Origin of the sequence: Microbacterium testaceum StLB037 (assembly GCF_008763945.1) — a bacterium.
In the GTDB taxonomy this organism is placed as follows: Bacteria; Actinomycetota; Actinomycetes; order Actinomycetales; family Microbacteriaceae; genus Microbacterium; species Microbacterium testaceum_G.
In genome coordinates this window covers 477301-532309 of the sequence record NZ_VTQH01000002.1, presented here as the reverse complement: position 1 = coordinate 532309, position 55009 = coordinate 477301, and the positions used below count along the sequence as shown (strand labels likewise).

Genomic DNA, 55009 nt, shown 5'->3' with positions numbered 1-55009 from the left:
AAACTCAGCTCGCGCACCGACTACGAGGGCGAACTCGCCGTCGTCATCGGTCGCATCGCCAAAAACGTCCCCGCCGAGCGCGCGGGCGAGTACATCTTCGGCTACACCGTGGCCAACGACGTCACGGCGCGCGACCTGCAGGCCGCCGACGGCCAGTGGTCGCGCGCGAAGGGGTTCGACACGTTCTGCCCGGTGGGCCCGGTCATCGAGACCGACCTCGACCTCGGAGCCGCATCCATCACGACGCGGGTGAACGGCGAGGTGCGTCAGCAGGGCCCGGTGTCCGACATGATTCACGACGTCCCGGCCCTTATCGCGTACGCCAGCGCCGTCTTCACGCTGCTTCCGGGCGACCTGATCCTGACCGGAACGCCGGCGGGCATCGGGTCGTTCGACGCCGGTGACGTCGTCGAGGTCGAGATCGACGGCATCGGAGTGCTGCGCAACACGGCGCGCGATGCCTGAGACCCGGGCGGCGGCGGGGGTCGCACTCACGGAGCGCGACCTCGTCTCGACGCAGCGCCGCACGGTCCGGGTGCTCGCCGCGGGCCAGGTCCTCACCGGGGTCGCGTTCGGCGCGACCCTCTCGCTCGGAGCCCTTCTCGCGGCCGACCTGTCGGGGCAGGAGGCCCTGTCGGGCTTCGCCACGGCGTCGGTCACGCTCGGGGCGGCCCTCACGGCGATTCCGCTCGCCCGCCTGGCCGGTCGCCGCGGCCGCCGTGTGGCCCTCACCACCGGAAACGTCGCGGCCCTCATCGGCATCACGGTCGTGATCGCCGCCGCCGCACTCCGCCTCTTCCCCCTGCTGCTCGTCGGAATCGCCCTGATCGGGGCGGGCAACGCCGCGACCCTGCAATCCCGCTTCGCCGCCACCGACCTCTCGAGCACCGCCCGCCGCGGACGCGACCTGGCCACGGTGGTCTGGGCGACGACCGTCGGCGGGGTCGTCGGTCCGCTCCTGCTCGCGCCCGGCGAACTCATCGGGGCGAGCATCGGGATGCCACGCCTCACCGGCGCCTACCTCTTCTCGTTCGCGGCCCAGGTCTGCGCGTTCGCGCTCTACGTGCTGGTTCTCCGACCTGACCCGCTGCTGCTCGCCCAACGCCTCGAGCGCGAGAAGTCGGCATCCGTCACCGCTCCCGCCCCTCAGGCCGACAGGCCGGGGCTCGCCCGCTTCGCGATGCTGGCCGTCGCCGCCTCGCACGTGACGATGGCTTCGGTCATGGCGATGACGCCGGTGCACCTCTCGCACATCGTCGCCCCCGATGCCGTGACTCTCGCGGTGGGCGTCACGATCGCCGCGCACGTGTTCGGGATGTACGGGCTCTCGCCGGTCTTCGGCGTCCTCGCCGACCGCTTCGGGCGCGTCGGGGTCATCGTCCTCGGGCAGGTCCTGCTCGCCGCTTCGCTCGCCGTGGCGGCGACCCTGCCCGACTCGCAGGCCGGTGTGCTCGTCGCCCTCGTGCTGCTGGGTCTGGGCTGGAGCGCGGCGACCGTCTCGGGCTCGGCGCTGCTGACCGAGGCGACGCCGCTGGCCCTGCGCCCCCGGCGCCAGGGCCGCAGCGACACGCTCATGACGGCGTGCGCCGCAGTGGGATCCGTGCTGGCCGGTCTCGTGCTCGGTGCCGTGGGCTACGACGGACTCGCGCTCTGGGCGCTCGTCCCCGTGGCCGTCGTGTGCGCGGGCGCGGTCATCGTGCGCGTGCGTCGGGCCGACACCCCGGCGTGAGTCGCCACGAAATGTCGCTTCCGCGCCGGTGGAGGCGACAAAAACTGGCGACTCGCGCGGGGGGAGCGGCGACGCGCGCGGGGGAGGGCAGCACCGCGACCCCTCAGATCGCGTACACCAGCCCGTCGAACGCCGAGAGGTCTTCGCCCCCGCGCACACCGAGAGCGTGCAGGGCGCGGTCGACGTCGAGCTCGTCGTTGAAGACGTGGAACGCCACCCGGGCGCGCCCCGCGCGTCCCGACGCCGTGATGCCGTGGGCCGTCAGCTGGGCGAGCGCCTCGCCCGTGGCATCCGGCCAGGTGACGATCGCCGAGGGCCGTTCGGGGTGCTCGAGACCGAGTCCCTCGCGGAAGCGCGCCGCCAGGGCCGTCACGTGGGCGTAGGTCGCGGTGATGTCGGCGTCGGCGAAGAGCGCGAGCGCCGGAGCCGCCCCCACGAACGCCTGCCACGCGGGGGAGACGTCGAAGCGGCGGGCGTCCGGCGCCAAGGTCCCGCCCGTGCCGTAGCAGGACGACCAGGGGTCGTCGCCCGAGTACCAGCCGGCCTGCACGGGGCGGATCTCGCTCTGGAACGCGGGCGTGAGCGTGAGGAACGACACCCCGCGCGGGCAGCAGAGCCACTTGTACGCGTGGCAGACGGTCGCATCGAACATCGTCGCGTCGACCGGGAGCCATCCGGCGGCCTGGGTGAGGTCGCAGAGCGTCCGGGCCCCGGCGCGAGCCGCCGCGGCGGCGATACCGGCGGCATCCGCCACCTCTCCGGTGGCCGACTGCACGAACGAGAAGGCCACGAGCCAGGTGTCGGGGGAGATCGCGTCGGCGAGCTCCGTCAGGGCAGCGGTGCGCACGCGCACGCCCCGACCGGTGTGGACGAACGGAGCCACCAGCGACGAGAAGTCGCCCTCCGCGCACAGCACCTCGGCGCCGTCGGGCACGGAGGCCGCGAGCAGCGACACCTGCACCGACGTCTGCGACCCGATCGCGACATCGCTCACCGGCGAGCTCACCAGGTGCGCGAACGAGACGCGGGCCGCCTCGACCGCCTGCGACGCGGCGACGACGTCGGGACGACCGGATGCCGCGGACTCGAGGTCGGCGCGGACCGCGGCCACCGTGGCGCGCGAGGGCAGGCCGAGGGTGCAGGCCGCGAGGTAGTCGCGGCCGCCGGCGAAGTGCGTGGCGAGGCTGCTCATGAACCCAGGATCGCCCGCCGCGTGCCATTGCACTAGAGCAGGTGTTGCATGAGAACCATCACCTCTGCTTATGTTTCAGCATGGCCGAGATCGACGACTCCCTCGACGCGAACGCCCTGCGTGTGGTCAAGGCGATCGCCGACACCGGCTCGATCACAGCCGCCGCCCGCAACCTCGGTTACAGCCAGCCGGCGGTGAGCCAGCAGCTGCGGCGCCTGGAGAAGCGGGCCGGGATGCCGATCGTCGAGCGCGTCGGACGCGGCGTGCGTCTCACCGAGGCGGGGTCGATCCTCGCCCGGCACGCGGCCGCCGTGACCACGGCCCTGGACGCTGCGGCCGGAGACCTCGCCGAGCTCCGGGGGCTCCGCGCCGGTCGCGTGCGGATCGCCGCCTTCCCCTCGGCCTCGTCGACGGTCGTCCCACGCGTGATCGCCGCCGTCACCGCGCGCCGCCCGGGCGTCTCGATCAGCTTCGTCGAGGCCGAGCCACCCGAAGCCATCGCCGCCGTGCGCGAGAACCGCGCCGACATCGCCCTGACCTACAGCTACCCCGGTGATCGGCGCGAGCACCTGGAGTCCGCGGCATCCGGACTCTCCGCTCGACTCATCGGAGACGACGACACCGTGGTGGTCGTGCCCACAGATCACCCGGCGGCCGCTCACGATCCCATCGACCTCTCGCAGCTCGCGGGGGAGCGGTGGATCGCCGGGTGCCCGCAGTGCCGCGGTCACCTGCTCGAGGCGTGCGGACGGGCGGGCTTCACCCCTGACATCGCCTTCGAGACCGACAACTTCATCGCCGTCGAGAACCTCGTCGCCCAAGGGGTCGGCATGGCGATCCTGCCGCGCATGGCCGTGGCATCCCTCCCCCTGCTCTCGGGGATCGCGGCACCTCGGCTGCCGTCCGCCGAGGCGCGGACCCTGCACGTGGTCACCGCCCGCGGGGCCGAGCACGTGCCCGCCGTCGGTGCCGCTCTCGAGGTCATGGGCGAGGTGCTCGCCGACCACCTGCGGCCCTCCGGGAGTCGGGGCGCCCGCCGGTAGGATCGGGGGGATGTCTGCCACGCCCGATCCCCGCACCACGACCGCCACCGGCGCCGACGTTCGCGTCCGCTTCTGCCCCTCACCCACGGGGTTGCCGCACGTCGGTCTCATCCGCACCGTCCTGTTCAACTGGGCCTACGCCCGGCACAACGGCGGCAAGCTCGTCTTCCGTATCGAAGACACCGACGCCGCGCGCGACAGCGAGGAGAGCTACCAGCAGCTCCTCGAGGCGTTGCGGTGGATGAACATCGACTGGGACGAGGGCGTCGAGGTCGGCGGACCCCACGCTCCCTACCGCCAGTCGCAGCGCCACGAGATCTACCGCGAGGTGCTCGACAAGCTCATCGCCGCGGGGGCGGTGTACGAGAGCTACTCCACCGCCGAGGAGATCGACGCGCGCAACGAGGCCAACGGCCGCGCCAAGCAGCTCGGTTACGACAACTACGACCGCGACCTCACCGACGAGCAGAAGGCCGCCTTCCGCGCCGAGGGACGCGAGCCCGCGTGGCGCGTGCGCGTGCCCGACGAGGACCTCACCTTCGTCGACCTCATCCGCGGCGAGGTCACCTTCCCGGCAGGATCCTTCCCCGACTTCGTGATCGTGCGCGCCGGCGGCATTCCGCTCTACACGTTCGTCAACCCCGTCGACGACGCGCTCATGGGCATCACCCACGTCATCCGCGGCGAAGACCTCATGCCCTCGACCGCCCGCCAGCTCGCGCTGTACCGCGCGCTGCTCGACGCCGGCGTCACCGACTTCGTGCCGCGCTTCGGTCACATGCCGCTCGTGCTGGGCGAGACCGGCAATAAGAAGCTCTCCAAGCGCGACCCGCAGGCCGACCTGTTCCTGCAGCGCGAGAAGGGCTTCATCCACGAGGGCCTGCTCAACTACCTGTCGCTGCTCGGCTGGTCGCTCGCGAGCGACCGCGACGTGTTCTCACTCGACGAGATGATCGCGGCGTTCGACATCGCCGACGTGAACCCCAACCCCGCGCGCTTCGATCAGAAGAAGGCCGAGGCGATCAACGGGGACCACATCCGCATGCTGGATGCCGAGGACTTCGCGACCCGGATCGTCCCCTACCTCGCGGGCGCGGGGTACATCGCCGAGCAGCCGAGCGAGCATCACCGCGCGATCATCGCGCAGGCGGCGCCTCTCGTGCAGGAGCGCGTGCAGCTGCTCGGCGAGGTGCCCGGCATGCTCGGGTTCCTCTTCGTCACCGACGTCGACTACGCCGACGACGCTCTTAAGGGTCTTCCCGCGAATGCGAGCGAGGTGCTGACGGCATCCGTCCGCGCTCTCGAGGGCGTGAACGACTTCACCGCCGCCGCCGTCCAGGAGGCCCTGTCGACGGCCCTCGTGGGGGAGCTCGGCCTCAAGCCCCGCGTCGCCTACGGCCCGCCGCGCGTCGCGCTGACCGGCCGGCGCATCTCGCCGCCGCTGTTCGAGTCGATGGAGCTGCTCGGCAAGGCCGAGTCGATCCGGCGCCTCGAGGCGCTGGTGGCGCACCTGGGCTGAGACGCCCTCCGACGATCCCCGCGACTCTCGGGTCGCGGGGATCGCGCGTTCGCGGGAGCGATGGCGCGGGAGCTCGCAGATCGCGATGAAGATCGCAGAATCCGCCGCGGGATCTGCGAGCTCCGTGCGATTCTTCGACATCGGCGCCACGGCGGCCAGCCGCGCAGGACGCGCCCGGGACACGCGGAGCACGGCCCCGGTTTGGTGCTCGGCTCCGCGTCACGTAAGCTTGATCCTCGGCACGAGCTACGGCTCGAAGCCATTGGGGTATGGTGTAATTGGCAACACGGCGGTTTCTGGTTCCGTTGTTCTTGGTTCGAGTCCAGGTACCCCAGCTTCACGAAAAGGCCCGGTGATCGAAAGATCCCGGGCCTTTCGTGTGCGCCTCGACACGTCGGGTGATCCCGGTGGTGAGGCGGCTGCGGGCCGAAGATACCCGAACCGTAGGATGACCGGATGCGCCTCCGCGTCCCTCTCCTCGTGGTCGTCTCGCTCGCGGCCGTGCTGCTGTCGGGCTGCAGCGCCTCGCCCGCGGCTCCGCAGGAGGCCACCCCCACGTCGACGTCGGCGTGCCCCGCGGCCCCGACCCTCCCCTCGGGGGAGACGACGCGGCTCTCGCTGACCGTCGCGGGCGACGACCGCCTCTTCGACGTCCACGTGCCGGCCGATCACGATGGCGCGACGCCGTCGCCCCTCATCCTGGCGTTCGCCGGGTACCGTGCCCCGGCCGGCGAGCTCGAGCGAGAGGTCGGGTTGAACGACAGCGGCGCGGTGGTCGTCTACCCCCAGCCCGCCAGCTCCGCCGCCGGCACGGGCTGGCAGGGGGCGCCGTACTCGTCGGGCGCCGATGACGTGGCCTTCACCTCGGCGCTGCTCGACGAGGTCGAGTCGCGGCTGTGCATCGACACCGCGCGCGTGTTCGCGGCGGGGATGTCGAACGGCGGAGGCTTCGTCTCGCTGCTCTCGTGCGCTCTGCCCGAGCGCATCGCGGCGTTCGCGGTGGTCTCGGGGGCCGTGTACCCCGCGACCAACCCACCGTGCCCGGACGCACCGCCGGTCCCCGTGATCGAGTTCCACGGCACCGCGGACGACGTCATCCCCTACGACGGCGGCACCCGTCACGACGCGAGGGTCCTGCCCGTACCCCAGTGGCTGTCGCAGCTCGCGACCCGCAACGGCTGCGCGCCCGACCCGCGGTCGGAGACGGTCGCCCCGGGGGTCGAGAAGCAGACCTGGACCGGATGCCGGGACCGCGGCGCCCTCGAGCACTACCGGATCGCCGGGGGAGGGCACGTCTGGCCCGGTGCCTCGGGATCGGGCGAGCAGTTGGGCGCGACGAGGCTGATCGAGACGTTTTTCACAGCCCACCCGCTGCGGTGAGGACCGGATCGGCGAGAGGATGGACCCATGGGACTCTTCGTACAGCGACCGGAAGAACCGAGCGAGTGGGCGGGACTGCCCGGCGAGCCCGCGCGACCGAAAACGCAGGCCGAACTCCTGCCCGACGACGAACAACCCGCCGCGGCTCCCGGGCTGATCGACCTCGGTGGCTCGTCGGTCACCTCGATCGAGATCCCCATCGGCGACTGAGCCGGGCGCGTTCGCCGCGAGGAGAGACCCGGCGGGTTAGCATCCGAGCGAGGGCTGCAGACGGCGCCCCTCCCCGCGGAAGAAGGTCCTCGTGAAGCGCTCCCTCGCTCTCCGGCTCGCCCTCGTCGTCGTGGCCGGCGCCCTGCTCGCGGGCTGCGCGCCCGCGGCATCCGACGCTCCGGCCGTCCCTGCCGCCGAGGCGCCGTCTCCGGCCGCGACCGTGGATGAGGCTTTCGCGCCGACGGTGGTGTCGCCGGACGATCTCGACGGCAAGAGCGCCTCCGTGAAGATCGGCACCTCGCTCGTGCTCGCGGTCCCCGACGGCACCGAGGCCGAGTGGACGGGAACCACGTCCGACGTCGACATCGCCGAGTTCTCGGCGGGAGGACCGTCGGAGGGCTCCATCTTCCGCCCCGGGTTCCTCCCGCGCGCCGTGGGCGAGACCGCCGCCACGCTCACGGGCCCCGACGGCAAGATCATCCGCTTCACCCTCTCCGTCCTCGCGCCCTGAGCGGTCTGCCGGACGGGAGGATTCAGGATGCCAACGGCCCGTCGAACAGGATCGTGGAGCGCCCCGTCTCGGCATCCGGGATCACCCGCGCCGCCACCTCGTAGACGTCGGCGATGAGCGTCGGCGTGAGCACCGCGGCGGGAGCTCCGGCGGCCACGACACGGCCCTCGCGCAGCACCAGCACGCTGTCGCAATAGGTCGCCGCGAGGTTCAGGTCGTGCAGGGCGATGATGCTGGTCACCGGCAGAGCGGCGACGAGCGCCAGCACATCGAGCTGATGGCGGATGTCGAGGTGGTTCGTCGGCTCGTCGAGGAGCAGCTCCCGCGGCTCCTGGGCGAGGGCGCGGGCGATCTGCGCGCGCTGCCTCTCTCCGCCGGACAGGGTGTGCCAGAGGCGATCGGCCTTGTCGGTGAGTCCCACGCGCTCGAGTGCCGCGTCGATCGCGTCCTCGTCGCCGGTGGACGAGCCACCCCACACCGGGCGGTGCGGCGTTCGGCCCAGGCGGACGACGTCGCGGACCACGATGTCGGCGTCGGTCTCGGCGTGCTGCGTCACCACGGCCACCGTGCGGGCCACCTCTCGCCGCCGCCATTCGCCCAGGGGCCGCTCGTCGAGCAGCACCTCTCCGGAGTCGGGGCGTGCGGCCCCCTGCAGCAGGCGCAGCAGCGACGACTTGCCCGAGCCGTTCGGCCCGAGAAGGCCCACGGTCGTTCCGGGTTCGGGGTGCAGCGAGACGCCGTCGACCACGAGGGTGCCCCCGCGGGTCCAGCGCGCGGCGCGGGTTTCGAGCGTCATGCGCGGCCCCTCCGTCGAACGAGGAGGGCCACGAAGACCGGAACTCCCACGAGCGCCGTTCCCACCCCGACCGGAAGGGGCGTGGGGGCGAAGAGGGTGCGGGTCGCGGCATCCACCCACACCATGAACACGGCGCCCACGACCGCCGCGAGCGGAACCACCCGCGCGTGACGCTGGCCGACCATCAGACGCACCGCGTGCGGCACGACGAGTCCCACGAAGCCGACGGCACCGACCGCGCTCACCAGCGCGGCCGTCATGAGAGCCGTGACGATGAGCAGGCCGATGCGCGTCCGGGCGACCGGGGTACCCAGGGAGGCGGCCACGTCGTCGCCGAAGGTGAAGGCGTCGAGAGCCCGCGCGGCGACCAGGCATACGGCACCGCCGACGACGACCACGACGGCGCAGAGGGCGACTTTGTCCCACCGCATGCCCTCGAGCGAGCCGAGGAGCCAGAACATGACGCCGCGCGTCTCGTCGCTGTCGGCGACCGCGAACACCACGAGCGAGGTGAGCGCCGAGAAGAACTGCGTGCTGGCGACACCGGCGAGGATCACGCCGGAGGTGCCGCCCGAGGTGAAGCGCGAGAGCACGAGCACGAGGCCGAAGGCCACGAGTGCGCCGACGAAGGCGCCGCCCGACAGGCCGAGCACGCCGCCGCCGATCCCGAGAACGCCGATCACGACGGCGCCGGTCGACGCCCCCGACGACACGCCCAGCACGAACGGTTCGGCGAGCGGGTTGCGCAGGAGGGACTGCATGACCACACCGCACAGGGCCAGGCCCGCCCCGGCGCACGCGGCGACGAGGGCGCGGGGCAGGCGCTCTTCCCAGACGATCGCGTTCTTCGCCGCCTTTACCGGGATGTCCGCGAGACCCAGATGGTTCAGCAGCACGTCGCGCACGTTGACCAACGACACATCGGCCGGCCCCAGGGTCACGGCCACGCCCACGGAGACCACCAGCACCACGAGCCCGACGAGGGCGAGCACCACCCCGAGTCCCGCGGAACCCCGACCGAGCCGGGCGCGCGAGACGAGGCTCGCGCTCAGAGCGCGCTCCCGTTCTCGTCCCACCAGGCGCGGATCTTGTCGAGCGCGTCCACGAAGCGGATCGAGGGGTTGAGCTCGGCGCCGTGCAGCGCGATGTAGTGCTTGTTCTTCACCGCCGTCATGGTGCTGGTGAGCGGATCGCTTTCGAGGAAGGCGATCTTGTCGGCGAGGCGGTCGCCGGGGAAGCGGTCCCGCTGCAGATCGCCCAGCACGAGCACGTCGGGATCGGCCGAGACCAGGCTCTCCCAGCCCACCGCGGGCCAGTCGTCCGTCTGCGTCGCGAAGACGTTGGTCATCTTGGTGGTGGATGCCAGCAGAGCGGCGTTCGAGAAGCCGCCGGCGACGTAGGGGGTCTTGGTGTCGGCGAACCAGAAGGCCACGGTGTGGCCCTCGAAGTCGATGCCCTCGGTCGCCGCCGCGGCGCGCTGCTGCAGCGATCGAACCAGGTCTTCGCCGCGGTCGGACACGTCGAAGATGCGCGCCAGGTCGCGGATCTCGCCGTAGAGCGTGTCGACCGTGAGCGGCGCGGTGCGCTTTCCGCCGGCGTTGAAGCTGACGTCGCCGTCGCAGTCGGTGGGGGAGAGGTACGAGGCGATGCCGGTCTCGGCGAACCGGTCGCGCGTGGCGACGCCGCCCTGGGCGTAGTGGCGGCCGAAGGACGCGGTGACGAAGTCGGGATCGGTGCCGAGCACGACCTCGTACGAGGGGGCGTTGTCGGACAGACGCGGGACCGCCGCGTTGGCGTCGGCGAGCGTGTCGAGCACCGGGTCGGTCCAGAATGCCGTGCCGACCATCCGGTCCTGAAGGCCCAGGGACAGCAGGATCTCGGTGGAGTCCTGGTCGAGCGAGACCACTCGGGAGGGCGCCCGGTCGACCGTGATCTCGCGGCCGCAGTTCTCCAGCGTCAGGGGGTAGACGGTGGCACCCTCTCCGGCCGTCGTGGCGGTGGCTTCGGGAACGACCTCCGACGCCCCGCAGCCGGTCAAGACGGCTGCGGCGGTCAGCAGAACGAGGGGGAAGGCGAGGGCGCGGGCGCGTGGCATCCGGGAACTCCGTAGGGATCGTGGAACGTACGGCCCGACGGTGGACCACGGGTAAGGATAGCCTCACTTGTTGCGCATGCGGGACCGGTTCTTCGTTCGTGTGGGAATCCACCCGTGGGCTGTCAGGGGCGGATCCCGCAGAAATCTGTTGCCCTGTGTGGTTTCGTGTTGTATCGTGTGGGAATCTTCGAAGGGGATCCCCGTGTACGCAATGGAGCGCCAGCAGCTCATCGAGCGCGAACTGCGCGAGATCGGACGCGTCAGCGTCGTCGACCTCGCCCGTCGCTTCGACGTGACCACGGAGACCGTTCGCCGCGACCTCGACCGCCTGGAAGGGCTCGGATCCCTGCGCCGTGTGCACGGCGGCGCCGTCGACATCGGTCGGGCCAGCACCGCGGAGTCGCCCCTCACCGAGCGTCGTGAGCGTCACCGCGACGCGAAGCGCGCTATCGCCGCCGAGGCCGTGGCCCTGCTCGGCTCCGACTTCCGCGGATCGATCTTCCTCGACGCGGGTACGACTCCCGCGGCCGTGGCCTCGCTCCTTCCGGCCGCTCTGGGCGCGGGGATCAGCGGGGTCGAGGTCGTGACGCACTCCCTCGAGGCCGCGCACCTGCTCGCCGGCGAGGAGCGCCTGTCGCTCACCACCATCGGGGGGCGCGTGCGCGGGGTCACCGCCGCCGCGGTCGGGGCGCACACCGTGCGCACCATCGGTCAGCTCCGCCCCGACATCGCCTTCGTCGGCACGAACGGACTGAGCGCCGACTTCGGCCTGAGTACCCCCGACCCCGACGAGGCCGCCGTCAAGGCCGCCATCATCCAGTCCGCCCGTCGCGTGGTGCTCCTCGCCGACGCGGCGAAGTTCGGTGAAGAACTGCTCGTGCGCTTCGCCCGACTCGACGAGCTCGACGTGCTCGTCACCGACGCCGCCCCTCCCGCGGCGCTCTCCGAGGCCCTCGAGGCCGCCGACATCGAGGTGCGCGTCGCATGATCGTCACTCTGACCGCCAATCCCTCCGCAGACCGCGCCGTCGTGCTCTCCGAGGCGCTGCAGCCCGGAGAGGTCCAGCGAGCCCTGTCGTCGCGCGAAGATGCCGGGGGCAAGGGCGTGAACGTCGCCCGTGTCGTCACGGCCGCCGGAGCCCCCGCCCGCGCTGTGGTGCCGGTCAACGCCCACGACCCGTACCGCCTGCTGCTCGAAGACACCGGCGTCGATCTCGACGTGATCGAGGTGGCCGGCCGTGCCCGGGCGAATCTCACCATCACCGATCCCAAGGGTGAGACCACCAAGCTGAACCTCCCCGGGGCCGAGCTGTCCGCGTCCGAGGCCGAGGCGCTCGTGGCGGGTGTCGTCGCCGCGTCCGAGGGGGCAACCTGGCTGGTGCTCGCGGGGTCGCTTCCTCCCGGAGTTCCGGTCACCTTCTACGCCGACCTCATCTCCGCCGTGCGCGAGCGGTGGGGGAGCGCGTCCCCGCTCATCGCGGTCGATGCGTCGGGCCCGGCCCTCGCCGCGGTGGTCGACACCGCCCGCCCCGACCTCATCAAACCCAACCACGAAGAACTCGCCGAACTGGTCGGAGAGGACCCGGCGTCCGACGACGACGTGCTCGCGTCCGCCTCACGCCGTGCTCAGTCTCTGGTGCCGGGCCGCGTGGCATCCGCCCTCGTGACCCTCGGCGCCGACGGAGCACTCCTCTTCACGGCCGAGGGCACGTGGCGCGGACGCGCCCCCCGGATCCAGGTCGCCAGCACCGTCGGCGCGGGAGACAGCTCCCTCGCCGGTTACCTGCTCGCCGATCTCGAGGGGGCCGCGGCCCCCGATCGCCTCGCGCGCAGCATCGCCTACGGAGCGGCCGCCGCCACTCTGCCCGGCACGCAGGCGCCGACTCCCGACGATCTGCCCCCGGGTGCGATCGCCGTCACCGAATTCCCCACCCCCATCGCAACATCCTGACCACGGAGGTCACTGACAATGTCCGACATCATCACTCCGGAGCTCGTCACTCTCGACGTGCCCCTGGGCACCGACAAGCAGTCGGTGATCCGTGCTCTCGCCGAGCGCGTCGTCGCGCAGGGCCGCGCACGCAGCGCTCAAGAGCTGTTCGACGACGCCTGGGCGCGCGAGCAGAAGGACGAGACCGGCCTGCCCGGCGGCATCGGCATCCCGCACGCGCGCAGCGCGTCGGTCACCGAGCCCACCCTCGCCTTCGCCCGCCTGACCCCCGGTGTCGACTTCGGCGCCCCCGACGGCCCCGCCGACATCGTGTTCCTCATCGCGGCCCCCGAGGGTGCCGACGAGGCCCACCTCTCGGTGCTGTCGCAGCTGGCCCGCAGCCTCATGAACAACGACTTCATGACCGGCCTGCGTTCGGCCCAGACCCCCGCCGAGGCCGTCCGGATCATCACGGATGCCATCGCCCCGGCCGAGACCCCGGTCGCCGCCGCGGCTCCCGCCGTAGCCGCAGCCGCACCCGCGGGCACCCGCGCCGAGGCTCGCACCGCGACGAAGACGAAGAAGATCGTCGCCGTCACCGCGTGTGCGACCGGTATCGCTCACACCTTCATGGCCGCCGACGCGCTCACCACCGCCGGGGCCGAGACCGACGGTGTCGAGCTCATCGTCGAGCCCCAGGGCTCCAGCGGCTACAAGGCGCTCCCGCAGAGCGTGATCGACGACGCCGACGCCGTGATCTTCGCGGTCGACGTGGACGTGCGCGACCCGCAGCGCTTCGCGGGCAAGCCCGTCGTCCGCGCGGGCGTCAAGCGCGGCATCGAGCAGCCCAAGCAGCTCATCGCCGAGGCCCTCGCCGCCAGCGAGAACCCGAACGCCGCACGCGTCCAGGGCGGTGCCGCCGCGGCATCCGCGTCCGACGCTCCGGCGGCTCAGCAGTCGGTGGGGCGCCGCATCCAGCGGTGGCTGTTGACGGGTGTCAGCTACATGATCCCGTTCGTCGCCGGTGGCGGTCTGCTCATCGCCCTGGGCTTCCTGCTCGGCGGCTACCAGGTGACCGCGAACGCGTCGAACGTCATCATTCAGAACTCGCTGTGGGACCTCCCGACCGAGGGCATCACCTCGCCGCTCGGCCCGATCGGGCAGTACCTCGGCTCGGTCGCGTTCATGATCGGTGCGACGTCGATGGGCTTCATCGTCGCCGTGCTCGCCGGCTTCATCGCCTACGCCATCGCCGACCGCCCCGGTATCGCTCCCGGTTTCGTCGCCGGTGCCGTGGCCGTGCTCATGAACGCCGGCTTCATCGGCGGCATCATCGGCGGTCTGCTCGCCGGTTTCATCGCCTGGTGGCTCGGCCGGTTCGACGCCCCGCGCTGGCTGCGCGGACTCATGCCCGTCGTGATCGTGCCGTTCCTCGGGTCGATCTTCGCCTCGGGCCTGATGATCCTGTTCCTCGGTCGCCCGATCGCCGCCCTCATGGCCGCCCTCACCGAGGGTCTGACCGGTCTCGCCTCCAGCGGTGCCGGAGCCGTCGTGCTCGGCGTCATCCTCGGCCTCATGATGTGCTTCGACCTCGGTGGTCCCGTCAACAAGGTCGCCTACGTCTTCGCCACGACCGGGCTCGCCGCCGCGACGCAGACCAACACCACGCCCTACCTGATCATGGCCGCGGTCATGGCCGCCGGTATGGTGCCCCCGCTCGCGATGGCCCTTGCCTCGACCGTGCTCTCCCGCAAGAAGTTCACCCCGGTCGAGCGCGAGAACGGCGCGGCGGCCTGGCTGCTGGGCGCCTCGTTCATCTCCGAGGGCGCGATCCCGTTCGCCGCGGCCGACCCGCTGCGCGTCATCCCCGCCTCGATGGTGGGCGGTGCGATCACGGGTGGTCTGAGCATGCTGCTCTCGGTGCAGTCGTTCGCCCCCCACGGCGGCATCTTCGTGTTCTTCGCGATCAACCCCTTCTGGGGTTTCGCCCTCGCGATCGCGGCGGGTACCGTCGTGACTGCGCTGATCGTCGTCGCCCTCAAGGGCATCGGCCGCAGCACGAAGGACGCCGCCGTCACCGAGGCTGCTCCCGCAGCCACGGTCGCCGCGTAACACCCCGTCGAATCGGAAGGATTCACCATGGCAGAACGTCAGGCCACCATCGCGAGCGCCTCGGGCCTCCACGCCCGCCCCGCGAAGCTCTTCGTGCAGGCCGTGCAGGAGAAGAAGATCCCCGTCACGATCGCCGCCGAGGGCGGTGCCGACCTCAACGCCGGCAGCATCCTCTCGCTCATGGGCCTCGGCGCCGGTCACGGCACCGTCGTGACGCTGAAGGCCGAGGGCGAGGGCGCCGAGCAGGCGCTCGACGAGCTCGTCGCCCTTCTCGAGACCGATCTCGACGCGCAGTAAGCGCTTCGGCATAAAACACCGGATGCCACGGGCCAGAGGGCTCGTGGCATCCGGTGTTTTCGTGCGTTTCGGTTGACCGGGACCGGCCGGGCTGCGGGGCGGTGTGCCGGGGGCGGCTGCGTCCCGCGCCGCGCGCACCGCGCGCCGGTGTGCCGGGCTCCGGAAGAATCCGCCCCGCAGCCTCGCGGGAAGCTGTAGCGGGCCGGCCGGCGCCGCACGTTCCGGAGCCCGGGACGCGATGGTCGTCAGACCTCGACCGAGTCGCCCGGCTCGAGGTCGACGAACGAACCGCCGTTCTGCTCGACGGCCCACGTGAGGCGCGCGTCGCCCATCTGCTTGCCGGCGACCGAGAGGGTCATGTCATGCGTGGCGAAGACCCGTTCGGGCTTCACGTCGAGGACGTAGTCGATCACCTCGCCGATCTTCAGCCAGGGGGCGCCGACCGGAGCTGCGAGCAGGGTGATCTTCTTGTGCTTGGGCACCGCGTAAGAGTCGCCGGGGTAGTACACCGCGTCGTTCACCAGGACGCCGACGTTGTCGACGACCGGGATCGAGGAGTGGATGACCGCGTGCTTCCCACCGAAGAACTCGAGGTGGAAGGGGCCGAGGTCGAGGGTGTCGCCCGGGTGGACCACGGTGACCTCGAAGCCCGCGGCAGCCTCTCGCACGCCCTCGGGGCCGTAGATCGGCACACCGGGGTGGGCCTTCTGCAGGCGCGTGAGGTGCTCGGGCGTCCAGTGGTCGGCGTGCTCGTGGGTGATGACGATGCCGCCGAGGTTCGTCAGGTCTTCGAGGGGAGAGGTGAAGCTGCCCGGATCGATCACGAGCGAGTGACCGGATTCGACGAGGACGAGGGCGGCGTGTTCGTGCTTCGTGAGTCGCATGCGACGAGTCAACTCCCGACCGCGGGAGCGAGGCAAGCGCTGGCGTGAAGGGTGAACAGCGTCTAACGGCTCTTCCGTGCGGGGCCATCTCGCGGTACCGTGGCCGGACACGCCCGAGAAGTCGAAGGCTCGGCCTCGATTTTGCGTGGGCGTCAACTGTCGTGCATACTTGAATGGTTGACGACGCGGCCCCATCGTATAGCGGCCTAGTACGCCGCCCTCTCACGGCGGTAACGCGGGTTCGAATCCCGCTGGGGTCACCAACACGAAAAGAGCTCCGACCGATCGGTCGGAGCTCTTTTCGTTGTAGCGGTGTGAAGGAGTTCGCAGGACCCCGCCCGCGGAGTTGCACGCCGGCCCCGGACACCTCGGGCCGACGCGGACACCGGGACGACCGGTATCCGTGTTCCTCGCTCTTGTCGTCGGCCCCCGGCTCCCCGAGCAGAGCGGATGCCAGGGCTCCCGGCATCCGCCTCCGCTGTCGCGACCCTCGCCGATCGCAGGCGACGGTTCCGCTCAGCCCTCGCGCGCCTCCCGCCGATGCCGCAGCACCCGGCGCACGCCCCACACCACCGCGAAGACCACGCCGGCCACCGCGAGCCACGGCAGCAGGAACCCGAGCCCGATCACGATCCCGTTGAGCGTGGCGACCAGGCCGTTCCAGCCGGCGCCGAGTCCGTCGCCGAAGCCGGCGGGGTCGGCGGCGACCGCGGGGGAGTGCTCGACGAGTTGGACGCTGAGCGACGACATCGCGACCTGCGACTCGACCGACTGCAGCACCTGCCGGTCGGAGTCGAGCTGCGCCTGCCGCTCGGCGAGGGCGGACTCGGCGGTGATGAGGTCGGAGACCGACCCGGCTTGCGCCAGCAGCTCGGTCAGGCGCGCGACGGAGGCCTCACCCGCGGCGACGCGTGCGCGCAGGTCGACGGTCTGCTCGGTGACGTCGGAACGGCTGACGGTCGTGGCGGTGACCTCGCCGACCTGGCGCAGCCCGTCCATCGAGCTCGTGAGGACGGCGGCCGGAACACGTACGGTGATCCAGCCCGAGGATGCCGCAGGTCCCGTGGCCGAGCCCTCATACGGCACCGCGCCGATCGCGCCGCCCAGCTGCGAGGACTCCACGTATCCGCCCGCCGCGGTCGCGGAGGCGCCGATCGCGTCGATCGCCGCGGCGATGTCGTCGACCTCGACGGTGCTGGAGCCGGTGGCGACGATGTCGCGCATCGCCGTGTCGCGCGCCGCCGCATCGCCCGCGGCGGCCTCGGACGACGAGGACGACGACCCCGCGGCATCCTGATCCGGGACGACGGGGACGATCGGCTCGCTCCCGGAACTCCCCGAGTACTGGTCGGTCAGCCCCTCGCCGCTGGCGCCCACGACCGTCGACCCGCCCGAGCCGGAGGTCGCCGTCAGTGACGCGCCCGCGAACGCGGCGACCACGACGACGGCTGCGGCCGCCCCGACGCCCGTCCATAGACCGCGCCGGCGCCGACGGCGGCGGTCGCGCTCATCGGCGATCCGTCCGAAGACGGCTGTCTCGATGGCATCCCTCCGCTCGTCCGGGAACGGGGGCAGCGTCGGCGTGGTCATGGGGTCTCCGTCTCCATCGCGGTGGCGCGCACCCGGGAACGGATGCGGGAGAGCCGATTGCGGACCGTGCCGTGCGAGACGCCCAGCGAGACGGCGGCGGCTTCGTAGCCGTAGCCCTCGGCGGCGCACAGGCGGAAGATCTCGCGATCGAGGTCGCTGAGACGGTCGACCGCGGCGAGGATCGCGGACACCGTCTGCGCCCGCACGACCTGGGCCTCGACGTCGACGAGCGAGGGGATCTCGTCGTCGAGTGCGGCGTGCGAGCCGTGCCGACGTCGGGCACGTAGACGGTTCTGCGCCTGCAGCCGACAGACGGTCGCGAGCCAGGGGAGTAGCGACTCGCCCTCCAGCCGCAGCGAGGGGATCTTCCGCCAGGCGACGACGAAGGTCTCCTGCACGACGTCCTCCGCGTCCGCCGCATCACCCACCAGGCCGATGGCGATCCAGTACACCGGCCGCGCATACGCCCGGTACAGCTCGCGATACGCGACCTCCGAGCCCCCGGCGGCGCGCGCCACGAGGACCCTGTCGTCGATGACGTCGTCGGTCATGGCATCCGCTCCGCTCTCCGGGTGAGCCCGGGAGCACTCTCTCACTCAGAGGTGTCCGGTCGCGTCGGATCGTCTCACGGATGTACGCGCGCAATGAGCACTACGTGCACAAGCCCGGTGACGGAGCGAGACCGGCGGATAAACTCGAGCGTTTCCCCCGATGAAAGGCCCCGCGATGGAGCTGCAGCTCGACCCGCTCTTCCAGACGATCACGCTCGTCGTGCTCGTGCTGATCCTGGTCGCCGACCTGCTGATCATCCTGAAGCGGCCCCACATCCCGGCGCCGAAGGAATCGACGCTGTGGGTCGTGTTCTACGTCACCCTCGCGCTGCTCTTCGCGGGCGTGCTGTGGATCGTGGGCGGGGGCGAGGTCGCGGGGCAGTTCGTCGCCGGCTGGCTGACCGAGTACAGCCTCTCGATCGACAACCTGTTCGTCTTCGTGCTGATCATGGGGCAGTTCTCGGTGCCGCGCCGGTACCAGCAGGAGGTGCTGATGGTGGGCATCATCATCGCGCTGATCCTGCGCGGCGCGTTCATCCTCGTGGGCGCCACGATCATCGAGAACTTCAGCCCGATCTTCTACCTGTTCGGGGCGTTCCTCATCTACACGGCGATCCGGCAGGCCTTCCCCGGCGACGACCACGACGACGACTCGCAGAAAGAGAACCTCATCGTGCGGACGCTTCGCCGCGTGCTGCCGATGAGCGACTCGTACGACGGCAAGAAGGTCATCACGCGGGTGAACGGCAAGAAGCTCTTCACGCCGATGATCATCGTGTTCGTGGCGATCGGCGTGACGGACCTGCTGTTCGCGATCGACTCGATCCCCGCGATCTTCGGCATCACGCAGAGCCCGTTCATCGTCTTCACGGCGAACCTCTTCGCGCTGATGGGCCTTCGTCAGCTCTACTTCCTTCTTGGCGATCTGCTCGATCGCCTGAAGTTCCTGCACTACGGCATCGCGTTCATCCTCGCCTTCATCGGCGTGAAACTGATCCTGCACGCCATGCACGTCAACGAGCTGTCGTTCGTCAACGGCGGCGAACCCATCGAGTGGGCACCCGAGATCTCGACGTGGGTCTCGCTGGCGGTGATCGTGCTGTCGATGGCCGTCGCGACGGTTGCGAGCCTGATCGCCGCGCGCCGCGAGCCGGCTCCCGCCGGAGAGGCTCAGGATGCCGCTGCCGACGTCGCCCACGAAAAGGGAACGCCCTCGACGGTGGAGCAGCCCGAGCGCGACTGACCGCGCACCGTGACGCGGGGGTCCCGGCATCCGGAACCTAGAACGCCCTCAGGTTGGCCTGCAGGCCGCCGTCGACGTACTCCTCGCGGAGGATGCCGCGTCGGCGCAGGATCGGGACGAGGTCGTCGAGCACGCGGTGCACGGTGACCGGGTGCAGATCGCCCCACAGCAGGACGCCGTCGTTGCCCCACTCGCCGAGCTCCTCGATGCGGTCGGCGAACTCGTCGGCGGTGCCCACGAAGCCGGATCCGTCGTTCAGACGCCCCAGGCGCGCGTGCGCGGCGAGGATCGTGCGCAGGGGAGCATCATCGTCGTGCTTTCCGACGAGTCGCGTGATGCTGCCCTCCGACACATGCTCGCCGAAGATCGACCGGTCGAGCGGCGCGTCGAGGTCGAGTCCCGTCAGGTCGGTTTCGAGGTCGCTCGACTGCTTGCGCGCGATCGCGATGAGCGCCTCTTCGGACGGGTCTGCGGATGCCGCGACCAGGCGATCGGCCTCCTCCGGCGACGACACGAGCACCGGCTGGATCGCGAAGAGGATCTTGATGTCGGAGGCGGATCGCCCCGCGGCTTCGGCTGCGGCGTGGATGCGTCCGCGATACGCCCGGATGCTCTGCTCGTCGAGGGGCGCGAGCGCGAGCTGCACGTCGGAGTTGTGCCCGGCGAACGACAGACCCCGCCCCGAGCCGCCGGGGGAGACGATGGCGGGCTCGCCGTCGGTGAACGGAACGGCGTTCAACGGCCCGTCGAAGCCGAAGTGCTCGCCGCGGTGGCGTGTGGCGTCGAGCCGCGTCCCGTCGGCGTAGACGCCCGACTCCTCGTCGACGACCAGGGCGCCCTCGCCCCAGCTGCGCCAGAGCTGACGGATGCCGTCGAGCCACTCCTCGGCCCGATCGTAGGCCGCGTCGTGCCCGAGCTGCGGCGCGGGCGAGAAGTGGCGCGCGCTGCCGGTGTCGGTCACGACGTTCAGTCCCAGACGATGGCCGCTCAGGTGCTGGAGCGTCGCGAACTGCCGCGCGGCGGTGTACGGCAGGTACGCCGCCGGGTTGACCGTCGGCACGACGCCCAGGTGCCGCGTCGCCGCGAACAGGTACGGCGCGAGCAGGAGCGGGTCGTGCTTGGGTCCGCCGAAGGCGTGGCGCACGCGCAGGTCGATCGTCTCGGCGCTGCCGAGCGAGGGAGCGTCCTCGATGATGAGCAGGTCGAAACCGGCCTGCTCGAGCGTGCGGGCGGAGTCCTGGTAGAGGCCGGGCTCGGTCCAGCGGTGGTTCCAGCGCAGGTACGGATGCCCCCACCCGTGCGGGCCGAAGCCGCGCGCGAGGAACCAGCCGAAGTGCTGCAGCCGGCTCACAGCACGACCGTCTCGCGCTCGATCACGGGAACGCCGACGAGCGCCTGCTCGAGGTCGGCCAGGATGTCGTCGATGTCCTCGATCCCGATCGACAGGCGGATGGTCCCCGGGAACACGCCGGCACGCTCGCGCTCCTCGACGGTCCGGGCCGCGTGCGAGGTGCTCTGCGGGTGCAGCACCAGGGAGCGCACATCGCCCAGGTGGGTCATGTGCGTGATGAGCTCGACCGACTGCACGACGTGGCGCGCCGCCTCGAGGCCGCCGCGCAGGGTCACCGTGAACACCGACCCGGTGCCGCGCGTGAGGTACTGCCGACCGAGGGTGAAGTCGGGGTGCGACTCGAGGCCCACGTGGTCGACGCGCTCGACCTCGGGCCGCTGCTCGAGCCAGCGGGCGACGGCGAGGGCGTTCTGCGACTGCCGCTCGACCCGCAGGCTCAGGGTCTCGATGCCCTGCCCGATGAGGAAGGCGTTCAGCGGCGACGGCGACGGGCCGAAGCGCGGGGCGGCGCTCTCGCGGATGTAGGCGCCGCGGGCGCGCGGCCCGTGCTTCTCGGCGAGGCTCGCCCCGCCGAGGCGATCGGTCTGCACGAGGTGCGGGAAGAGATGACCGGATGCCGCGGCGTCGAAGCGACCGTCGTCGACGATGACCCCGCCGAGCACCGCACCCTGCCCCGCGAGGAACTTGCTCGCCGAGTGCACGACGACGGCGGCACCGTGCTCGATGGGGCGCAGCAGATAGGGCGTCGTGAAGGTGCTGTCGACGACGAGAGGGATGCCGCGCTCTCGGCCGATCGCCGAGACGGCGGCGATGTCGAGCACGTCGTTGCGCGCGTTCGAGAGGGTCTCGGCGAAGAGGGCGCGGGTGCGCGGGGTGATGGCCCCCCGCCACGCGGCCAGATCGCCCGTGGGGACGAAGGTCGTCTCGATGCCCAGGCGCGCGAGGTTGTCGAGGAGCAGGCCGCGGGTCCCCTCGTAGATGTGCTCGGAGACGACGATGTGGTCGCCCGCGCCCGCCAGCGCGAGCAGCGCGACCGTGACCGCCGCCTGACCGCTCGAGACGAGGACGGCCTGGTCGCCGCCCTCGAGAGAGGCGAGGCGCTCCTCGACGGCCTGAATGGTGGGATTGCCGGTGCGGGTGTAGCCGAAGCCGGCACCGGTGCCGAAGTGCGCGGCGGAAGCGTCGAGGTCGTCGAAGGTGAAGCCCGCCGTGAGGTAGATCGGCGTGGCCCGCGGAGAGGCGTGCGCGGCGGTCGAGCCCGCGTGCACCTGGCGGGTCGAGAATCCGGTGTCGGCGTTCGCGGCCATGGGTCACGCTCCACTCTGCGAGATCGGTGCGGGCCCTCGGGTCGGGCCCGATCCCGACGGGGTTCGGGATCGGCCCAGGCTCGCACGCCCCGGCCCGAGAAGACGAAGTGTGCGGCGCTCTGTTACGCGCGGGCGGCCGTGCGGCGCGGCGGCCGGGGGAGTCGCCGCGCGGGCGAAGCGAGGGAGCCCGGTGGTATCGTGACCGGGTGCGGATCGCTCGCCTCCTCCTTAGCGGCCGCGACGAGACCTTGTTCTAGGCCTTTCTCGTCGCGGAGTTCGTCGCGGGCCTCACACCCCTTCCGAGGAGAAACGCAAACATGAGCACGATTCCCGAGAATCCCCGCACCCTGGCCGAGAAGGTCTGGGACGACCACCTCGTGGTCAAGGGCGAGAACGGTCAGCCCGACCTCATCTACATCGACCTGCACCTCGTGCACGAGGTCACCAGCCCCCAGGCCTTCGACGGCCTGCGCGCCGAGGGCCGCCCCGTGCGCCGGCTCGATCTGACGATCGCCACCGAAGACCACAACACCCCGACGCTCGACATCGACAAGCCGATCGCCGACCTCACCAGCCGCACGCAGATCGACACCCTGCGGCGCAACGCCGAGGAGTTCGGCGTGCGCATCCACTCGCTGGGCGACAAAGAGCAGGGCATCGTCCACGTGGTCGGCCCGCAGCTCGGGCTCACCATGCCGGGCATCACGGTCGTGTGTGGCGACTCGCACACCTCGACCCACGGCGCGTTCGGTGCGATGGCGTTCGGCATCGGCACCAGCGAGGTCGAGCACGTGCTCGCCACGCAGACGCTTCCGCTCAAGCCCTTCAAGACGATGGCGATCACGGTGGAGGGCGACCTCAAGCCCGGCGTGACCGCGAAGGACATCATCCTCGCGATCATCGCCAAGATCGGCGCGAACGGCGGACAGGGCTACGTGCTCGAGTTCCGCGGCAGCGCGATCCGCTCCCTCTCGATGGAGGGGCGCATGACGATGTGCAACATGTCGATCGAGGCCGGCGCCCGTGCGGGCATGATCGCTCCCGACGAGACGACCTTCGCGTACGTCAAGGACAAGCCGCACGCCCCGCAGGGTCAGGACTGGGACGACGCCGTTGCCTACTGGCGCACCCTGCCGAGCGACGAGGGCGCCGTCTACGACGCCGAGGTGTTCCTCGACGCGAACGAGCTCGAACCCTTCGTCACCTGGGGCACGAACCCCGGCCAGGGCGTCTCGCTCAGCGACGTCGTGCCCACCCCGGCCGACATCGCCGACCCCAACGAGCGCGCCGCCGCCGAGCGGGCCCTCGAATACATGGATCTCGAGGCCGGCACCCCGATGAAGGACATCCCCGTGGATGCCGTGTTCATGGGCTCGTGCACGAACAGCCGCATCGAAGACCTGCGGGCCTTCGCCTCCGTGATCCAGGGCCGCACCAAAGCCGAGAACGTCCGCGTCATGGTCGTGCCGGGATCGGCGCGCGTGCGCCTCGAAGCCGAGGCCGAAGGCCTCGACAAGGTCTTCACCGACTTCGGCGCCGAGTGGCGCTTCGCCGGGTGCTCGATGTGCCTGGGGATGAACCCCGACCAGCTGGCCCCCGGGGAGCGCTGCGCGTCGACCTCGAACCGCAACTTCGAGGGGCGCCAGGGCAAGGGCGGGCGCACGCACCTCGTGTCGCCGCTGGTCGCCGCGGCCACCGCCGTGCGCGGAACGCTGTCGAGCCCCGCCGACCTCGACCCCGTGCCCAGTGAGACCGTTTCGACCGGGGCGGAGGCCTGACATGGAGAAGTTCACCACGCACACCGGAATCGCAGCTCCGCTGAAGCGCTCGGCGGTCGACACCGACCAGATCATCCCCGCCGTCTACCTCAAGCGCGTCACCAAGACGGGCTTCGACGACGCGCTGTTCGCCAATTGGCGCCAGGACCCGGAGTTCATCCTCAACCAGGACGCCTACCGCTCGGCATCCGTCCTCGTCGCCGGTCCCGACTTCGGAACGGGATCCAGCCGCGAGCACGCCGTGTGGGCGCTGCGCGACTACGGCTTCCAGGTGGTGCTGAGCCCCAAGTTCGCCGACATCTTCCGCGGCAACTCAGGCAAGCAGGGCCTGGTCACGGGCGTGATCACCGAAGACGAGGTCGAGCAGATCTGGGCCGTCCTCGAGGCGAACCCGGGCATCGAGATGACCGTCGACCTTACCGCCAAGACCGCCACGGTCGGCGAGGTCCAGGTGTCGTTCGAGATCGACGATTACACTAGGTGGCGGCTTCTCGAAGGGCTCGACGACATCGGGCTCACGCTGCGTGACGAAGACAAGATCACGCAGTTCGAGGCGCGCCGCGAGGCATGGCGGCCGCAGACCCTTCCGGTCCGCTGAGCCCGATCGACCCGATCGGGTCGATCTGCCGCCCCTCGTCCACGAAGTGAGGTCCACCCCCCTATGAGCACACTCGTTTCCGACACCGGAGAACACCCCATCGGGCAGCCGGATTGGGAGGCCGCGGAGACCCTGTCCATCCGTGGCGGTCGACCTCTGCGGGGGACCGTCGAGGTCAAGGGCGCGAAGAACCTCGTGACCAAGGCCATGGTGGCGGCGCTGCTGGGTGAGACCACCAGCACGCTGCGGGACGTCCCGATGATCAGCGACGTGAAGGTCGTCCGCTCGCTCCTCGAGGTGCACGGCGTCACCGTGACCGAGGGCGACGAGGAGGGCACGCTCCACCTCGACCCCTCGGGCGCGGTCGCCGCGCACTTCGAGGAGATCGACGCGCACGCGGGGGCCTCGCGCATCCCGATCCTGTTCTGCGGCCCGCTGCTGCACCTCCTCGGCGAGGCGCTCATCCCCGACCTCGGCGGATGCCGCATCGGCGACCGGCCCATCAACTTCCACATGGACGCCCTGCGCGCGTTCGGTGCCGTCGTCGACAAGAGCTACGAGGGCATCCGCATCACGGCCCCCAACGGCCTGCACGGCGCGAACATCACGCTGCCCTACCCGAGCGTCGGCGCGACCGAGCAGGTGCTGCTCACCGCCGTCCGTGCGAAGGGCGTGACCGAGTTGCGCAACGCCGCGATCGAGCCCGAGATCATGGACCTCATCGCGGTGCTGCAGAAGATGGGCGCGATCATCTCGTACGAGCCCAACCGCGTCATATTCATCGAGGGCGTCGACAAGCTCGTCGGCTACGACCACCGCGCGATCTTCGACCGCAACGAGGCCGCGTCCTGGGCGTGCGCCGCCCTGGCCACCGACGGCGAGATCTTCGCCAAGGGTGCGCGCCAGCAGGACATGCTGACCTTCCTCAACGTCTTCCGCAAGGCCGGCGGCTGGTTCGACGTCCGCGAGGACGGCATCCTGTTCCGTCGCGGAGAGTCGCTGAAGCCCGTCATGGTCGAGACCGACGTGCACCCCGGCTTCATGACCGACTGGCAGCAGCCGCTCATCGTCGCCCTCACGCAGGCTCCGGGCACCTCGACCGTCCACGAAACCGTGTACGAGAACCGTCTGGGCTTCACCGAGGCGCTCAACAAGATGGGCGCCGACATCGTCGTGCACCCCAAGGGCATCGACAGCCCCGAGCGCCGGGTGCCCCGTCGCGACCTCGAGCAGGCCGCCGTCATCAACGGCCCGACGCCGCTGCACGGCGCCGACGTCGAGGTGCCCGACCTGCGCGGCGGCTACAGCTACGTGATCGCGGCCCTGGCGGCCGAGGGCGAGTCGACGGTGCGCAACATCGGCATCATCCGCCGCGGGTACGAGAAGTTCCTCGAGAAGCTCACCGCTCTCGACGCCGACTTCGACGTCGTGGGCTGACGCCGGTGGCCGCGACTCCCGAGAAGAGCCGGCCGAGCGCCTTCTGGCCGCTCGCAGCCATCGTCGTCCCCGTCACGGGGCTGTTCGCCCGGATCGAGATCCGCGGCGCCGAGAACCTTCCCCGCGAGGGGGCGTACGTGCTGGCTCCGAACCACAACTCGGAGTTCGACCCCGTGATCATCGCGGTCGCCGTGTGGCGGCTGGGGCGCGCGCCGCGCTTCATGGCGAAGGAGAGCCTGTTCAAGGTGCCCGTACTCGGAGCCGCCCTGCGCGCGACGGGCATGGTCCCGGTTCCGCGGGCCTCGACGAGCGCGAACCAGTCGATGAAGGCGGCCGAGCAGATCGCGCGCGACGGCCGCGGCGTCATCGTCTACGCCGAGGGCACCCTGACGCGAGACCCGGAGCTCTGGCCCATGCGCGGCAAGACCGGCGCGGTGCGCCTGGCCCTCGCCGGCGACCTGCCGCTCATCCCGATGGCGCAGTGGGGCGTGCAGGAGATCCTCCCGCGCTACGGGAAGCTGAAGTTCCCGCGCCGCTCGCGCGTGATCGTCGAGTTCGGTCCCGCGATGGACCTCAGCGCCTACGCCGCGACCCCCCTGCAGCCGTCCGCGCTGACGAAGGCGACCGACGCGATGATGAACGAGGTCACGGCCATGCTCTCCGGCATCCGGGGCATTCCCGCCCCCGCGGAGCGCTGGAACCCGTCGCAGCACGGCCAGAACGAAACGGGACGCCTTGACGCGTAAGAACGCCCTGCCCGTGGCCGGCCCGAAGGTCGCCGTCGTGGGTGCCGGGAGCTGGGGCACGACGTTCGGCAAGATCCTCGCCGACGGCGGCGCCTCGGTCGTCATGTGGGCGCGCCGGCCCGAGCTCGCGGCCGAGATCACCGAGTCCAAGCGCAACAGCCGCTACCTCTCGGGGATCAACCTGCCGCGCACGATGACCGCGACGACCGACCTGGCCGAGGCTCTGAACGGCGCCGAGCAGATCTACCTCTCGGTTCCGAGCCAGTCGCTGCGCGAGAACCTCGCCGCGATCCGGCCGCTCGTCGAGCGCACGGACGTCCCGCTCGTCTCGCTCATGAAGGGCGTCGAGAAGTCGACGGGCCTGCGCATGAGCCAGGTCATCGAGCAGGTGCTGGAGTGCGACCCGGCGCGCATCGCCGTGGCATCCGGCCCCAATCTCGCCCTCGAGATCGCGCGCGAGCAGCCCACCGCGGCCGTCATCAGCTCGCTGAGCCCCGAGACCGCCGAGGCCGTCGCCCGCCGGGCACGCAACAGGTACTTCCGCTCGTTCGTGAACACCGACGTGATCGGCACCGAGTTCGGCGGCGTGCTGAAGAACCTCATCGCCGTCGCGATCGGCATCGTCGACGGCGTCGGCTACGGCGAGAACACGAAGGCCTCGATCATCACGCGCGGGCTCGTAGAGATGACCGACTTCGCCGTGGCGCAGGGCGCTCAGCCCGAAACGCTGCAGGGGCTCGCGGGCCTCGGCGACCTCATCGCGACGTGCCAGTCGCCGCTGAGCCGCAACAACACCGCCGGACGACTGCTCGGCCAGGGGTACGGCTACAAAGAGGTCGTGACCCAGATGCAGCAGACCGCGGAGGGTCTGGCATCCGTGGCTCCCGTTCTTCAGCTCGCGAAGCAGGTCGGCGTCGACATGCCCATCGTGCAGCAGGTCAAGATGGTGCTCGACGGGACCATGGACCCGCGCGACATCGCGCCGCACCTGACGACAGACGACGACCAGCCGCAGGGCGAGAGGACGCAGAATGACCAAACCGGTGGTGGTGGTGCTCTTCGGCGGGCGCTCCAGCGAGCATTCGATCAGTTCCGCCACGGCGGGCGGGGTGCTGCGGGCGATCGACCGTGAGCGCTTCCGGGTCCTCCCGGTGGGCATCACCCGCGACGGCGCCTTCGTCCTCGAAGACGACGACCCCGACAAGTTCGCGCTGATCCCCGACGCGCTTCCCGAGGTGCGCGACAACGGCACGCGCGTGCGTCTGCCCGACTCGACGCTCTCGCGCGAGTGGACGGTGACGGATGCCGAGGGCACCCGCTCGCTCGGAGACGTCGACGTCGTGCTACCGATCCTGCACGGCCGCTTCGGTGAGGACGGCACCGTGCAGGGGCTGCTCGAGCTGCTCGGCATCCCGTACGCCGGCGGGGGAGTGCTCATGTCGGCGATCGGCATGAACAAGCACGTGACCAAGCAGGTGCTGCGCGCGGCGAACGTGCCCGTGGTGCCCTGGGTCGCGGTGACCCGCGCCGATCTCGCGCGCGACCGCACGCTGTGGGAGCGCCGCATCCGCGCGCTCGATCTGCCCGTGTTCGTCAAGCCGAACGAGGCCGGATCCAGCGTAGGCGTCACGAAGGTCTCGCGCTGGGAAGACCTGGATGCCGCGTTCGACACCGCCTTCGCCGAGGACGGCCTCGTGCTGGTCGAGAAGGCGGTCGTCGGGCGCGAGGTCGAGTGCGGCGTGCTGCCCGGGCGCGACGGGGGACCGGTGCGCGTGAGCGTCGCCGGCGAAATCGTCGTGACGGGGCGGGAGTTCTACGACTTCGAGGCGAAGTACCTCGACGCGCCGGGGGTCGACCTCGTCTGCCCCGCCGACCTCCGCGACGGCGAGCTCGCCGAGATGCAGCGCATCGCCGCCCGGGCGTTCGAGGCCATCGGTGGTCAGGGGCTGGCCCGCGTGGACTTCTTCTACACCGGCACCGAGTTCTATGTGAACGAGGTGAACACCATGCCCGGCTTCACGCCGATCTCGATGTTCCCCACGTGCTGGATCGCCTCGGGCCTGTCGTACCCCGACCTCATCAGCGACCTGTTGGACGCAGCGCTCGAGAAGGCGTGAGTCCCGCCCCGGCCCGCCGTGCACAACGGCGGGCCGGGTGGGCGACGCGCCGACGCGGGGGCCGGATTCGCCGGCGTGTCGCGAATGGCCCTGCGGTCGTGCACGCGGGCGCGGGGCCCGGGCTACGGCGTCGGGCTCGGGCTCGGGGACGCCGTGGCGTCGGAGAGCGACGTGCACACGGCGCCGGTCGCGGGCAGGTACGAGCGGATCAGGGGCCCGAGGGCCTGACCGACGTCGCCGCTGCTCGCCGCCTCGTAGTTCAGGTACACCTGAAGCGCCGGGCTGCGACCGAAGGTCGTGAGCGTGTACCGGTTATCGGCGGCCTGCGACTCGTCGACCAGCCAGTCCACGCCGTCGAACGAGCGGCACGGCAGGGTCGAGGGCCCGGGCGTCTCGAGCCCGCAGGTCACGAGGATGGCCGCGGGATCGCCCCACGCGCCGGTCGACTGCGCATCGGTCCAGCGGCGGTCCTGCCCCGAGATCGTCTTCGGTAGACGCGAGGTGATCTCGGCGCACGCGGGGTCGTTGGCCTCTTTCGCCGGCTGCATCGCGACGGTGGTGCTGCACGCCGCGAGCCCCGGGAGCAGGGTGGCGGCGGCGAGGATCGCGAGGAGGCGGGAGGAGCGGGACACCCCTCCAGGCTAATAGCGTGGGGGAGTGACCGACGCCGAGACCACCCGTGCAACCACTGTGGGCGAGCTGTCCGAGGGGCAGATCCTGCGCGGCATCCTGGATCGACTTCCGCCCTCGACCGCCCCGGTCGGTCCCGGCGACGACGCCGCGGTGCTCGCCGTCCCCGACGGGCGGGTGGTCGCCACGACCGACACGCTCGTGCACGGCCCCGATTTCCGGTTGGCGTGGTCGTCGCCGTTCGATCTCGGTTTCAAGGCGGCGGCGGTCAACCTCGCCGACGTCGCCGCGATGGGCGCGCGACCGATCGCCCTGCTCGTGGCCCTCGCGATGCCCGACGACACGCCCGTGGCATTCGTCCGCGGATTCGCGGACGGTCTCGCCGCCGCGTGCGCCGACCTCGCCCCCGACTGCGCGGTGGAGGGCGGCGACCTCACCGTCTCGGACACCCTCACGATCGCCGTCACGGCCCTCGGCAGCCTCGACGGCCGCGCCCCGGTCCGCCGTTCCGGTGCGCGCGAGGGCGACGGCGTGTATGTGATCGGCGAGCTGGGCGAGGCGGCGCGGGGTCTCGAGGTGCTCTTCGGACGGTTCACGGATGCCGAGGGCACCCCCGTCCCCGTCACGCCCGAGGCGCGCGAAGCCCTCGGTGCCGACGACGCGCGCGGGCTGGCGCGGCAATTGCAACCCCGCCCGCCGATCGCTGACGCCCTGCGCGCGGCGTACGCGGGGGCCACCGCGATGATGGACATCTCGGACGGTCTGGTGCTCGACGCGACGCGCATGGCGGACGCGTCGGTTGTGACGATCGCGCTGGATTCAGCGACGCTCGGCGAGGATCCCGAGCGCGCTCTCGGTGGGGGAGAGGACCACGGCTTCCTCGTGACCTTCCCGGCGGATGCCGACCCGCTCGGCCGTCGCGTGGGCACGGTCGTGGCGCGCGGAGCGGAATCGCTGACCGTGGACGGTCGGCCGTGGTCCGGGCGGTCGGGATGGGATCCCTATCGGGACTGGGACGCCGGTCGCGGCTGACGCTCACGCCTCGAGCGGTCGCCCCCACCACATGGTCGTGTCGCCGTAGGCGCGGTCGCGCTCGGCCTCCAGCCCCGCGGCGGCCCAGTCGGGGGCGGCCGAGCGCTTCGCCCGCTCCACGATCACCGTGGCGTCGGGGCTCAGGCGCGGAGCGAGCGCGACGAGGGCCTTCGTGAGCTCCGCGTCGGGCAGGTCGTAGGGAGGATCGAGGAACACGAGGTCCCATTCGAGGGCGGATGCCGCGAGGAACGTCGTGACGTTCGCGCGGTGCACGCGCGCGGGGGCGGCGACGCCCGCGGTCCGCACGCGTTCGGCGTTCTTGCGGATGAGGGAGGCGGCGGGGGCCGACAGCTCGACGAGGTCGGCCGAGGCGGCGCCGCGGCTGAGGCTTTCGAGCCCGAGGGCTCCGGAGCCGGCGAAGAGGTCGGCCACGCGGGCGTCGTCCAGGATGCCGGCGGACTCGAGGGCCCCGAACAGCGACTCCCGGACGCGATCGCTCGTGGGGCGGGTGCCGTGAGGTGGGACGTCGAGGACGGTGCCTCCGGCGCGGCCCGAGATGATGCGCGTCACCTCTCCAGCCTAGGGTCCCGGCTCGCTCCGTCGAGGTGCGCCCCGCACGGCGATGTCGGAGGGTCTGCCTAGACTTCAGGCATGCCCGGTTTTTCGCTCTCGTCGCGCCTGGACGGCGCCGTGGGCGGCAAGACGGCGACCGCGTTCGAGAAGGCGTTCGGGGTGAGAACGGTCGGTGAGTTGCTCGAGCACTACCCCCGCCGCTACGCGCGTCGCGGCGAGCTGACCCCCATCGACTCCCTCCCGCTCGGCGAGCCGGTCACGATCGTCGCCGAGGTGGTGAGCGCCAACGAGCGCCGCATGCAGAACCGCCGCGGCTCGCTCCTCGAGGTCGTCATCAGCGACGGTGACGGCCGCATGTCGCTGACGTTCTTCAATCAGCCGTGGCGCCTGAAAGAGCTTTCGCCGGGGCGGCGGGGCATCTTCTCGGGCAAGGTCGGCGAGTATCGGCGCCAGACGCAGCTGACGAACCCCGACTACGAGCTGTTCGACGACATCGCCGAGGCCCGGGCCGAAGCCGAGGTCACCGCGAGGCGACCGATCCCCATCTATCCCGCGACGAGCTCGGTCCCGAGCACGCTCGTTCAGAAGACGATCGCCTTCGTGCTCGACGGGCTCGGCGCGGTCGACGACCCACTCCCCGACGACCTGCGAGCCCGCCGCGGACTCCTCCCCGCGCGGGCGGCGTTCGAAAAGATTCACCGCCCCGAGACCGACGACGACATCCCTCCCGCCATCGCGACGCTGCGCATGCACGAGGCTTTAGTGCTGCAGACGGCACTGCTGCAACAGCGGCAGTTCGTACGCGCCCTCTCCGCGACCAAGCGCCCGGCATCCCCCGGGGGACTGCTCGAACGCTTCGACGCGATCCTCCCGTTCGAGCTCACGGCCGACCAGCAGAGCGTCGGTGCGCAACTCGAAGCCGACCTCGTCGCGGACTGGCCGATGAACCGCCTCGTGCAGGGCGAGGTCGGATCGGGCAAGACGCTGGTCGCGCTGCGCGCGATGCTCCAGGTCGCCGAGTCGGGCGGGCAGTCCGCCCTCATCGCCCCGACCGAGGTCCTGGCCGGTCAGCACCTGCGCTCGATCGCCCGCATGCTCGGCCCCGACCTCGCTCCCGAGGTCATGCCGACCCTGCTCACCGGGCAGATGCCCGCGGCCGAACGCCGCCGGGCCGCGTTGCGCGTCGCTTCGGGGCAGGCGCGCATCGTGGTGGGAACCCACGCGCTGCTGAGCGCGACCACGACGTTCGCCGACCTCGGCTTCGTCGTCGTCGACGAGCAACACCGCTTCGGCGTCGACCAGCGCGAGGCGCTGCGGGCCAAGGGCAGTTCCCCGCACACGCTCGTGCTGACCGCTACCCCGATCCCGCGGACGGTCGCGATGACCGTGTTCGGCGACCTCGACGTCTCGACGATCCGCACCATGCCGGCCGGTCGCGCCGGCATCCAGTCCTTCGTCGCGCCCCTCGCCGAGAAGCCCGCGTGGTTCGCCCGCGTGTGGGACCGCGTCGCGGAAGAGGTCGCCCTGGGTCGTCAGGCGTTCGTCGTGTGCGCCGCGATCGACTCCGACCAGCTCCCCGCCGACGAGAAGACCGACGAACCAGCCGACGCCCCCGCCGCGGCGGCCGAGGGCGCACGCACCCGGTGGGGCGTCGTGCAGGTCGAGGCGCTTCTGACCCGGCTGCCCACGTTCGAGAACATCCGGGTGCAGATCCTGCACGGCAAGATGCCCTCCGACGAGAAGGATGCCGTGATGCAGGCCTTCGCCGGCGGCGACATCGACGTGCTCGTGGCCACCACCGTGATCGAGGTCGGTGTCGATGTGCCGAACGCGTCGACCATGGTGATCCTCGAGGCCGACCGCTTCGGCGTCTCGCAGCTGCACCAGCTGCGCGGGCGCGTCGGTCGAGGGGGACTGCCCGGTCTGTGCCTGCTCGTCACCGAGGCCTCGCCCGGGACGTCGGCGCGCGCCCGCGTCGAGGCCGTCGCCGCCACCCTCGACGGCTTCGCCCTCGCCGAGGTCGACCTCGACCTGCGCGGCGAGGGAGACGTGCTCGGCGGGGCGCAGTCCGGGGCACGCTCGTCCCTGCGCCTCCTGCGGGTGGTCACCGACGCCGACCTGATCACCGAGGCCCGCGCCGAGGGGGAGCGGCTTCTCGCCGACGACCCGGCTCTGCTGCGGCATCCGGGTCTCGCCGCAGCCCTGGAGCGCCGCGTGGGAGTCGAGGAGCGCGCCGCCCTGGCGAAGTCCTGACCGTCGGGTCCCCGCGGGGACGGGATCGGTAGGCTGGCGGCATGGACCCCCGGATCGCCGTCGTTCCCGGCTCATTCGACCCGCCCACCCTCGGTCACCTCGACGTCATCCGTCGCGCGGCCGGTCTCTTCGACCAGCTGCACGTGCTCGTGGTACACAACCCGGGCAAAGAGGCGATGCTCCCGATCGCGCAGCGGCAGAGCCTGCTCGAGCAGTCGATCGCCGAGGCGGGGGTCGAGGGCGACGTGACCGTCGCCGCCTGGAGCATGGGTCTGCTGGTGGATTACTGCACCGAGGTGGGCGCGAAGGTGCTCGTGAAGGGGATCCGCTCGCAGGTCGACGTGGCCTACGAGACGCCGATGGCGATCGTGAACCGCGACCTCGCCCACGTCGAGACGGTCTTCCTCCTGCCCGACCCCTCGCACGCGCTCGTCTCGAGCTCTCTCGTGCGCCAGGTGGCGGGACTCGGCGGCGACGTCTCGCCGTACGTCCCGCCCGCCGTCGCGCGCTTCCTCGACACCGGCGCCCGCGGCATCTGACACAGCCGGCCCCGGGCCGACACGGCGCGGGCCACCCGGCCCCTGCCCAGGAGCGCACGGGTAGCATTGACGACCGTGAGAACCCGCCGACCCGGACCTTTCCAGCTCCCCGTCCGCGACATCGAGCGCCACCCCGGCGAGATGCGCGAACACACCCTCGACCTCCCGACCCCCGAGAAGTGGGGCGAGGGCTTGGTCTCCGTCTCCGAAGGCGAGATCCTCGAGCTCGACGTCCGTCTCGAGTCCGTGCACGAGGGCATTCTCGTCTCGGGCACCGTCGACACCACCGCCACGGGCGTGTGCGGTCGATGCCTGATCGACATCACCGAGCCTGTCGAAGTCGAGTTCCAGGAACTTTTCGCGTATCCTGGGGATGAAGCGAGTGACTTCGACGTTCAAGACGACCACGTGGATCTTGAAAATCTGGTCCGGGATGCCATTGTCCTGTCGCTTCCGTTCCAGCCGGTGTGTCAGCCGGACTGCCCCGGGCTCGACCCGATCACGGGCGAGAGGCTGACGGAAAGCCCCGGCACCACGGAGCAGAAGCCTGTCGATCCTCGATGGGCTGCGCTCCAGCAGTACACCCCAGACGACGGCGATGCGCTCCGCGCCGCCCCCAAGACAGAGAAGAGCTAGTCATGGCAGGTAACCCCCCGAAGCGGAAGGTCTCCCGCTCCAACACCCGCTCGCGTCGTGCGCAGTGGAAGGCTGAAGCCCCCGCGCTGGTCAAGACCGTCGAGAACGGCAAGGTCGTCTACAGCCGCCCCCACCAGGCGAAGGTCGTCACCGACTCGCAGGGTACCGAGCTCTTCCTCGAGTACAAGGGCCGCAAGGTCGCCGACGTCTGATCGGCGATTCGTGACGCGTAAGAACGTCGAGCGCAGAGCGCTCACCGAGAAGCTCGGGGTCGAGATCGACCCCGAGCTTCTTTCTCTTGCTCTGACCCACCGCTCGTTCGCCTACGAGAACGGCGGCATCCCGCACAACGAGCGGCTCGAGTTCCTCGGCGACTCCGTGCTGGGCCAGGCCGTCACTGTGCGGCTGTTCACCCGGCATCCCGATCTCGACGAGGGAAGCCTCGCCAAGCGGCGCGCGAGCGTCGTGTCGACGGTGGCGCTGGCCGAGGTCGCCCGCACCATCGGCCTCGGCGAGCACATCCGCCTCGGGCGCGGCGAGATCCTCACCGGAGGCCGCGACAAGGACTCGATCCTCGCCGACACCATGGAGGCGCTGATCGGCGCGACCTTCCTGTCGGCAGGCCCCGACGCCGCGACCGCGATGGTGCTGCGCCTGGTCGAACCCCTCTTGGCCGATCCGGAACGCTACGGCGCCGCGATGGACCCGAAGACGAGCCTGCAGGAGATCGCCGCGCGGCTGGGCCTTGCCGCCCCGGTCTACGCCGTCGAGGCGACCGGGCCCGACCACGATCGTCGCTTCACGGCCACGGTCACCACCGGCGACGTCGTCACCACGGGCGCCGGGTCGAGCAAGAAGCACGCGGAGATGGCCGCGGCGCTGACTGCGTGGCGCGAGCTCGACGCTCGTGCCTGAGCTTCCCGAGGTCGAGGTCGTCCGAGCGGGCCTCGAGCCCGCGGTCACCGGGGCCCTCATCTCGTCGGTCGACGTCCGCGACGAACGCGCGCTCACCCGCCACACCGGGGGAGCGGCGCACTTCGAGGCGGAGCTGACCGGCCGACGCATCGCGTCCGCCGTGCGCAGGGGCAAGTTCCTGTGGATGCCCGTGGCCGACGACGAAGCGATCGTCAGCCACCTCGGCATGAGCGGGCAGATGCTCCTGCGTTCCCCCGGCGCGCCGGAAGAGCGGCACGAGCGCATCCGTATCGAGCTGGAGCACCCCGTGCACGGGTCGCTGTCGGTGGTGTTCGCCGACCAGCGCACCTTCGGCTCACTCGCGATCGACGCCCTGGTCGACACGCCCGACGGCGCCGCGGGCGGGCGGGGGTCCGCCCTCGCGCGGGTCCCGACGCAGGTCGCGCACATCGGTCGCGACCCCCTCGACCCCGCGTTCGACGCGGCACGGTTCCGCGCGCGCCTGGGGCGCACCTCCTCGGGGATCAAGCGCTTGCTCCTGGATCAGACCGTGGCCAGCGGCATCGGCAACATCTACGCCGACGAGTCGCTGTGGGCCGCGCGCATCCACCCCGAGACGGCGGCATCCACTCTGTCGACGCGCGCGGTCAACCGCCTGCTCGCTGAGGTGCAGGCGGTGCTCGAGAAGGCCCTGGCCGAGGGCGGGACGAGCTTCGACGCCCAGTACGTCAACGTCAACGGCCAGGCCGGCTACTTCGCGCATTCGCTCAACGCCTATGGGCGCACGGGTCAGCCCTGCCCGCGGTGCGGGCGCCCCATCGTGCGGGTGTCGTTCATGAACCGGTCGAGCCACTTCTGCCCGCACTGCCAGAAGCGGCGCTGAGAGCCGATCGAGTTCGGGAGAGGAAGAGCTATGTCGTGGCCCAGGCGGGGAATTCTCGCGGTCGTCGTCGTCGGTGCCACGCTCGGCCTGACGAGCTGCGGACCGTCGAAAGCCGATGGCATTCCGCACGACGCGCCCAGCGGTGGTCAGACCCTTAGCGAGGCGCGGTCGGCCGTCGCGATGATCCCGGGTCTGACCATCGACTTCCAGGGCGGTGAGGGCCCCAACATCAAGGGGAACACCGGCTACGACATCGCGGTCACGGTCGATCCTGGTTATCGGATCGTCGATGGTCCCGCGCTCGTCACCTTCCTGACCGAATCGGCCTGGTCGGTGCGAGACGGATACCTGCCCAACGCCCAGATCTCACTGACGGTGACGGACGACCCCGCGAACGGTTTCGACGTCGCGAAGGCGGCGGCTGCGGCGGAGTGGATCGAACCGAGAGACCCTGTTCCGGACTCGGACGGCTTCACCGTGGCCAACGTCGACACGGTCGAGGGATCGCCTGCCCGCGTACGGTTGGGCGATTGGCCGGGCGAGGTGCCGGCCGTCCCGACCGGGGTCACCGCCGCGCGATGACAGCGCGGCGGGGGAACGAGAACCACGACCCTCCACCGCGTCACAGCACCTTCTTCCACACCCCCTCGTACGAGATCGGCGCGAAGCCGATGGCCTCGTTGATCGAGAGCATGGGGCGATTCTCCTCGGCGTTGTATGTCAGCACACGGGGTGATGACGGCGCGACGTCGTTCCAGGCCAGAAGCCCCGCGCACTTCACGAGCATGCCGAGGCGGTGGCCGCGGTGGGCCGCGACGACGAGCGTGTCCTCCTGGCTGGTCGCCGCGGTGCGGTCCTTGCCGATGACCAACTCGTTGAAGGCAGCGAGCTCACCGGTGTCGACGTGCTGGGCGGCTGTGACGAGCATGTGACGTCCCGCATCGGTGTAGCCGGCTTCGTAGCGGCGCACGCGGGCGGCATCCCACACCTCCTCGTCGAACTCGAGGTCCGCCGAGGGGGCGTCCGTCACCATGCGCGACTTCATCCACGCGAAGGCGTCGACGAACTCGTCGGGTGTGGGCAGCGTCCACTGCACGATCCGGTAGCCCGAGGCGGCCCGCTCGGCGTTTGCGAGCAATTCCTCGAGGCGCGGTCGAGCCCCGCCGAGATCGAGGGCGCTCACCCGCACGATCTGTTCGAGCGAGAATCCGGATGCCAGAAGGAAACGCGCCGCGTGATCTCGAGGGATCGAGCCGAACCCCGTCGGCGCCGCGAGGCGCGGTCCGTCGGCGGCGGGGTGCTCGGCCCACGACTGCAGGACGCTGCGGCCGTGCTCGCGCGCGGTCCGCTCGACGAGCGCGTAGGCGGCGCGGCCGATGCCGTAGCCCCACGCGGAGCGACGCAGTTCGATGAGCCAGAACCCGGTGCGGGCGCCCTCCTCCTGCGGGAAGTCGAGGCCGACGCGGCCGACGACCTCGCCGTGGAAGACGGCCAGCCACGCGAACCGTTTCATCTCGGGCTGCGGCTGGTACAGGGGGAGGAGCTCGTCGGCGGGCATGGACGAATCGTCGTGCCCCGAGATCTCGGCGTAGATCAGGTTGCGCAAGCGCACCATCTCGCGGAAGTCCGCGGCATCCGGATCGTCGATGTGGGAGGGGATGTGGAGCGGGCGCAGCTCGAGGCCGGCGAGAAGGGAAGTCATTCGAAGGTCTTTCGTCGGAGGAGAAGAGGGTGGAGGTGGGGCCGACGCGGAGGCCGACCCCACCGGGATCAGAACGGCGGACGGCTGAACGCCGCGGCGCTCTGCCAGGCACGCTCGCGGCGGTCGCGCTCGGCGGCGGCGTCTCGAGCCCGGAGGGCTTCGATCGTGCGGTGGTCGAGGGCGCGGGCGCGGTTGGCGTGCCGGTTCAGCAGCCAGAGCCCGAGACGCAGCGACAGCCGGTCGAGCAGACCTAGGGGCCGGTACGCCGTGGTGTCGAACGTGATCGTGGAGGGCGTGGGAGGGGTGGAAGGCGCGGCCGAGGAGTGCTGCGGCGCGCGCGTGAACAGGGCGTTCATGCGGAGGCTCCGTAAGAAGGTCATGCGAGGAGGGAGAGCGTGGAGCAGACAGCTCACGCGGGGGCGGACGCAGAGGGTCCGGGTGGCCGACGTCGAGAAGACGGGCGCACGAAGAAGCGGAGACGCAGGGCGTCTCGACGCGACGGAACTAGCCCTGACGAGGGGGCATGCCGACGGCGGCGGTCACTCCCGTGGCGTATGCGGAGAGCACGGGGACGGCGGTGAAGCCTGCGGCGATGAAGCCGGTCGTGGTGCGAATCATGGAAGTAACCTCCTTTCGACGTCGGTTGCGACCTCAGACGCTAGCGAAGGCTGTCAGCGAATGTCAAGCTCTCGCTCAGATTCGGCGGGATACCGGGCGCGTCGCGCGCCCGTATCCGGCTCGCCGCCGCGGAATCCCGGGGCTTTTCGACTACCGTGAGGCAAGGCCCGTGACGGGCGTCTGACCGGGTGAAGGGCGGGTGACATGCACCTGAAGAGCGTGACGCTCAAGGGCTTCAAGTCGTTCGCCCAGTCGACCACCTTCGCGCTCGAACCGGGGGTGACGTGCATCGTCGGTCCGAACGGCTCGGGCAAATCCAACGTCGTCGACGCCCTGGCCTGGGTGATGGGGGAGCAGGGGGCGAAGACCCTCCGCGGCGGCAAGATGGAGGACGTCATCTTCGCCGGCACCTCGACGCGCGGTCCCCTGGGTCGCGCCGAAGTGCAGCTCACCATCGACAACGCCGACGGGGATCTGCCGATCGACTACAGCGAGGTGACGATCAGCCGCACGCTGTTCCGCACCGGCGCGAGCGAATACGCCATCAACGGCCAGACGTGCCGCCTGCTCGACGTCCAGGAGCTGCTGAGCGACTCCGGCCTCGGCCGCGAGATGCACGTGATCATCGGGCAGGGGCGCCTCGACACGGTGCTGCAGGCGTCGGCGGAGGATCGACGCGGATTCATCGAAGAAGCCGCCGGCATCTTGAAGCACCGTCGCCGCAAAGAGAAGACCGTGCGCAAGCTCGAGGCGATGGAGACCAACCTCACGCGCCTGAGCGACCTCGCCGGCGAACTGCGCCGCCAGCTCAAGCCCCTCGGCAAGCAGGCCGAGATCGCTCGCGAGGCGGCCACGATCGCCGCCGTCGTCCGTGACGCCAAGGCGCGTCTGTACGCCGACGAGCTCGTGCGACTGCGCGGCGAGCTCGCCGATGCGGCGCGGGCCGAGAGCGAGCGGCACACCGAACGGCTGGGCCTCCAGGAGCAGTCCGAGGGCTTGCGCGGTCGGGTCGAGCGCCTCGAACACGACCAGCGCTCCGAGGCCGTCGACCGCGCGCGCGGGGTCGCCTTCGCGCTCGAGCAGGTCCAGGAGCGGCTCCGCGGGCTCTACACGCTGGCCGGCCAGCGCCTGACGCTCCTCGGTGATGACGAGAACGACGCCTCGGGCTTCAGCCCCACCGTGACGCAGTCGATGATCGACGACGTCCGCGCCGAGATCGACGACATCGCGGGCGGGATGGGAGATGCTCAGGATGCCGCGGCCGAGGCGGCCCGAGCGGTGACCCGCGCCCGCGCCGACCTCGACGCGCTCGACGTCGAGATCGCCGCGCAGAGCGCCCTGGTGTCGGAGCACGACATGAAGATCACGAGCCTGCGGGGCGCGGCGGACGCGGCGAACTCCGCCCTCGCCGCGGTGCGGGCCGGCGTCGACCGCCAGCAGCGCGCGCTCGACGCCGCTCTCGAGCGTCGGGCCGAGGCCGAACAGGCGCGTGCCGAACTCGATCCCGACATCGTGCCCGAGGCGTCGACCGCCGAGCACGCGGCCGCCTACGAACGTGCCCAGCGCGACGCGAACGACGTCGAGGCGCGGGTCGCCGGGCTTCGCGAACGCCTGCACGCCGCGGAACGCGAGCGCGACGCTCTCACCGCGCAGACCACGGCACTCGGGCGAGCGTTGGACGTGCGCAATGCGGCCGCCGATCTCATCGCGGCCGGGGGGCCTGGCATCCGGGGTCTGGTGGGCGACGACGTCAAGGTGAAAGCCGGGTTCGAGGCGGCGGTGGCCGCGGTGCTCGGAACCCTCGCGGAGGGCCTGCTCGTCGATGACGCGGCCTCGGCCTTCACCGCGGCGCGCACGGCGGCCGAGGCCGATCTCGGTCGAGTCGAGATCGCGCTGGCGGATGCGCCCGGGCCGCGGGCGTCCCTTCCCTTGCTCGAAGGTGCCGTCGCGGCCGCGGAAGTCGTCACGGCGCCGCCCGGGGTGCTCGGCATCCTGGCACGCGTCGTCATCGTCGACGATCTCGACGCCGCGCGCTCCGCGCAGCCCGATCTCGCCGACGACGTCACCGTCGTCACTCGCGCCGGCGAGGTCGTGACCGCGCGCACGGTTCGCGCCGGCTCGGGATCGGGGCGATCGCGCCTCGAACTCGCCGCCGAGCGGGATGCCGCCGCCGAGCGTCTCGACGAGATCATCGTGATCGCGGATTCGCTGCGTGAAGCTCTCGCGGACGAGCAGCGGGCCCAGGTCGACGCGCGCCAGCGCACGAAGGACGCCCTCTCCACTCTCCGGGCTCACGACGCCGCCCTCGCCGCCCACGCCGAGAAGATCAACCGGGTGACCGTGCGTCACGAGGCAGCGGTGGCCGAGTGCGATCGACTGGCCGCGGGCCTCGCGCAGACCGAGAGCGCCGTCGCCGAAGCGGAAGATGCGGCGCGGCGTGCCGAAGAGGCCCTCGGCCGGGCCCTCGAGACCCCGCGTCCCCTGCTGGACGCGTCGGCGCGCGAGCCGATGGCGGCCGAGGTCGATGCCGCGCGGGAGTCCGAGATGCGCGCTCGCCTCGACATCGAGACGCTGAAAGAGCGCGTCCGCGCGGGCGAAGCGCGCATCGTTCAGCTCGAGCAGCAGCGGGAGCGCGAGCGAGCCGCCGCCGCCGAGGCCGCCCGGCGCGCGGTGCTGCGTCGGGCCCAGCGCGAGATCGCCGCCGAGGTCGCGGGGCAGCTCCCCGCGCTCCTCGACTCGGTCGACCGGTCGGTCAGTCAGGCCCGCGTCGAGCTCGCCGCGGCGGAGTCCGCCCGCACCGCGATCACCGAGGAACTCTCGCGTGCTCGAGCCGACGAGGCCCTCGTGCGCGAGCGGCTCGCGCGCCTGACCGAGAGCGTCCACGGGCTCGAGCTGCAGATGCACGAGAAGAAGCTCCACGTCACGGGGCTGCTCGAACGCGTGCAGTCCGAGCTGGCGCTCGACGAAAACATTCTCGTTTCGGAATACGGCCCCGACCAGTTGATTCCCGTCGACGGCGCCGAAGAGGGCGTCCGTTTCGAGCGCTCCGCCCAGAAGCGCAGACTCCAGGATGCCGAACGCAAACTCTCGCAGCTCGGTCGCGTGAACCCCCTGGCCCTCGAGGAGTTCGCGGCCCTCGAGCAGCGCCACGCCTTCCTCACCGAGCAGCTCGCCGACCTCCAGCAGACGCGCACCGATCTGCAGACGATCATCGCCGACCTCGACGAGCGCATGCAGACGATCTTCGTCGCCGCCTTCGAAGACACCCGGGCGGCGTTCACCGAGATCTTCCCGATCCTCTTCCCGGGCGGCGCGGGCAGCATCTCGCTCACCGACCCCGATCACCCGCTGACCACCGGCATCGAGGTCGCGGTGCGACCGGTCGGCAAGAAGATCGAGCGTCTGTCGCTTCTGTCGGGTGGGGAGCGGTCGCTGGCGGCGGTGGCGTTCCTCACCTCGATCTTCACGGCGCGACCGAGCCCGTTCTACATCCTCGACGAGGTGGAGGCGGCGCTCGACGACGCCAACCTCGGCCGACTGCTGGGGGTGTTCGAGAAGCTCCGCGCGAGCAGCCAGCTCATCGTCATCACGCACCAGAAGCGCACGATGGAGATCGCCGACGCGCTGTACGGGGTGTCGATGCGCCAAGACGGAGTCTCGGCCGTGGTCGGCCAGCGGGTCGGCGACCGTCCGGCCGCGCGCGCGGCGCAGGAGCCCGCCGCGGAGCCCCGCGACGAGACCGCCCCCGTAAGCTGAAGCAATGGCTGAGAACTCCTGGTCGCTGGGCCGCGCGCTGCGCGGGTTGTTCGTCAAACCCACGATCGACGAGACCACGTGGGACGACCTCGAGACGGCGCTGTTGACGGCCGACTTCGGCCCCGATGTGACCGAGCGCCTCATCGACGAGCTGCGTGAGAAGGTCGACCGGTTCCGCACGACCGACCCCCGCGACCTGCAGCGCATGCTGAAGGAGACGCTCGAAGAGCACTTCGCGAAGTTCGACACCACGCTCCGGCTCACCGAGCGTCCGGCGGTCGTGCTCGTCGTCGGTGTGAACGGCGTCGGCAAGACCACCACCATCGGCAAGTTCGCCAAGTTCCTCCAGCGGTACGGCCGCACCGTCACCGTCGGGGCGGCCGACACCTTCCGCGCGGCGGCCGTCGACCAGCTCGCCACCTGGGCAGAGCGCGGGGGAGCGACCATCGTCCGCCCCCAGCACGAGGGTCAGGATCCGGCATCCGTCGCCTTCCAGACCGTCGCGCACGCGAAAGAGACCGGGACCGAGATCGTCCTCGTCGACACAGCCGGGCGTCTGCACACCAAGGGCGGGCTCATGGATGAGCTCGGCAAGATCAAGCGCGTTATCGAGAAGCAGGCGCCGATCGCCGAGGTCCTCCTCGTGCTGGATGCCACCACGGGTCAGAACGGCCTGATGCAGGCGCAGGCGTTCCTCGACAGCGCGGGAGTCACCGGCCTCGTGCTGACCAAGCTCGACGGCTCGGCGAAGGGCGGCTTCGTCCTCGCGGTGCAGGAGCGCACCGGCATCCCGGTCAAGCTCCTCGGTCAGGGCGAGGGCATCAACGACCTCACCGGTTTCACCCCGCACGTGTTCGCGGCCTCGCTCGTCGACTAGCCCTCACCGCACGCCTCTATCGCATGCGCCGACCGTGGCGGGTCGTCTTCCCGAAGACCGAACGGAATGCTTACATGGAGTCATGGCCATCGAGCACGACTTCTTCGGACTCCTCGAGTCGGGGCCCGACGGGTCGATCTTCTGGAGTGAGAACGTCGAGTTCGGCGACCAGAGCGTCACGGTGGACCTCACGGCACCCGATCAGGACGACGTGTCGGTCGAGGCGCTCGATGTCGCGGCATCCATGGTCTCGTCGCTCGAAGCCATCGACTTCGCAGCGCGCAACGCGATGGTCAACGAGCTCGACTCGCGCACCAGCGAGGTGACCGAGTACATCCTCCAGCAGCAGACGCTGCTCGGCGACGAGCTGGAAGACCTGCTCACCGACGTCACGGGCGATACGCACATCGACGTCATCAAGGCGCTGCAGCTGATGAGCATGACGATCCTGGCCGACGAGCACGGAGGAGCCGACCCGTTCGCGGTGCTCGAGTACGCCCTCGACCCCGACGCGACGGACGACGTCCTGCTGGTCAACCTCGCCTCCGACGGCAGCGTGCAGTCGGTCACGAGCGCCGACTGAGCGCGTGCAGACCTTCCTGCCGTACCCCTCGTTCGTCGACTCGGCCCGCGTGCTCGACCTCAAGCGCCTCGGCAAGCAGCGCGTCGAGACCTTCCAGCTGCTGCGGGCTCTCACGGTGCCCGACCACGGCTGGCGACACCACCCCGCCGCGAAGATGTGGGACGGGCATCTTCCCGCCCTCGTGTCGTACGGGCTCGTCATGACCGACGAGTGGATCGCGCAGGGGCGCGCCGACACGGTGCGCGAGAAGATCCGCGTCTTCGCGCCCGAGGTCGACGGTCTCTCGCAGAGCGAGCTCGACCTGCCGCCGTGGCTCGGCGACGAGGCGTTCCACCTCGCTCACCGGTCCAACCTCGTCCGCAAGGACGCCGAGTTCTACGTGCCCCGGTTCGGGGACGTTCCCGACGACCTGCCCTACATCTGGCCGGTCTGACCCGCGCTCACACCGCCTGAGCGAAGCCGGCGTCCGCTGCCGCGATGTCCTTCGCGAGGTGCGAGAGGTGCGGCGGGATCTCGCGGCCCTTCGACACCATCGACTGCGCCCAGAGGCGTCCGGCGCGGTAGGAGGAGCGCACGAGGGGACCCGCGAGCACGCCCAGGAAGCCGATGCGCTCAGCCTCTTCCTTGAACTCGACGAACTCCGCCGGCTTGACCCAGCGCTGCACGGGGAGGTGGCGCGGGGTGGGCCGGAGGTACTGCGTGATCGTGATGATGTCGGTGCCCGCGGCGTGCAGGTCTTCGAGGGCCTGCACGACCTCTTCGGGCTCCTCGCCCATGCCGAGGATGAGGTTCGACTTCGTGATGAGTCCGGCGTCGCGCGCCGCGCTCAGCACCCCGAGCGAGCGCTCGTACCGGAAGGCCGGGCGGATCCGCTTGAAGATACGGGGGACCGTCTCGACGTTGTGCGCGAAGACCTCGGGCCGCGACGAGAAGACCTCCTCGAGGTGCGCCGGGTTGCCCGAGAAGTCCGTAGCGAGGATCTCGACGCCCGTACCCGGGTTCTCGGCGTGGATGCGCCGCACGGTCTCGGCGTGCAGCCACGCGCCCTCGTCGGGCAGGTCGTCGCGGGCGACGCCGGTCACCGTGGCGTAGCGCAACTGCATGCGCGTCACGCTCTCGGCGACGCGGCGGGGCTCGTCGCGGTCGTAATCAGCGGGCTTGCCGGTGTCGATCTGGCAGAAGTCGCAGCGGCGCGTGCACTGCGATCCGCCGATGAGGAAGGTGGCCTCGCGGTCCTCCCAGCACTCGAAGATGTTGGGGCAGCCGGCCTCCTGGCAGACCGTGTGCAGCTCCTCCGTCTTCACGAGGTTCTGCAGCGCCGTGTACTCGGGCCCCATCTTGGCCTTGGTCTTGATCCACTCGGGTTTGCGCTCGATCGGCGTCTCGGCGTTGCGCACCTCGAGTCGCAGAAGCTTCCGACCGTTCGGAGCGGTGGATGCCGGGGCCCCGGCGTTCCCGGTCCCGCAGGCGCTCACGCCGCCACCGCCGCGTACTCGGCGCGGAACACGCGCTCGATCGCCGGGACGAGGTCGGCGGGGGAGACGTCGGCGCCGAGCACCTCGCTCACCGTGGTCACCCCGGCATCCGTGATCCCGCACGGCACGATGTGCCGGAAGCCGGCGAGGGTGTTGTCGCAGTTGACGGCGAAGCCGTGCATCGTCACTCCTTTTTCGACGCGGACCCCGATCGCCGCGACCTTGTCGACGCCGAGGGGGCGACGGACCCAGACGCCGCTGCGCCCTTCGACGCGGAAGCCGTCGACACCGTGAGCGGAGAGCGCCTGGATGAGCAGGCCCTCCAACCGGCGCACGTGCGCGACGACGTCGATCGGCTCGCGCAACCGCACGATCGGGTAGCCCACGAGCTGGCCCGGACCGTGCCAGGTGATCTTGCCGCCGCGGTCGACGTCGATCACCGGGGTGCCGTCGTCGGGACGCTCGTGCGCCTCGGTGCGTTTGCCGGCGGTGTAGACCGCCTCGTGCTCGAGCAGCAGCAGGGTGTCGGCCCGGGTCCCCGCGACGACGTCGGCGTGGATGCGGCGCTGGTGCGCCCACCCGTCGAGGTACGGGACGTAGTGCGGGGACAGGCCCACGTGGTGGATGTCGATCATCGACCGCCTCCGATGTTGAATTGCGTCCAAGAATACACGTGGGGTGCGCCCGTAGGCTGGAGCCGTGACCCCCGAGCCTCGAAGCGGACGACCCCGCGCCTCGTCGCGCGAAGTCCTGTCCGAGGCCGCGTGCGAACTGTTCCTCGAGCAGGGGTACGACGCGACCAGCGTGTCCGACATCACGCGGCGCGCGGGCGTGAGCCGATCGAGCTTCTTCAACTACTTCTCCGCGAAGAGCGACGTGCTGTGGTCGGGTTTCGACGAGCAGGCGGATGCCGCGATCGCGCGGCTGCGCGAGGGGGAGGCGGTCGACGAGAGTCTGGCGGGCATCGGCGAGGGTCTCGCCCCCGACGCGCTCGCCCTCGCGATCACCAACGCGGACGCCATGGGCATCTCCGCCGAGCTCGACCGCGACCGTGCCGTGCGTCAGTTCCGCCTCCAGCGCGAGCTCGCGGCGCGGTGCGTGCGAGACGGGATGCCGGAACTCGCCGCTCACGTCCGCGCGGGCGCCCTCGCGGCCGCGGTTCTGGCGGCCGTCTGGGCCTGGGCTGACCGCACCGCATCGGGGCGTCCGCTCGTCGAGGTCCTCGAGGCGGCGCTCGCCCTGGCGTGACGGCGGTGGGGAGTGCGGCACACGCTCCGAGATCTGCGCAGGCTCCGTGGCATCCGGCCGAATCGGGCTGAGGATACGCGAATCACCGAGGCTGTGCCCGAAGCGCCGCGCCCGCGACGACGAGGACGGCGGCGGAGGGACCGCGTCCCGCGTAAACTCGTTGCATCATGGCGACTTTCGGCACCCTCTCCGACCGGCTCACAGAGACCTTCCGCAACCTCCGGAAGAAGGGCCAGCTCACGCCCGCCGACGTCGACGGGACGGTGCGCGAGATCCGTCGCGCCCTCCTCGACGCCGACGTGGCCCTGCCCGTGGTCAAGGAGTTCACCGCCGCGGTACGCGAGCGCGCCCTCGGCGACGAGGTCAACCGGGCGCTGAACCCCGCGCAGCAGGTCGTGCAGATCGTCAACGACGAGCTCATCGGCATCCTGGGCGGTCAGCAGCGACGCCTGCAGTTCGCGAAGAACCCGCCCACGGTCATCATGCTCGCCGGCCTCCAGGGCTCCGGTAAGACCACTTTCGCCGGCAAGCTCGCCAAGATGCTCGAGAAGGACGGCCACACGCCGCTCCTGGTCGCGTGCGACCTCCAGCGCCCCAACGCCGTCAACCAGCTCCAGGTCGTCGCCGAGCGCGCCGGGGCCACCATCTTCGCGCCCGAGCCCGGCAACGGAGTGGGCGACCCCGTCAAGGTGGCCCGCGACGGCGTCGCCTACGCCACGCGTCAGCAGTACGACATCGTCATCATCGACACCGCCGGTCGCCTCGGCGTCGACGCCGAGCTGATGAAGCAGGCCGCCGACATCCGCAAGGCGACGCAGCCCGACGAGGTGCTGTTCGTCATCGACGCGATGATCGGTCAGGATGCCGTCAACACGGCGAAGGCCTTCCAAGACGGCGTCGACTTCACCGGCGTCGTGCTGTCGAAGCTCGACGGCGACGCCCGCGGTGGAGCCGCGCTGTCGGTCGCCTCGGTCACCGGTCGCCCCATCATCTTCGCCTCGACCGGAGAAGGCCTCGACGACGTCGAGCCCTTCCACCCCGACCGCATGGCATCCCGCATCCTCGACCTCGGTGACATCCTCACCCTGATCGAGCAGGCCCAGTCGGCGTTCGACGAGGCCGAGGCGATGAAGGTCGCCGAGAAGCTCGCGACCGAGACCTTCACCCTCGAGGACTTCCTCGAGCAGATGCAGCAGATGAAGAAGATGGGCTCCATGAAGAAGATGCTCGGGATGCTCCCGGGCATGGGGAACATGAAGCAGCAGCTCGACGACTTCGACGAGCGCGAGATCGACCGCACCGAGGCGATCATCCGTTCCATGACGGTGGCCGAGCGTCGCAACCCGAAGATGCTGAACGGCTCGCGTCGCCTGCGCATCGCCCGCGGTTCGGGCATGACCGTCACCGACGTCAACCAGCTCGTGCAGCGCTTCGATCAGGCCGCGAAGATGATGAAGACGGTCGCGCGCGGCGGAGTGCCCAACATTCCCGGCATGGGACCGATCGGCGGCAAGCCGAGTGCGTCGTCGAAGCGCGGCAAGCAGCAGAAGGCCAAGGGTTCGCGGTCGGGAAACCCGGCCAAGCGTGCAGCCGAGAACGCCGGCATCGCGGCATCCGCGCCCGCCACCGGTTCGGGCTTCGGCCTGGGCGGCCAGAAGACGCCGAGCGAGGCCGATCTCGCCGAGCTGCAGAAGATGCTCGGCCGGGGCTGACCGGGTCCGCCGGGGCTAGCCCGTTCCGCCGGGAAGACCCGTTCCGCCGGGGCGAACCGTTCGGGCGGGGCTGACACCCGGCTCGTTCAGGGCAGGACGTCCGCGTCCTGCAGCGCCGACATCACCGTCTGCTCGATCGCGCGCTGCCCGCGCGGGGTGGGGTGCACGTCGTCGTCCTGCATCCACTCCGGGTGGCCCGCGAGCGGCTGCCCCACGTCGATGAAGGTCCCGCCGACATTGTTGACGGCGTCCTTCAGGGCGTCGGAGGTGAGCTTGGTGTCGGGGGGCACGTCGGCGTCGTCGTTCCAGATCGTGCTGAGGCCGACGATGCGCGCGTCGGGCGCCGCGGAATGCAGAGCGTCGAGCGTGTTGGCGGTGTCGGCGCGGATCTCGTCCTCGTCTTCCCAGAAGTCGTTGCTCGAGGACTCCACGATGAGCAGCTGCGGTTGCAGGGCCGCCACCGCGGGGACGAAGCCCGCGTAGGCCGTGCCGCAGTCGCCCTGCACGACGAATCCCATGCCCGGGCACGCGAGATTGGTGAGCGACACGTGCGCCCGCGCGGCCAGGAGGACCGGCCACGCCTGGTCGGGCTCGAGGTTGAAACCCGACATGAGCGAATCGCCGAGGGTGACCACGCGCAGCGGGGCCGACGAGGTCGAGGTCGGCGACGGGCTCGCCTGCAGGGCGGGTGCGGCGAAGGTGGGCAGCGCGGCGGGGGCGGCGGGACCGGCGGCGCACCCCGAGAGCAGCGCGATCGCACCCGCCGAGAGCGCGGTCAGCGAAGCCACGGCGGCGCGGCGAGCCCAGGTCATGACGTGATCCTAGAAGGGTTCGCCTATGAACGAGCGCGGAATCCCGCTCTGGACAATGAGCGTCGCGGCGTGCTCCGGCGAGGTGTGCCCACCGGGGAACGAGTGCGGAGATCCCGCTCTAGACGCGCAACGCCGCCAGGTGCTCGCGCAGGGTGGGGCCGCCGCGGAACTCCCGGATGAGGTGCTGCACGACCGCGCGCAGGTCGCCGTCGGCCGCCTCCGCCACCGCGATCTGCCGCGCCGAACTCCCGCCGGTGGCGAGGATCGTCTCGAGGCTCGCGAACTCTTTGGCGCAGTGCAGCTCGAGGGCGACGTCGGCGAGCTCCTCCATCGTCTCGCGCAGGTGCTCGACGACGGGCCGCTGTGTTCCCTCGCGGTCGACGATCACGCGGGCCTCGAGGCCGTACCGCGCCGCACGCCATTTGTTCTCGCGCGCATACCAGGGCGGGATGCCGGGAAGCTCGCGCCCCTGGTCGAGCAGCCGCGAGAAGTGCTCCACGAGGGTCTGCGCGAGCGCCGCCACCGCGGCGAGCTCGGGGAGGGTCGACATACCGTCGCAGGCGCGGATCTCGACCGTGCCCCACTTGGGCGCCGGACGGATGTCCCAGCGCACCTCGCTGGCATCCGCCATCACTCCCGTCCGAACCATGTCGTCGAGGTAGCTCTCGAAGTCGCCCCACGAGTCGAGCTGCCAGGGCAGCCCCGCGGTGGGCAGCTGCTGGAAGACGAGGGCGCGGTTGGAGGCGTAGCCGGTGCGCTCGCCCGCCCAGAAGGGGCTGGATGCCGACAGGGCCTGGAGGTGGGGGAGGTAGACGTTCAAGGCGTTGACGATCGGAATGACCTTCTCGACGTCGTCGACGCCGACGTGCACGTGAATGCCCCAGATCATCATGTTGCGGCCCCACCACTGGGTGCGCTCGATGAGGGAGTGGTAGCGCGTCTTGTCGGTGACCTCTTGGTCGAACCACTGCGCGAAGGGGTGGCTGCCGGCGCACAGGATCTCGACCCCGCGCGGCTCGGTCTCCTCCCGCAGGGCGCAGATGGCGTCGGCGATGTCGTCGACCGCCTCGGCGACGGTGTGTCCGACCCCGCTGGTGACCTCGACGGTGTTGGTGAGGAGCTCACCGGTGACGGTGAAGCGCTCGAGGGCGGTCTCCTCTTCGAGCTGGTCGAGGATCTCCGGCGCGCGGGGGACCAGGTCGCCCGTCTCGCGGTCGGCGAGCATGAGCTCCCACTCCAAACCCACGGACGAACGCGTCGATGCAGCGAACGGCAGCCTCATGCGGCTCAGTCTGACACGGGGGCCGGATGCCGGGATGCTCCGCTACCCTCCGAGACGCAGCGTGTCGCGGTGCGTCGGCTGTCACCGTGACGCCCGGGTATCTGGCAGAATAGAGGGCTGGACCCGCTACTCGACCCTCTATCCAGTATCGGTCCACCCTTTTGAGCTTCCGCCGGGTGTGCACCCCACTCTCCAGGCGTTCGGTTCGTTCGTTTTTCATCATTTGGAGTCATCGTGGCTGTCAAGATCCGTCTCAAGCGCCTCGGAAAGATCCGCGCGCCCTATTACCGCATCGTCGTCGCCGACTCGCGCACCAAGCGCGACGGTCGTGTCATCGAGGAGATCGGCAAGTATCACCCGACCGAGGAGCCCTCGTTCATCGAGGTCGACTCGGAGCGCGCGCAGTACTGGCTCTCCGTGGGCGCCCAGCCCACCGAGCAGGTCGCCGCCATCCTCAAGCTCACGGGCGACTGGGGCATCTTCAAGGGCGATAAGGACGCGAAGTCCACCGTCAAGGTTCGCGAGCCCAAGGCCGCGTTCGAGGCCGACGCCTCGAAGAAGTCGGTCGTCAAGCCCAAGGCCGAGAAGAAGGTCGACGCTCCCGCCGAGGCGCCCGCTGAGGACGCCGCCGAGACCTCGGCCGAGTAATTCCCGTGCTGTCTGCCGCGCTCGAACACGTCGTCAAGGGGATCGTCGATCACCCCGAGGCCGTGACCATCCGTTCCAGCTCCTCGCCCCGCGGCGACGTGCTGGAGGTTCGCGTGCACCCCGATGACCGGGGTCGCGTGATCGGGCGCGGCGGACGCACCGCCAAGGCACTGCGCACGCTCGTGTCGGCTCTCGCCGACGGACGCCGCGTGCGCGTCGACGTCGCCGACGACTGATGGCGAACGGCGACACCGCGGGCGCCCAGCCCGCCAAGACCCAGCTCCGCGTGGGGCGCCTCGTCAAGGCCCACGGCCTGAAGGGCGCCTTCAAGCTGGAGCTCTACACCGACGATCCCGACGGTCGGTTCACACCCGGCAGCACGTTCACCCTGCAGGTTCCGGAGTCCTCGCCGTGGCACGGCCGTGAGCTGACGGTCCGCGAGTTCCGCTGGATGAATTCGCACCCGGTCGCCTTCTTCGAGGGCGTCGACGACCGTAACGCGGCCGAAGAGCTGGTCAAGGCCATCCTCTGGATCGACCAGGACTCCGAGGCGGCTCCCGCCGAGGATGACGCCTGGTACGACCACCAGCTGGTGGGGCTCGACGTGGTGCGCGACGGCGCGGTGATCGGTCGCGTCGTGCGGGTCGATCACTTCCCCGCCCAGGACCTGCTGATCGTCAAGCCGACTGGCGACGACCGCGAGGTGCTCGTGCCCTTCGTCAGCGCCATCGTCCCCGAGGTCGACATCGCGGGCGGTCGCGTCGTTGTGACGCCCCCCGCGGGCCTGTTCGAGGAGCTCCCGTCCGAAGCCGACGACGAGCCCGAACCCGCGTCGGTGTCGGACGACACCGAGGGCGAGAGCCCCGACACCGCGAAGGACTGACGTGCGCATCGACGTCGTCTCGATCTTCCCGACGATCTTCGACGCTCTCGAGGTCTCGCTGCTCGGAAAAGCCCGACAGACCGGTCTGCTCGACGTGCGCGTGCACGACCTCCGCACGTACACGCACGATCGCCACCGCACGGTCGACGACACCCCCTACGGCGGTGGCGCCGGCATGGTCATGAAGCCCGAGCCCTGGGGTCTCGCGCTCGACGACATCGCCGGGGGAGCCGACCCACGGCCGGTGATCGTCTTCCCGTCCCCCGCGGGGGAGCGCTTCACCCAGGCGACGGCGCGCGAGCTGTCGCAGGCGTCGCACCTCGTCTTCGGGTGCGGGCGCTACGAAGGCATCGACGAGCGCGTGTTCGACTACGCCGCCGGGCTCGGCGAGGTGCGCCTGCTCTCGCTGGGCGACTACGTCCTGAACGGCGGTGAGGTCGCCGTGATGGCCATGATCGAGGCGATCGGACGGCTCATCCCCGGCGTCGTCGGCAACCCCGAGAGCCTCGTCGAGGAATCGCACGAAGACGGCCTGCTCGAGTACCCGTCGTTCACCAAGCCCGCCGTGTGGCGCGAGCGCGAGGTGCCTCCGGTGCTGCTGAGCGGCAACCACGGCGCCGTGGCGACCTGGCGGCGCGAGCAGCAGCTCGAGCGCACGCGACAGCGCCGGCCCGACCTGCTCGCGGACTGACTTTCGCGCGCGCCGGTTTGTGGCGCGCTGTGCGCCGGCGCGTCGGCGCTCGCGCGCCGTCGAGCTGGCAGAAACGCTGGTTCCTCGCAGGTTTCGCGGCGGATTCTGCGAGGAACGCGTCATTCTGCGAGCTCGCGACACCGCCGGCCGGCGGGTGGGACGACGGATGCCGCGACCCTGAGGCCGCGGCATCCGGAACCGTTCTTCAGTCGACGCCGAGGAACGAGCGATCGGTCAGGACGATGGGGCCCTCGGCCGTGATCGCGACGGTGTGCTCGGAGTGCGCGCCGCGCGAGCCGTCGGCGCTGCGCAGCGTCCAGCCGTCGGGGTCGGTGACGAGTTCATCGGTGCTCTGCAGGAACCACGGCTCGAGCGCGAGCACGAGGCCCGCGCGCAGGGGGTAGCCGCGCCCGGCCTTGCCGTCGTTGGCGACGTGCGGGTCGCCGTGCATCGTGCGGCCGACGCCGTGGCCGCCGAAGTCGAGGTTGACGCGAAGGTTGTCCGCGCGGGCGACCGAGCCGATGGCGGCGGAGATGTCGCCGATCTTGTGGCCGACGGTGGCGGCGTCGATCGCTGCAGCCAGGGCGCGCTTCGTGGTGTCGATGAGGGCGAGGTCCTCGTCGCGGGCGGTGCCGACGACGAAGGAGACGGCCGAGTCGGCGACCCAGCCATCGACGGAGGCCGCGAAATCGAGCGAGACGAGGTCGCCGTCGCGCAGCGTGTAGTCGTGGGGGAGCCCGTGCAGCACGGCGTCGTTGATCGAGGTGCACAGCACCTTGCCGAAGGGACTCGCGCCGAACGAGGGGTGGTAGTCGATGTAGCACGACTCCGCGCCCGCGGAACGGATCATGTCGTGCGCCCGACGGTCCAGCTGGAGGAGGTTGGTACCCACCTTCGTCTCGGCGCGCAGCGTGGCCAGCACCTCCGCGACGAAGCGTCCAGCGGGGCGCATCGCGTCGATCTCGGCCGGAGTGCGCAGTTCGATCATGGGTGGTTCCTCTCGCGTCGAACCTCCATTGTCCCCGAAACCCCGGCCGGGCGTCCGACGGGCATGCGCCATAGGTTCCTCAGAGGTGACGCACATCGTCGCGACCTAGCATCGGTCCATGGCGCTGCGACGACTGTTCCTCCACTGGCTGTTCCCGGCGGCGTTCGTCCTGCCGCTCTGGCTCTTCGTCGGCTGGATCGTCTTCTCGGGCGGGAGCGGCTGGGGGCTGCTGTGGCTGTTCGTCGCCGTGCCCGCGGTGTTCGTGTCCGAGCTCGTCCTGGCGCTGATCATCCGCGCCCGGGGGAGCGTGCGCGAGAACCGCGCCGTGTCGTGGCGCGACGTCGCGGGTCTCAGCCTGTGGCACCTGGTGATCGTGGCGCTCGGCCTGTTCGACTCGCGCGTCTTCTTCCCGTTGCTCGTGCTGTCGATCGTCGGTGCGCTCGTGCTGTTCTGGTCGTCGCTCTCGCAGCTGTGGAACGAGGCGCGCGGTGCGGTGACGCTTTTGCACACCGCCGATGGCACGGCGTACATCCCGGCTCCGCGAGAGCGATCGACACCGGCGCGGGATGCCGAGGTCATCGTCGTTCCCGAGACGCGGCGTCCCGACTGAGTCGGCGTCGCTCCCGTGCGGCCGCCGCGGGGGAGCGGGCCGCGAGGGGAGGCGGTTTGGCCGGTCCGCCCCGGCATGGCACAATAGAGGCTTGTGCCCTGACCGGCTCTGCCTCAGGGGAGTCCGCCGCGTCCCGCGGCCTCGGGCACGCCTCACCTTTTTCCCTTTTATCGTGCGATCGACCTGTGGCGGTCGCAGGAAGTGATGATCATGCAGATCCTCGACTCCGTCGACGCGGCTTCGCTCCGCTCCGACATCCCCGCCTTCGCCCCCGGCGACACCGTCAAGGTGCACGTCAACATCACCGAAGGCAACCGCTCGCGTATCCAGGTGTTCCAGGGCGTCGTCATCGGCCGCTCGGGCGACGGCGTTCGCGAGACCTTCTGCGTCCGCAAGGTCAGCTTCCAGGTCGGCGTGGAGCGCACCTTCCCCGTCCACAGCCCCGTGATCGACCACATCGAGGTCGTCACGCGCGGTGACGTGCGTCGCGCCAAGCTGTACTACCTGCGCAGCCTCCGCGGCAAGAAGGCGAAGATCAAGGAGAAGCGCGACCGCTGAGTCGTCTCTCTCGAACGCCCCGTGGATCCTCCCACGGGGCGTTCGTCGTTTCACCCGTGTCGGCGGTCACGGGGCGGGTCTGCGATGTGCGACCCTGGATGCTGCGGTTCGGTCGGTGTGCGACGAACCCGGTGAAGGAACACATGAGCGACCAGACCGCCTCGACCCCGGATGCCACGGCATCCCGCCCCGCCGGACGGCGACGACGCGGATGGGGGACGTTCTTCCGCGACCTCCTCGTGATCGTGCTGATCGCGCTCGTGGTGTCGTTCCTGGTCAAGACGTTCGTGGTGCGCTCGTTCTACATCCCGTCGGCGTCGATGGAGAACACGCTGATGGTCAAGGACCGCATCCTCGTCGACGAGCTCACGCCCCGCTTCGGCGAGTACTCGCGCGGCGACGTGGTCGTGTTCCGCGACCCGGGCGGGTGGCTCGACCAGACCCCCGCGCCGGAGCGGTCGCCGATCGTCGAGGGGGCGGAGTGGGTCCTCTCCCTCGTCGGCCTGGCGGCGCCCGACAGCGACGACCACCTCATCAAGCGCGTCATCGGCACCGCCGGCGATCACGTCGTCTGCTGCAACGCGCTCGGTCAGACGACGGTGAACGGGGTGCCGCTCGATGAGTCCTACGTGCGCCTCGCTCCCGGCGCGACGGCTCCGGAGCCCGTGCCCTACGACATCACCGTCCCCG

Annotated in this window: 57 protein-coding genes and 2 tRNA genes (2 of these 59 running past the window's edge); 41 read left to right on the top strand and 18 right to left on the bottom strand. The window is 70.7% G+C overall.

Translation table 11 applies throughout. The features are described from left to right. Together F9B98_RS11235 and F9B98_RS11230 are read left to right on the top strand one after the other, a co-directional pair. Window positions 1–465, top strand: the 3' portion of a protein-coding gene (locus tag F9B98_RS11235; RefSeq protein ID WP_150957350.1) for a fumarylacetoacetate hydrolase family protein. It extends 303 nt beyond the left edge of the window; 465 of the gene's 768 nt are visible here — the last part of the coding sequence; the start codon falls outside the window, past its left edge; it ends in the stop codon at window positions 463–465. Beyond that, entirely contained in the window at window positions 458–1729 is a 1272-nt protein-coding gene (locus F9B98_RS11230) for an MFS transporter (protein ID WP_150957347.1), read from the top strand. The genes F9B98_RS11235 and F9B98_RS11230 overlap by 8 nt, the downstream gene beginning before the upstream one ends. A 103-nt stretch (window positions 1730–1832) precedes the next feature. Here the strand turns inward: F9B98_RS11230 and F9B98_RS11225 are convergent, their stop codons facing one another. Next, window positions 1833–2921 carry an aminotransferase class V-fold PLP-dependent enzyme gene (locus tag F9B98_RS11225; RefSeq protein WP_150957344.1) on the bottom strand — a complete coding sequence of 363 codons (1089 nt, stop codon included), beginning with the start codon at window positions 2919–2921 and terminating at the stop codon, window positions 1833–1835. An 80-nt stretch (window positions 2922–3001) separates the two neighbouring features. On the opposite strand from F9B98_RS11225, the gene F9B98_RS11220 reads away from it, so the two are divergent. The 6 genes from F9B98_RS11220 to F9B98_RS11195 all read left to right on the top strand — a co-directional run bounded on the left by F9B98_RS11220 (window position 3002) and on the right by F9B98_RS11195 (window position 7584). Further along, on the top strand, window positions 3002–3964 hold the full coding sequence (locus tag F9B98_RS11220; protein WP_150957340.1) for a LysR family transcriptional regulator: 963 nt from the start codon (window positions 3002–3004) through the stop codon (window positions 3962–3964). Between the two features lie 10 nt (window positions 3965–3974). After that, window positions 3975–5483 (top strand): glutamate--tRNA ligase, encoded by a 1509-nt coding sequence (gene gltX / locus F9B98_RS11215; protein WP_150957337.1) that lies wholly within the window; start codon window positions 3975–3977, stop codon window positions 5481–5483. A gap of 263 nt (window positions 5484–5746) precedes the next feature. Beyond that, window positions 5747–5818 (top strand) — tRNA-Gln (locus F9B98_RS11210). Window positions 5819–5939: 121 nt separating this feature from the next. Then, complete coding sequence (locus F9B98_RS11205) at window positions 5940–6863, top strand: alpha/beta hydrolase family esterase (RefSeq protein ID WP_150957334.1); 924 nt, start codon at window positions 5940–5942, stop codon at window positions 6861–6863. A 27-nt stretch (window positions 6864–6890) separates the two neighbouring features. Then, the gene (locus F9B98_RS11200; protein WP_150957331.1) at window positions 6891–7073 is read left to right on the top strand and encodes a hypothetical protein; all 183 of its coding nucleotides are present in this window, start codon (window positions 6891–6893) and stop codon (window positions 7071–7073) included. 91 nt (window positions 7074–7164) lie between these two features. Further along, window positions 7165–7584, top strand: coding sequence for a hypothetical protein (locus tag F9B98_RS11195; RefSeq protein ID WP_150957328.1), 420 nt, complete (start codon window positions 7165–7167; stop codon window positions 7582–7584). 22 nt (window positions 7585–7606) lie between these two features. Here F9B98_RS11195 and F9B98_RS11190 read toward each other — a convergent pair whose 3' ends face one another. From F9B98_RS11190 to F9B98_RS11180, 3 genes are read right to left on the bottom strand one after another with little or no spacing between them, the layout of a single operon-like run. Continuing rightward, a complete protein-coding gene (locus tag F9B98_RS11190) occupies window positions 7607–8380 on the bottom strand; it encodes an ABC transporter ATP-binding protein (RefSeq protein WP_150957325.1) in 774 nt (257 codons plus the stop codon). After that, complete coding sequence (locus tag F9B98_RS11185; RefSeq protein WP_225310312.1) at window positions 8377–9456, bottom strand: iron chelate uptake ABC transporter family permease subunit; 1080 nt, start codon at window positions 9454–9456, stop codon at window positions 8377–8379. Before F9B98_RS11185 ends, F9B98_RS11190 begins: the two co-directional genes overlap by 4 nt. Next, window positions 9429–10475 (bottom strand): ABC transporter substrate-binding protein, encoded by a 1047-nt coding sequence (locus tag F9B98_RS11180; RefSeq protein WP_150957321.1) that lies wholly within the window; start codon window positions 10473–10475, stop codon window positions 9429–9431. The genes F9B98_RS11185 and F9B98_RS11180 overlap by 28 nt, the downstream gene beginning before the upstream one ends. A gap of 202 nt (window positions 10476–10677) precedes the next feature. On the opposite strand from F9B98_RS11180, the gene F9B98_RS11175 reads away from it, so the two are divergent. Genes F9B98_RS11175 through F9B98_RS11160 form a run of 4 tightly spaced genes read left to right on the top strand, consistent with a single transcriptional unit; the run spans window position 10678 to window position 14813 of the window. Further along, window positions 10678–11463 (top strand): DeoR/GlpR family DNA-binding transcription regulator, encoded by a 786-nt coding sequence (locus F9B98_RS11175; RefSeq protein ID WP_191966774.1) that lies wholly within the window; start codon window positions 10678–10680, stop codon window positions 11461–11463. Then, window positions 11460–12425 (top strand): 1-phosphofructokinase family hexose kinase, encoded by a 966-nt coding sequence (locus F9B98_RS11170; protein ID WP_150957318.1) that lies wholly within the window; start codon window positions 11460–11462, stop codon window positions 12423–12425. The genes F9B98_RS11175 and F9B98_RS11170 overlap by 4 nt, the downstream gene beginning before the upstream one ends. 18 nt (window positions 12426–12443) lie before the next feature. After that, the gene (locus F9B98_RS11165; RefSeq protein ID WP_150957316.1) at window positions 12444–14516 is read left to right on the top strand and encodes a fructose-specific PTS transporter subunit EIIC; all 2073 of its coding nucleotides are present in this window, start codon (window positions 12444–12446) and stop codon (window positions 14514–14516) included. Between the two features lie 27 nt (window positions 14517–14543). Continuing rightward, on the top strand, window positions 14544–14813 hold the full coding sequence (locus tag F9B98_RS11160; RefSeq protein WP_056230686.1) for an HPr family phosphocarrier protein: 270 nt from the start codon (window positions 14544–14546) through the stop codon (window positions 14811–14813). A 245-nt stretch (window positions 14814–15058) separates the two neighbouring features. Here F9B98_RS11160 and F9B98_RS11155 read toward each other — a convergent pair whose 3' ends face one another. After that, a complete protein-coding gene (locus F9B98_RS11155) occupies window positions 15059–15697 on the bottom strand; it encodes an MBL fold metallo-hydrolase (protein ID WP_150957312.1) in 639 nt (212 codons plus the stop codon). 187 nt (window positions 15698–15884) lie between these two features. On the opposite strand from F9B98_RS11155, the gene F9B98_RS11150 reads away from it, so the two are divergent. Further along, window positions 15885–15960 (top strand) — tRNA-Glu (locus tag F9B98_RS11150). A gap of 253 nt (window positions 15961–16213) precedes the next feature. Here F9B98_RS11150 and F9B98_RS11145 read toward each other — a convergent pair. Then, window positions 16214–17287, bottom strand: a complete 1074-nt coding sequence (locus F9B98_RS11145) for a DUF4349 domain-containing protein (RefSeq protein WP_150957309.1) — start codon at window positions 17285–17287, stop codon at window positions 16214–16216. Next, the gene (locus tag F9B98_RS11140) at window positions 17284–17838 is read right to left on the bottom strand and encodes an RNA polymerase sigma factor (RefSeq protein WP_150957306.1); all 555 of its coding nucleotides are present in this window, start codon (window positions 17836–17838) and stop codon (window positions 17284–17286) included. The genes F9B98_RS11145 and F9B98_RS11140 overlap by 4 nt, the downstream gene beginning before the upstream one ends. A 175-nt stretch (window positions 17839–18013) precedes the next feature. Here F9B98_RS11140 and F9B98_RS11135 point away from each other — a divergent pair, with 175 nt between their 5' ends. Then, the gene (locus tag F9B98_RS11135; protein ID WP_150957822.1) at window positions 18014–19081 is read left to right on the top strand and encodes a TerC family protein; all 1068 of its coding nucleotides are present in this window, start codon (window positions 18014–18016) and stop codon (window positions 19079–19081) included. 37 nt (window positions 19082–19118) lie between these two features. Here F9B98_RS11135 and F9B98_RS11130 read toward each other — a convergent pair whose 3' ends face one another. Both F9B98_RS11130 and F9B98_RS11125 read right to left on the bottom strand, forming a co-directional pair. Then, a complete protein-coding gene (locus tag F9B98_RS11130) occupies window positions 19119–20432 on the bottom strand; it encodes an LLM class flavin-dependent oxidoreductase (protein ID WP_150957303.1) in 1314 nt (437 codons plus the stop codon). Next, the gene (locus tag F9B98_RS11125; RefSeq protein ID WP_150957301.1) at window positions 20429–21739 is read right to left on the bottom strand and encodes an O-acetylhomoserine aminocarboxypropyltransferase/cysteine synthase family protein; all 1311 of its coding nucleotides are present in this window, start codon (window positions 21737–21739) and stop codon (window positions 20429–20431) included. The genes F9B98_RS11130 and F9B98_RS11125 overlap by 4 nt, the downstream gene beginning before the upstream one ends. Window positions 21740–22056: 317 nt before the next feature. On the opposite strand from F9B98_RS11125, the gene leuC reads away from it, so the two are divergent. The 6 genes from leuC (at window position 22057) to F9B98_RS11095 (ending at window position 28415) form a co-directional block, all read left to right on the top strand. Beyond that, window positions 22057–23517 (top strand): 3-isopropylmalate dehydratase large subunit, encoded by a 1461-nt coding sequence (gene leuC / locus F9B98_RS11120; protein ID WP_150957297.1) that lies wholly within the window; start codon window positions 22057–22059, stop codon window positions 23515–23517. A 1-nt stretch (window position 23518) separates the two neighbouring features. Further along, window positions 23519–24115 (top strand): 3-isopropylmalate dehydratase small subunit, encoded by a 597-nt coding sequence (leuD, locus tag F9B98_RS11115; RefSeq protein ID WP_150957294.1) that lies wholly within the window; start codon window positions 23519–23521, stop codon window positions 24113–24115. A gap of 63 nt (window positions 24116–24178) precedes the next feature. Continuing rightward, window positions 24179–25552, top strand: a complete 1374-nt coding sequence (murA, locus tag F9B98_RS11110) for a UDP-N-acetylglucosamine 1-carboxyvinyltransferase (protein ID WP_150957291.1) — start codon at window positions 24179–24181, stop codon at window positions 25550–25552. Between the two features lie 5 nt (window positions 25553–25557). Further along, complete coding sequence (locus F9B98_RS11105) at window positions 25558–26298, top strand: lysophospholipid acyltransferase family protein (protein ID WP_150957289.1); 741 nt, start codon at window positions 25558–25560, stop codon at window positions 26296–26298. Further along, a complete protein-coding gene (locus F9B98_RS11100; RefSeq protein WP_150957286.1) occupies window positions 26288–27430 on the top strand; it encodes an NAD(P)H-dependent glycerol-3-phosphate dehydrogenase in 1143 nt (380 codons plus the stop codon). The genes F9B98_RS11105 and F9B98_RS11100 overlap by 11 nt, the downstream gene beginning before the upstream one ends. Beyond that, on the top strand, window positions 27330–28415 hold the full coding sequence (locus F9B98_RS11095) for a D-alanine--D-alanine ligase family protein (RefSeq protein WP_150957283.1): 1086 nt from the start codon (window positions 27330–27332) through the stop codon (window positions 28413–28415). Before F9B98_RS11100 ends, F9B98_RS11095 begins: the two co-directional genes overlap by 101 nt. Before the next feature lie 122 nt (window positions 28416–28537). On the opposite strand, the gene F9B98_RS11090 is transcribed toward F9B98_RS11095, so the two are convergent. Then, window positions 28538–29047 (bottom strand): DUF3515 family protein, encoded by a 510-nt coding sequence (locus tag F9B98_RS11090; protein ID WP_150957280.1) that lies wholly within the window; start codon window positions 29045–29047, stop codon window positions 28538–28540. A 25-nt stretch (window positions 29048–29072) separates the two neighbouring features. On the opposite strand from F9B98_RS11090, the gene thiL reads away from it, so the two are divergent. Beyond that, on the top strand, window positions 29073–30077 hold the full coding sequence (gene thiL / locus F9B98_RS11085; protein ID WP_150957278.1) for a thiamine-phosphate kinase: 1005 nt from the start codon (window positions 29073–29075) through the stop codon (window positions 30075–30077). Between the two features lie 3 nt (window positions 30078–30080). Here thiL and rsmD read toward each other — a convergent pair whose 3' ends face one another. Then, window positions 30081–30647: a 16S rRNA (guanine(966)-N(2))-methyltransferase RsmD gene (gene rsmD / locus F9B98_RS11080; protein WP_150957275.1), complete on the bottom strand. Its 567-nt coding sequence runs from the start codon at window positions 30645–30647 to the stop codon at window positions 30081–30083. Window positions 30648–30728: 81 nt separating this feature from the next. Here rsmD and F9B98_RS11075 point away from each other — a divergent pair, with 81 nt between their 5' ends. From F9B98_RS11075 to F9B98_RS11045, 7 genes are all read left to right on the top strand, one after another. Continuing rightward, window positions 30729–32903, top strand: coding sequence for an ATP-dependent DNA helicase RecG (locus F9B98_RS11075; RefSeq protein WP_150957272.1), 2175 nt, complete (start codon window positions 30729–30731; stop codon window positions 32901–32903). Window positions 32904–32944: 41 nt separating this feature from the next. Continuing rightward, complete coding sequence (gene coaD / locus F9B98_RS11070) at window positions 32945–33442, top strand: pantetheine-phosphate adenylyltransferase (protein ID WP_150957269.1); 498 nt, start codon at window positions 32945–32947, stop codon at window positions 33440–33442. Between the two features lie 141 nt (window positions 33443–33583). Then, entirely contained in the window at window positions 33584–34078 is a 495-nt protein-coding gene (locus tag F9B98_RS11065; protein ID WP_150957820.1) for a YceD family protein, read from the top strand. A gap of 2 nt (window positions 34079–34080) precedes the next feature. Then, the gene (gene rpmF / locus F9B98_RS11060) at window positions 34081–34290 is read left to right on the top strand and encodes a 50S ribosomal protein L32 (RefSeq protein WP_050721097.1); all 210 of its coding nucleotides are present in this window, start codon (window positions 34081–34083) and stop codon (window positions 34288–34290) included. A 10-nt stretch (window positions 34291–34300) separates the two neighbouring features. Then, window positions 34301–34993 (top strand): ribonuclease III, encoded by a 693-nt coding sequence (rnc, locus tag F9B98_RS11055; protein WP_150957266.1) that lies wholly within the window; start codon window positions 34301–34303, stop codon window positions 34991–34993. Then, window positions 34986–35876, top strand: a complete 891-nt coding sequence (gene mutM / locus F9B98_RS11050; RefSeq protein ID WP_150957263.1) for a bifunctional DNA-formamidopyrimidine glycosylase/DNA-(apurinic or apyrimidinic site) lyase — start codon at window positions 34986–34988, stop codon at window positions 35874–35876. Before rnc ends, mutM begins: the two co-directional genes overlap by 8 nt. 30 nt (window positions 35877–35906) lie before the next feature. Beyond that, window positions 35907–36458, top strand: coding sequence for a hypothetical protein (locus F9B98_RS11045; protein ID WP_150957260.1), 552 nt, complete (start codon window positions 35907–35909; stop codon window positions 36456–36458). 40 nt (window positions 36459–36498) lie between these two features. Here the strand turns inward: F9B98_RS11045 and F9B98_RS11040 are convergent, their stop codons facing one another. Both F9B98_RS11040 and F9B98_RS11035 read right to left on the bottom strand, forming a co-directional pair. Next, entirely contained in the window at window positions 36499–37578 is a 1080-nt protein-coding gene (locus F9B98_RS11040; RefSeq protein ID WP_150957256.1) for a GNAT family N-acetyltransferase, read from the bottom strand. A gap of 68 nt (window positions 37579–37646) precedes the next feature. Then, the gene (locus tag F9B98_RS11035) at window positions 37647–37934 is read right to left on the bottom strand and encodes a hypothetical protein (RefSeq protein WP_150957253.1); all 288 of its coding nucleotides are present in this window, start codon (window positions 37932–37934) and stop codon (window positions 37647–37649) included. A gap of 466 nt (window positions 37935–38400) precedes the next feature. On the opposite strand from F9B98_RS11035, the gene smc reads away from it, so the two are divergent. From smc to F9B98_RS11015, 4 genes are all read left to right on the top strand, one after another. Beyond that, window positions 38401–41952 carry a chromosome segregation protein SMC gene (smc, locus tag F9B98_RS11030; RefSeq protein ID WP_150957250.1) on the top strand — a complete coding sequence of 1184 codons (3552 nt, stop codon included), beginning with the start codon at window positions 38401–38403 and terminating at the stop codon, window positions 41950–41952. Between the two features lie 4 nt (window positions 41953–41956). Beyond that, a complete protein-coding gene (gene ftsY, locus F9B98_RS11025; protein WP_150957247.1) occupies window positions 41957–42829 on the top strand; it encodes a signal recognition particle-docking protein FtsY in 873 nt (290 codons plus the stop codon). 82 nt (window positions 42830–42911) lie between these two features. Beyond that, the gene (locus tag F9B98_RS11020; RefSeq protein WP_150957245.1) at window positions 42912–43412 is read left to right on the top strand and encodes a DUF2004 domain-containing protein; all 501 of its coding nucleotides are present in this window, start codon (window positions 42912–42914) and stop codon (window positions 43410–43412) included. A 4-nt stretch (window positions 43413–43416) separates the two neighbouring features. Beyond that, complete coding sequence (locus tag F9B98_RS11015) at window positions 43417–43845, top strand: MSMEG_6728 family protein (RefSeq protein WP_150957241.1); 429 nt, start codon at window positions 43417–43419, stop codon at window positions 43843–43845. A 7-nt stretch (window positions 43846–43852) separates the two neighbouring features. Here F9B98_RS11015 and lipA read toward each other — a convergent pair whose 3' ends face one another. Further along, complete coding sequence (lipA, locus tag F9B98_RS11010; protein WP_191966772.1) at window positions 43853–44887, bottom strand: lipoyl synthase; 1035 nt, start codon at window positions 44885–44887, stop codon at window positions 43853–43855. Continuing rightward, window positions 44884–45522: a lipoyl(octanoyl) transferase LipB gene (gene lipB, locus F9B98_RS11005; RefSeq protein ID WP_150957237.1), complete on the bottom strand. Its 639-nt coding sequence runs from the start codon at window positions 45520–45522 to the stop codon at window positions 44884–44886. Before lipB ends, lipA begins: the two co-directional genes overlap by 4 nt. A gap of 64 nt (window positions 45523–45586) precedes the next feature. Here lipB and F9B98_RS11000 point away from each other — a divergent pair, with 64 nt between their 5' ends. Both F9B98_RS11000 and ffh read left to right on the top strand, forming a co-directional pair. Continuing rightward, the gene (locus tag F9B98_RS11000; RefSeq protein WP_150957234.1) at window positions 45587–46135 is read left to right on the top strand and encodes a TetR/AcrR family transcriptional regulator; all 549 of its coding nucleotides are present in this window, start codon (window positions 45587–45589) and stop codon (window positions 46133–46135) included. 167 nt (window positions 46136–46302) lie between these two features. Continuing rightward, the gene (gene ffh / locus F9B98_RS10995; protein ID WP_150957231.1) at window positions 46303–47847 is read left to right on the top strand and encodes a signal recognition particle protein; all 1545 of its coding nucleotides are present in this window, start codon (window positions 46303–46305) and stop codon (window positions 47845–47847) included. Between the two features lie 86 nt (window positions 47848–47933). On the opposite strand, the gene F9B98_RS10990 is transcribed toward ffh, so the two are convergent. Both F9B98_RS10990 and F9B98_RS10985 read right to left on the bottom strand, forming a co-directional pair. After that, a complete protein-coding gene (locus tag F9B98_RS10990; RefSeq protein WP_150957228.1) occupies window positions 47934–48659 on the bottom strand; it encodes an SGNH/GDSL hydrolase family protein in 726 nt (241 codons plus the stop codon). A 118-nt stretch (window positions 48660–48777) separates the two neighbouring features. Beyond that, a complete protein-coding gene (locus F9B98_RS10985; RefSeq protein ID WP_150957225.1) occupies window positions 48778–49941 on the bottom strand; it encodes a glutamate--cysteine ligase in 1164 nt (387 codons plus the stop codon). Between the two features lie 234 nt (window positions 49942–50175). Between F9B98_RS10985 and rpsP the strand changes: the two genes are divergently transcribed. The 4 genes from rpsP to trmD are packed head-to-tail and all read left to right on the top strand — an operon-like array spanning window position 50176 to window position 52163. Then, window positions 50176–50589, top strand: a complete 414-nt coding sequence (gene rpsP, locus F9B98_RS10980; protein WP_150957222.1) for a 30S ribosomal protein S16 — start codon at window positions 50176–50178, stop codon at window positions 50587–50589. Between the two features lie 5 nt (window positions 50590–50594). Continuing rightward, the gene (locus tag F9B98_RS10975) at window positions 50595–50825 is read left to right on the top strand and encodes an RNA-binding protein (protein ID WP_150957219.1); all 231 of its coding nucleotides are present in this window, start codon (window positions 50595–50597) and stop codon (window positions 50823–50825) included. Next, window positions 50825–51472 (top strand): ribosome maturation factor RimM, encoded by a 648-nt coding sequence (rimM, locus tag F9B98_RS10970; RefSeq protein ID WP_150957216.1) that lies wholly within the window; start codon window positions 50825–50827, stop codon window positions 51470–51472. Before F9B98_RS10975 ends, rimM begins: the two co-directional genes overlap by 1 nt. Window position 51473: 1 nt before the next feature. Continuing rightward, window positions 51474–52163, top strand: a complete 690-nt coding sequence (gene trmD, locus F9B98_RS10965; RefSeq protein ID WP_150957213.1) for a tRNA (guanosine(37)-N1)-methyltransferase TrmD — start codon at window positions 51474–51476, stop codon at window positions 52161–52163. 205 nt (window positions 52164–52368) lie between these two features. On the opposite strand, the gene map is transcribed toward trmD, so the two are convergent. Beyond that, complete coding sequence (map, locus tag F9B98_RS10960; protein ID WP_150957209.1) at window positions 52369–53151, bottom strand: type I methionyl aminopeptidase; 783 nt, start codon at window positions 53149–53151, stop codon at window positions 52369–52371. Window positions 53152–53269: 118 nt separating this feature from the next. Between map and F9B98_RS10955 the strand changes: the two genes are divergently transcribed. From F9B98_RS10955 to lepB, 3 genes are all read left to right on the top strand, one after another. Beyond that, window positions 53270–53761 carry an MFS transporter permease gene (locus F9B98_RS10955; protein ID WP_150957206.1) on the top strand — a complete coding sequence of 164 codons (492 nt, stop codon included), beginning with the start codon at window positions 53270–53272 and terminating at the stop codon, window positions 53759–53761. A 210-nt stretch (window positions 53762–53971) separates the two neighbouring features. Then, window positions 53972–54319, top strand: a complete 348-nt coding sequence (gene rplS, locus F9B98_RS10950; RefSeq protein WP_058231655.1) for a 50S ribosomal protein L19 — start codon at window positions 53972–53974, stop codon at window positions 54317–54319. Window positions 54320–54462: 143 nt separating this feature from the next. Further along, window positions 54463–55009, top strand: the 5' portion of a protein-coding gene (lepB, locus tag F9B98_RS10945) for a signal peptidase I (protein ID WP_150957202.1). The gene runs 203 nt beyond the window's last position; 547 of the gene's 750 nt are visible here — the first part of the coding sequence; its start codon is at window positions 54463–54465; its stop codon lies beyond the right edge, outside the window.

Bases quoted from the DNA above. Each gene is read 5' to 3' on its own strand.
- F9B98_RS11230 (WP_150957347.1), top strand. From the start codon at position 458: ATGCCTGAGACCCGGGCGGCGGCGGGGGTCGCACTCACGGAGCGCGAC.
- F9B98_RS11225 (WP_150957344.1), bottom strand. From the start codon at position 2,921: ATGAGCAGCCTCGCCACGCACTTCGCCGGCGGCCGCGACTACCTCGCG.
- F9B98_RS11220 (WP_150957340.1), top strand. From the start codon at position 3,002: ATGGCCGAGATCGACGACTCCCTCGACGCGAACGCCCTGCGTGTGGTC.
- gltX (WP_150957337.1), top strand. From the start codon at position 3,975: ATGTCTGCCACGCCCGATCCCCGCACCACGACCGCCACCGGCGCCGAC.
- F9B98_RS11205 (WP_150957334.1), top strand. From the start codon at position 5,940: ATGCGCCTCCGCGTCCCTCTCCTCGTGGTCGTCTCGCTCGCGGCCGTG.
- F9B98_RS11200 (WP_150957331.1), top strand. From the start codon at position 6,891: ATGGGACTCTTCGTACAGCGACCGGAAGAACCGAGCGAGTGGGCGGGA.
- F9B98_RS11190 (WP_150957325.1), bottom strand. From the start codon at position 8,380: ATGACGCTCGAAACCCGCGCCGCGCGCTGGACCCGCGGGGGCACCCTC.
- F9B98_RS11180 (WP_150957321.1), bottom strand. From the start codon at position 10,475: ATGCCACGCGCCCGCGCCCTCGCCTTCCCCCTCGTTCTGCTGACCGCC.
- F9B98_RS11170 (WP_150957318.1), top strand. From the start codon at position 11,460: ATGATCGTCACTCTGACCGCCAATCCCTCCGCAGACCGCGCCGTCGTG.
- F9B98_RS11165 (WP_150957316.1), top strand. From the start codon at position 12,444: ATGTCCGACATCATCACTCCGGAGCTCGTCACTCTCGACGTGCCCCTG.
- F9B98_RS11160 (WP_056230686.1), top strand. From the start codon at position 14,544: ATGGCAGAACGTCAGGCCACCATCGCGAGCGCCTCGGGCCTCCACGCC.
- F9B98_RS11155 (WP_150957312.1), bottom strand. From the start codon at position 15,697: ATGCGACTCACGAAGCACGAACACGCCGCCCTCGTCCTCGTCGAATCC.
- F9B98_RS11145 (WP_150957309.1), bottom strand. From the start codon at position 17,287: ATGACCACGCCGACGCTGCCCCCGTTCCCGGACGAGCGGAGGGATGCC.
- F9B98_RS11140 (WP_150957306.1), bottom strand. From the start codon at position 17,838: ATGACCGACGACGTCATCGACGACAGGGTCCTCGTGGCGCGCGCCGCC.
- F9B98_RS11135 (WP_150957822.1), top strand. From the start codon at position 18,014: ATGGAGCTGCAGCTCGACCCGCTCTTCCAGACGATCACGCTCGTCGTG.
- F9B98_RS11125 (WP_150957301.1), bottom strand. From the start codon at position 21,739: ATGGCCGCGAACGCCGACACCGGATTCTCGACCCGCCAGGTGCACGCG.
- leuC (WP_150957297.1), top strand. From the start codon at position 22,057: ATGAGCACGATTCCCGAGAATCCCCGCACCCTGGCCGAGAAGGTCTGG.
- leuD (WP_150957294.1), top strand. From the start codon at position 23,519: ATGGAGAAGTTCACCACGCACACCGGAATCGCAGCTCCGCTGAAGCGC.
- murA (WP_150957291.1), top strand. From the start codon at position 24,179: ATGAGCACACTCGTTTCCGACACCGGAGAACACCCCATCGGGCAGCCG.
- F9B98_RS11095 (WP_150957283.1), top strand. From the start codon at position 27,330: ATGACCAAACCGGTGGTGGTGGTGCTCTTCGGCGGGCGCTCCAGCGAG.
- F9B98_RS11075 (WP_150957272.1), top strand. From the start codon at position 30,729: ATGCCCGGTTTTTCGCTCTCGTCGCGCCTGGACGGCGCCGTGGGCGGC.
- coaD (WP_150957269.1), top strand. From the start codon at position 32,945: ATGGACCCCCGGATCGCCGTCGTTCCCGGCTCATTCGACCCGCCCACC.
- F9B98_RS11065 (WP_150957820.1), top strand. From the start codon at position 33,584: ATGCGCGAACACACCCTCGACCTCCCGACCCCCGAGAAGTGGGGCGAG.
- rpmF (WP_050721097.1), top strand. From the start codon at position 34,081: ATGGCAGGTAACCCCCCGAAGCGGAAGGTCTCCCGCTCCAACACCCGC.
- F9B98_RS11045 (WP_150957260.1), top strand. From the start codon at position 35,907: ATGTCGTGGCCCAGGCGGGGAATTCTCGCGGTCGTCGTCGTCGGTGCC.
- F9B98_RS11040 (WP_150957256.1), bottom strand. From the start codon at position 37,578: ATGACTTCCCTTCTCGCCGGCCTCGAGCTGCGCCCGCTCCACATCCCC.
- F9B98_RS11035 (WP_150957253.1), bottom strand. From the start codon at position 37,934: ATGAACGCCCTGTTCACGCGCGCGCCGCAGCACTCCTCGGCCGCGCCT.
- smc (WP_150957250.1), top strand. From the start codon at position 38,401: ATGCACCTGAAGAGCGTGACGCTCAAGGGCTTCAAGTCGTTCGCCCAG.
- ftsY (WP_150957247.1), top strand. From the start codon at position 41,957: ATGGCTGAGAACTCCTGGTCGCTGGGCCGCGCGCTGCGCGGGTTGTTC.
- F9B98_RS11020 (WP_150957245.1), top strand. From the start codon at position 42,912: ATGGCCATCGAGCACGACTTCTTCGGACTCCTCGAGTCGGGGCCCGAC.
- lipB (WP_150957237.1), bottom strand. From the start codon at position 45,522: ATGATCGACATCCACCACGTGGGCCTGTCCCCGCACTACGTCCCGTAC.
- ffh (WP_150957231.1), top strand. From the start codon at position 46,303: ATGGCGACTTTCGGCACCCTCTCCGACCGGCTCACAGAGACCTTCCGC.
- F9B98_RS10990 (WP_150957228.1), bottom strand. From the start codon at position 48,659: ATGACCTGGGCTCGCCGCGCCGCCGTGGCTTCGCTGACCGCGCTCTCG.
- F9B98_RS10985 (WP_150957225.1), bottom strand. From the start codon at position 49,941: ATGAGGCTGCCGTTCGCTGCATCGACGCGTTCGTCCGTGGGTTTGGAG.
- rimM (WP_150957216.1), top strand. From the start codon at position 50,825: ATGGCGAACGGCGACACCGCGGGCGCCCAGCCCGCCAAGACCCAGCTC.
- map (WP_150957209.1), bottom strand. From the start codon at position 53,151: ATGATCGAACTGCGCACTCCGGCCGAGATCGACGCGATGCGCCCCGCT.
- F9B98_RS10955 (WP_150957206.1), top strand. From the start codon at position 53,270: ATGGCGCTGCGACGACTGTTCCTCCACTGGCTGTTCCCGGCGGCGTTC.
- rplS (WP_058231655.1), top strand. From the start codon at position 53,972: ATGCAGATCCTCGACTCCGTCGACGCGGCTTCGCTCCGCTCCGACATC.